Below are 57,671 nucleotides of genomic sequence, written 5' to 3' on the forward strand. Positions count from 1 at the left end.
GCCCGCCGACTGAGGGCCTCATTGATCGGCTTCGATCAATGAGGTTTGGTATAAAATGCTGGTGATCAGCGTTTCTTTTTCTTGGCAAACGGGTTTTCGCTGCTGCGCACAAAAATGCGGATCGGAACGCCCGGCATGTTAAAATCTTCGCGCAGCCCGTTTATCAGATAACGGGTATAGCTTTCTGGCAGTTCAGCCGCCTTGGAACAGTTGATAAAGAAACTTGGCGGCCGCGCCTTGGCCTGCGTCATATAACGCAAACGAATACGACGCCCGCTAATCACCGGCGGCAAGTGACGCTCGGTGACAACTTCAAGCCAGCGGTTCAACTGCGAGGTCGGGATACGGCGGCTCCAGATATCATAAATCTCGAGAACGCTCGGCATGATCCGGTCCGACCCGCGCCCGGTCAGTGCGGACAGGGTGACAATAGGAATACCGCGTGCCTGCGCAAACGAGCTTTCGAGCGTATCGCTAAGGTGTTTCATATAAGCAGGCTTGTCTTCGACCAGATCCCACTTGTTGACACCAATAATCAGCGCCCGGCCTTCTTCAAGCACCATGCGGGCAATCGTCAGATCCTGCTTGTCGATGGTATTGGTGGCATCAATCATCAGCACAGCAACCTGCGCATAACGAATAACGCGCAAGGTATCGCTCACCGACAGTTTTTCAACACGGTCGTCGATTTTCTTTTTGCGGCGCATCCCGGCGGTATCAACCAGCCGGATCTCGCGGCCGTCAAAGCTCCAGTCAACGGCAATCGCATCGCGCGTCAACCCGGCCTGCGGCCCGGTCATTACACGGTTTTCCTTCAAAAGCTGGTTCATCAAGGTCGATTTGCCAACGTTCGGGCGGCCGATGATAGCAAGCTGAATTTTGCCTTTGTCACGCGGCAAATCATCCGCGTCTTCTTCATCGTCTTCGTCAAATTCGCCTTCTTCTTCGGCAGACGTCAGGATATCGCCCAGATCATCGGGCAAATCGTCACCGTCGAAATCATCGTCATCGTCGGTGCTGTCATCGCCATCGCTGTCGTCTTCGTCGCTGCTGGCCTCGGACGCGGCACGCACCAGTTCGGCCTGCTCGGCCTTGCGGGCATCGCGTTCTTTCTGGCGGTCATCTTTCCAGTAAGGCAGCAAGATATCGATCAGCAATTCCATGCCCTGGCCATGTTCCGATGAAATCGGCGCAACATCGCCCAGGCCCAGACCATAAGCTTCATACAAGCCCGGATCCTGCGCTTTGCCTTCATGCTTGTTGGCAATGACATGGACCGGTTTTTTACGCTTGCGCAGCCAGTCGGCAAAATGCTTGTCGAGCGGCGACAGGCCTGCACGCGCATCAATCAAAAACAGGGCAACATCGCAATCTTCAAACGCGATTTCGCTTTGCTGGCGCATCTTGCCTTCGACGGAACCGTCAAACGCATCTTCCAGACCGGCCGTATCGATAACGGTAAAGGTCAAATGGCCAAGCCGTGCCTTGCCATATCGACGATCACGCGTAACGCCAGGCTGGTCATCGACAAGCGCTAGCTTCTTGCCCACCAGGCGGTTAAACAGGGTCGATTTCCCGACATTCGGGCGACCGATAATGGCAACTTTCAAGGTCATCTGACTTCAGACTCTTTATAAAAACGGCGATGTGCGCCACGATACATATATCGGTGGCGCACCCGCAAAAAACAGGGAAAGGCAAAGCCCTTCAAAACTTATTCTGATCGACGCTTTAGCGATAGGCGACCAGTGACGCATTTGCTGTCAGGAAATACAGTGTATCCCCGACAACAATCGGCGGCAATGTTAACGGCCCAGGCAACGTATCGGTCCCGATGACTTTACCGTCATAAGGTGAAATCGTTTCAACATCGCCCTGCTGGTTCCCGACGATCAGACGGTCACCCGCCAGAACCGGCCCGGTCCAGACCATGGCTTCGCTTTGATCTTCCGGGTCAACATAGCGCGGCAATGCCGACACCCATTTAACCCGTCCCGAGCGCCGCTGCAAGGCAATCAGGTCGTTGGTATTCGATAGCAGGAATACATAATTGCCGGCCACCCACGGGGACTGGATACCACCTTCTTCCACTTCCCACAAACGAACACCGGTCCGAAGGTCAATCGCCACGGTCAAACCGGAATTGCTGGTGGCAATCACAAGGTCATTATCAATCACCGGCAGGCCGCGAATATCGGCAATGGCGGAAACCGCGTCTGTCCGCCCGGCTGATGCCAGCGTATCAGACCAGATCACCTGACCATTTTCAACGCGAAGGGCATAAAGCTCGCCGGTACTATAGGCCGAAATCACCACACCCTGGTCCACAGCCGGGCTGGCACCGCCAATAAATGTCGCGCCTTCGGCGGCACCGCGATGGCTCCACAGGATTTCACCGCTATAGGCATTCAGGGCCACGGTCTGGTTATCAACCGTAATCACAAAGACCCGGCCCCCGCGCACGGTGGGGGCGGCACGCATCGGGGCGGTCAGAGTTGTGCGCCATTTCACTTCGGCACTGGCGGCATCAATGGCAACCACTTCGGCAAAACCGGTGGTCGCATAAACCATGCCATCGGCATAGGCCACACCAGAGCCTAAAAGCGTGCTGTCCCCTTCCTGATCCGGGGCGATATCAACGCTCCAGATCTGCTTGCCGGTTTTCGCACTAAAGGCCCGCACGTCGGCATCGGCATCGATGGTAAAAACAACACCTTTGCCAATAACGGGCTGGTTCAACAAAATGTCTTCTTCCAGCGACCCGGTGCCAATGCTGCTGGACCACTGCTTTTTCATCGTTTCGTTGTCAAACGCCAGATGCTGCAACGAATGGCTGGGCACACCGCCATTCTGGGTCCAGTCTTCCTGAACCTGCGGCTTGGGCAGAACAACTTTCTGGTCAGTCAGGCCGGGATCAGGCACCAGAGTGCTTTGCAGCGACAAAACCGCCAACCGTTCGCCGGGCAAGGGCGGATCTTCAGACTCGCCCATCCAGCTCGAGCACCCCGAAACCAGAACGGCGAAGCCCAATACGCATAAAACGGATTTAAAACGGCCCAGACGGTGTAATTGCAAAACCATATCCTTTAATTCTGTCCCGAAGGGCCCCCGCAAGGAACGCCCCTTATCGACAATCAGGCCTTGATCGCCTTCAAAAGCTCGCTCGCACGGCCACGCATGTCCGATGGTGCTGTTTTGTCATCGGCCAGTTCGGTCAGAAGCGATTTTGCTTCGTCGATCTTGCCCGCAGCAATATTTAAAACAGCCATCATTTCACGGGCCGAGTGATACCACGGGTTTTCCGGCACCGCGATCGGCTTCAGGCGCGAAATCATCGCTTCGGCATTGTCGGCAGTGCCACTGTTCATGGCAATCTGCACCACAGCCAGATCGCGATAGACCTTGTCTAGATCACTGTCCGCCGCAATGGCTTCAAGTTCCTTGACGGCATTGGCCGTATCGTTCTGGCTTAGGTAAACACGGGCCTTCTGGAAACGACCCAGGGCGACAAAGCCGTCATTGCCCTTGGCAATGATGGTATCGAGCGCATCAAGGGCAGCCTGGCTTTTATCGGGGCCAGCATTGACCAGTTCCAGCGCATTAGCAAAACGCGTACCGTTTTCAAGACGGGAGGAATGTTCATAACTTTTCCAGCCTTCCCGGCCCGCCACGCCCAGCACAACAACGGCAGCCACCGTGATGACGACCTTGCCGTATTTGCGCCACAGGCGCTCCGTGCGTTCGCGCTTAAGGTCTTCTTCGACTTCCTGGAAAATATCGACCACGAAACCCGCTCCAATTCGATCAAAATAAAGCGGGCCACATGCCCGCCCGTCAGAATAAAATAACGGCAAGGATTTAACGCGTCACGGCCCAAGGGGTCAAGGGTGCTGCATGGTTCAGGCGTATTTTAACCGTGCTAAACGCTAATTTTGCTCGATTCACCTAAACTGGCAGGCAAAACACCGCTGGCTTGGCAAAAATTTCACTGTCCCGGCAAGGGTATTGGCAGCACTGGCCGGACTGCCAATATATTGCATATCGCAATCACAGCCCCTCGCCCCGATATAGGATGAATGACAAAAGCAGGCACATAAACCACACCGGTTTACCCCCGCATGCCACTTAACTGTTTAACCGGCATAAAACTTGCTTTATCGAAGAAGAAGATCTTGGGGATCAGATCATAACAACCGTAACCCGGCAATTTTGTCCGGGTTGCAAAGGGATAAAATCGCATGACCGGCACATATATACGCGCAGCCCGGCCACAACCCCGGCAAAAAAAGGCCGTGCAATTGTTCGTACAGGGTTGTTTCCATTATCGCCCCCTAAGGGCTGCCTGCGGATTATTTGCCATTCTTGCCGGTCTGGGCGGATGCTCCACCTTTGATGATTCGGTGGCATCAGCCACCGGCACCGATCTTTTGACAGCCACCCAGTGGTTTGTCGCGCTAGATGTGGTCTCGATTATCAATACCGACAAAACCATCGTCGATCATATTGTATCGATGTCGACCGGGCGCGATTGTTCTACCGTGCGCTCAAGCATGGGGGAACCTTATTGCAAAACCGACCCGCTCCCCGAACCCCCGCTTTATTGTTATCGCACCCTGGCATCCGTCACCTGTTATGCCACACCCGATCCTTATAATTCCGGCAAACAAACCGTTGACTGGCCGCCCACCCGCGGGCGCAGCCTATAACGCATTACACATAGCCCATTGCCTACCCCCGGGCGTCGTGCGGCGGCAAACAACACCTCTTCGATCCGGCAATCCGCCCGGCTGTGCCAAAAAACCGCCTTTGCGACTTGAGAGGCCGCAAAAAGCGCGTTACCGTGCAAAAGCGTTGTCACCATTGATAACACTCGGCCATTTCCACAGCCCGGAGCACGGCATGGGAACACTCCTTAATCTGGCGCAATACCGCAAAGGCAAAACATTTGTTCATTTCAACCGGCTTGAATTGCAAAAACTGATGAACATCTATTCCCGGCAGGTTGCCGGGGGTGCGTGGCGCGATTACGCGATTGACCAGATGGATGGCATGGCGATGTTTTCGATGTTTCGTTCCACGCAGGAAAGCCCGCTTTTTGCGGTGATCAAACTGCCATCAGACCAGAAAAATGCCGGTCAATATGTAGCCCTTCACAGCGGCGTCAAAATCAAACAAAGCCCACAGCTTGAAACCATCCTTGAGGCCATCGAAAAACGCGCCCGCAAAGTTGTCCCGCTGTTTAAAAACCGCTAACCCCCAACCGGTTTCATCAATGTTTCACCTCTCTGCCGACCCTGCTGTTGACGACCTTTCACGCCGCCGCCACACTGTTCGCGCCGTTCACCCTGTTCGCCCCGCGCACCGCGTCATGCTGCGGGCGGCCCTGGTCGTTGCGGGGGTGGCCACCTTGTTAACCGCGTTGGCCCCGGCCCCTGCACGGGCCGATTACAAGGCAGGCTATCTGGCATACAAGGCCGGTAAATTCCGCACCGCCCAACAGGAATGGCAAGACGCCGCACCAACCGACCCGCGATCGGCCTATGGGCTGGGCTTGCTGTATTATCGCGGCAAAACCGGCGCACAGGATTACGACAATGCGGCCAAATGGTTTGGCGTTGCGGCGCGTGCCAATCATCCCGGTGCGCTTTATTACATGGGGTTGTTCTATCTGAATGGCTGGGGGGTGCCCTATGATCAGTTCAAGGCGACCGATTATCTGGAACGCGCGTTAAAGACCAACGATAAAAACGCCGAAGCCGCCTATATACTGGGCGATCAATACATGCATGGCCGGGGTGCCATGCAAAACTATGTTGATGCCGCAAATTATTATCTTAAAGCCGCGCAAATCGGCCTGCCCGCCGGGCAATATATGATTGGGGCGATGTATGAACGCGGCTGGGGTGTTAATCAGGATCTTGCCGAAGCCTATTACTGGCTCCGTTTATCGGCCCTTAACCCCATCAACACACCGCCTGGCACCGAACTGGATGCTGACCCCCAAAAGGCGATTGCCCTTTTGGAACAAAAGCTGCGCCCCGAAGAAATCCAGCATGTTGAAGACCGGCTGGGATCGACAATCCGGTAAACCCCCACGTCGTCCCCGCCCCCATGCCAATGCCCACACACACCCAAAAACAAAGGCCGCCCAACGCCGGGCGGCCTTCATCATTTCAAGAAAATTTGGCTGGCGATTGCCCGATCAGTCGAACGCCTCGCCCCAGGTGCCACGGGTCGCGGCCTTTGAATATTCGGTTGCCCGGTTTTCAAAGAAATTGGTGTGTTCAACCGCGTTTAACATCGCATCCATCCATGGCAGCGGATTGTTTTCGATGTGATAAATCGGGTCCAGCCCCAGCTGGGTCAATCGGCGATCGGCGATATAGCGGATATAGAGCTTGATATCCTTGGGGGTTAACCCCTCGACCGCACCCGCTTCGAATGCCAGATCGATAAATGCATCTTCATGCACAACAATGGTTTCGCAAGCTTCAAGCAAATCGGCCCGCATCGCATCGTCCCAAATTTGCGGGTTTTCGCGGGTAAAGGTCTTGAACAGGCGAATAACGCTTTCGCAATGCAGGCTTTCATCGCGCACCGACCATGTCACGATCTGGCCCATGCCCTTCATTTTATTAAAGCGCGGGAAGTTCATCAGCATGGCAAAGGACGCAAATAACTGCAAACCTTCGGTAAAGGCCCCAAAAACCGCCAGTGTTTTTGCCATTTTGCGCATACCGTCTTCGGTCAGGCGCAAATCACCGCAATCGTCGATATATTCATCTTCGGCGGAAATCCCCCAAATCTGCATATAATCGTATTTGTCCTTCATTTCCTTATACTGGAAGAAGGCTTCATATTCGGTTTCGGGCATGCCGATGGTATCAAGCAAATGCGAATAGGCCGCGACATGGATGGTTTCCATGTTCGAAAAAGCCGCCAGCATCATCTGCACTTCGGTGGGTTTAAACACCCGTGTGTAATGACGCATATAGCAGTTATTCACCTCGATATCGGACTGGGTGAAGAACCGGAAAATCTGCGTTAACAGGTTCCGTTCCGCATCGGTAATCGAATGGTTCCAGTCTTTCACATCATCGGCCAGCGGCACTTCTTCGGGCAGCCAGTGAATTTGCTGCTGTGTCAGCCATGCCTCATAGGCCCAGGGGTAACGAAACGGCTTGTAGACCGGGTTTTCGGTCAGAAGGTCCATGATTTTTTCGTCGGTCATATCAATCTCTTTCCAACCCCGGCCTTATTGGCACGCAAGGCATTCTTCATATTCGGTCTGGGTGCTGTCTGTATTGCCCGTGGCGGCAACCGCACTGCCTGCGGCACGCGCGGCAGCCAAAACAGCATCGATGTCAAGATCGGCAGCCTTGGCCTTGCGTGGCACATTGGCCACCACTTCGGCCCGCTGGATCGATTTCGACCGGCAGTAATAAAGGCTTTTGACACCTTTTTTCCATGCCTGAAAATGGATCTGGTGCAAGTCGCGTTTATGCACGTTGGATGCCAGAAAAATGTTCAGCGACTGTGCCTGGTCAATTTTCGGCGCACGGTCCCCGGCCAGCTCGATCAACCAGCGCTGATCCATTTCAAAGGCGGTTTTAAACACGTCCTTTTCCAGATCAGTCAGGAAATCAAGTTGCTGAACCGATCCTTCATGCACCGTGATCGAGGTCCAGACCTGTTCGTTATTCTGGCCTTTTTCTTCGAGCAACTGCGCAAGATATTTGTTGCGCACGTTAAACGACCCCGACAGGGTTTTATGGGTATAGGAATTGGCTGCTGTCGGCTCGATCCCCGGCGAGGCTCCGCCGCAAATGATCGAAATTGATGCCGTCGGCGCAATCGCCGTTTTGTTGGAAAAACGCGCCTTCATGCCATATTCCGCCGCATCCGGGCACGATCCGCGCTCGTCGGCCAGCTTTTCCGATGCCGCATCGGCGTGCTTTTTCACATGATCAAAAATCTGGTTGTTCCAGACCTTGCTCATCACCCCTTCAAGCGGAATACCCTGCGATTGCAGGAAGGAATGGAACCCCATCACGCCCAGCCCGACAGAACGTTCGCGCATGGCCGAATATTTGGCGCGCGCCATGCTGTCTGGTGCATTCTTGATAAAATCTTCCAGAACATTATCCAGAAACCGCAAAATATCTTCGATAAATTGCGGCTCTTCTTTCCAGGTCTGGTAATGCTCCAGATTAAGCGACGACAGGCAGCAAACGGCGGTGCGGTCGCCCCCATGGTGGTCACGCCCGGTCGGCAAGGTAATTTCGGCACACAGGTTGGACGTCTTAACACTTAGCCCGGCCATTTTATGATGCTGCGGTACCGCACGGTTCACGGTATCGATAAACAGCATATAAGGCTCGCCGGTTTCCACCCGCGATGTCAGAAGGCGGATCCACAACGACCGCGCGCTAACCTTGCGCACCACATGGCCGTCTTTGGGCGAGGTTAAGGCCCATTCCTCATCATTTTCCACTGCGCGCATAAAGGCGTCAGACACCGAAACACCCTGATGCAGGTTGGGTGTTTTGCGGTTCGGGTCGCCCCCGGTCGGGCGGCGCATTTCGGAAAATTCTTCAATTTCGGGGTGACTGACCGGCAAATAAACGGCTGCCGACCCACGCCGCAGCGACCCCTGGCTAATCGCCAGCGTCAAGCTGTCCATCACGCGGATAAACGGTACAACACCCGATGTTTTGCCGTTTTTGCCAACTTTTTCGCCAATCGAGCGCAAATTGCCCCAATAAGACCCAATCCCGCCACCGCGCGCGGCCAGCCAGACATTTTCGGTCCACAAATCAACAATGCCAGCCAGATTATCGTCGGCTTCGTTCAAAAAGCACGAAATTGGCAACCCGCGGGTGGTGCCACCGTTCGACAGGATCGGCGTTGCCGGCATGAACCAATGTTTGGACATATAGTCATAGATACGCTGGGCGTGATCGGCATTGTCGCCATAATAGCTGGCAACACGGGCGAACAGGTCCTGATAGCTTTCACCGGGCATCAAATAACGGTCGGTTAAAACCGCTTTGCCAAAATCAGTGAGCAATTCATCACGAGTACGGTCAACAATAACCCGCGCGCCTTTTTCATGCTGCACGACATCTAGCATTTTCATGCTGGTATCCTTCAAACTGGACGTTCATTGGCCCAAAGCCGATACGCCGCTATAATCATTCGCGACGGGTCACACCGCACCCTCTTGGTCCCGCATAAACCGGCCCTTGTCCGCGCGCAGATGCGCCAGACGACCAGCCGTTTCATACGGTGCCTGATGATGTCTTACGGGTGTGTTCCCGTGTCCCATTTTCTTTATGAAAAGAGTTTATGCCCGTTCTAACCAGCTTTGAAAACACTATATCTGGTGGATGAGGCGAATTTTTTATCCATTGATTGTATCCGTTGCGTGACAAGCCCGGATAACCGCTGATTCGGAGGGCATGTGCAAATTTGCCGCGATCCGGTCAAGGAAAACATCAAAAAATCACACCGGCCCATTTTACACGCGCACAAGAACAAAACCTGGCGCTGCCCTCAACCATCGCGAACCACCATCAACGGCATGGTCTTTGGCACATCATAAAATTCGCCATTATATCAATGAGTTACAAAAAATCACGATATGATCAGCATCCAAGCAGGGCAAAAGAATCGCGTTTACGGCCACGTTTAAGCCCTGCCCCATAAAAACAGGCACCCGCCGCAAGGACGTGGTGCCTGTTATTCGGGGTCGTTTTCCCGGCGTGGGGTTAACCCGATACCGGGAAGCCGTGATTAATTGGCTGGCAATTTATATGCCATCACATAATCACCGGGTTTGGTACCGATAGAGCCATGGCCACCGGCAACAATCACTACATATTGTGTGCCATCATCGGTGGTGTAGGTCATCGGCGTGGACTGTCCACCCGCCGGAAGGCGCGCTTCCCACAATTGTTTGCCCGTCGTCAGGTCATAGGCGCGGAAATAGTCATCAACTGCCGCACCAAGGAAAGCCACACCACCGGCGGTAATGATCGGCCCGCCAATACCGGGAACCCCCAGCTTGATCGGCAATGGCAGCGGCGTCATGTCATAGACCGTGCCGTTTTTACGTTTATAGGCAATATCACCCGTGCGCAGATCGGCCCCGGCAACATAGCCCCACGGCGGTGCCTGACACGGCACACTAATGGGCGACAGGAACGGTCCCATGCTTACGGCATAAGGCGCACCTGTATTTTGGTTAATGCCCATTTCGCTGGCTTTTTTCGAGCCCTGCGGCGGCACTTCATCACGCGGGATCAGCTTGGATGTAAATGCCAGATAGGTCGGCATGCCAAACATCACCTGGCGCTGCGGGTCCACCGCCACACTACCCCAGTTAAAGGTGCCAAAATTGCCGGGATAAATCAGCGATCCCTGCAAGGAAGGCGGGGTGTAGCGACCTTCATATTTCAACTGATGAAATTCAATGCGACAGGCCAGCTGATCAAACAGCGTAATGCCCCACATATCCTTGCCGGTCAGTTTTTGAGGCATAAAGGTCAAATCCGAACGCGGCTGAGTCGGCGCACTGTGATCTTCGGGGATCGCTCCACCCGGTGCCGCAACTTCACGCACCTTGATCAGCGGTTCGCCCGTGCGACGGTCCAGTACATAGATATCGCCCTGCTTGGTCGCACCGACCAAAGCTGGCGTTTCATTACCCATATCGTCGGAAATATTCATCAATACCGGCTGGGCTGGAACATCCATGTCCCACAAATCGTGGTGAACGGTCTGACGGACCCACTTGAGCTTGCCGGTATCAATGCTCAGCGCAACGATGGAGGATGAAAACTTTTCAACGTTTTCGCTGCGGTTCATGCCCAACTGGTCAGGCACCTGGTTACCCAGTGGAATGTAAACCATACCCAGATTTTCATCGACGGAAAAGACCGACCAGCTATTGGGCGAATTGGTGGTGTAGGTTTCGCCTTCGGCCAACGGTTCGGTTTCTGTCGGGTTGCCGGAATCCCAATTCCACAACAATTCGCCCGTGTGAATGTCAAAGGCGCGAATAACGCCAGACTGTTCCTGGGTCGAATAATTGTCGTTCACGGCCCCGCCAATGATAATTTTGTCATCAACGGCAACGGGCGGCGATGTGGAATAATAATAACCCGACGGCTTGTGTTGCATTTTCTGTTCAAGATGCAGTGTACCGTTATCGGCAAAGCTTTCACACACCGTGCCATCTTTGGCATCGAGCGCAATCAGACGCGCATCCGACGTTGGCAAATACACCCGTTCCGCACACCGGTCGCCTGCCTGCGCCTGCGGATCGGCATAATAGGTGACCCCACGGCAGGTTTGGTGCTGACGATCACTATTGGCACCCACTTTGGGGTCATACTTCCATTTTTCCTTGCCGGTTTTGGCATCAATGGCAATGGCCCAGCTATGCGGTGTGCATAAATACAGGGAATCACCCACTTTTAGCGGCGTGACCTGATAGGTCGTTTCCGGCACATCGCTGGACTGACGCACATCACCGGTTTCATAGCGCCAGGCTTCGGTCAGCTGATCAACATTCTGGGCTGTAATCTGACTTAGCGGCGAATAACGCTGCCCATACTGGGTCCGCCCATATTGGTGCCAGTCGCCATCGGGAATGGCGTTGCCCATGTCGGGGGTTTTGGCCACAACCTTGTCATTTAACTGGCCGGTAATGGCATTGGGGTCATTAATCATGGAGCCAACGGCCACCACAATGGCAATCACCACCGCCAGGCTAAGGCCAATGCCATTGGGGTGTTTTGTTTTGCCCCCCAAATCGGCATCCCCGCTTGACTGGGCAAGCCCCCGCCGGACCCACGGCGTTAACAGCCAAAGCCCCAGCAACACCGGAATACCACCGCGCGGGGCCAGTTGCCACCAGTCAAACCCGACTTCCCAAACCGCCCAGACAAGGCTGGCGATCAGAAACGCCGCATAAAGCCACAGGACCATGGCCTTGCGACGTTGCAACAGCCACGCAACCAGCAAAAAGACAACGCCCGCAAGGGCGTAATACCAGCTACCACCCAGCACAATCAGCCACACACCGCCCGCAGCAAGTGCAACACCGATCAGCGCAAAGACGACAACGCTCAGCAGATTAATCATCTATCTGTTCCATTTCGTTTTGCAGCAACACAGCACCTGTTTACCCGTCCATGAAGACAGACCGTCAGACAGCACCCGTAAGGCACCCAAAGGCCAGCATACCGTATCAAACCCAGATTTCCGGCTATGGTCCGCAACGGCGAAATCATATCCGGCCACATCCATCGGCCAGCCTGCATGACCTTTCCAGCGCCAATAACGAGGGAAACACCCCGCCCAAAACCAGATAGCCAACACAGGAAACCGGGCGTCTGTCCCTCCAAAACAAGGCACATCCCCACCCGTAACAGACGAAATATGGAATTCGTTTAATATAAAAACGCGAAACAGGGCGTTCGGTTCCATAAGGAACGGACGATTTTCACATCATCCCGACAATGGTGGCATGCGCCACACCGTCGCGTTGCCATCACGCTATAATGTCGGTTATTTCAAACGGATAAACAACATCGGAAAAAGCCGGCAAGGGCTGGAAAAGCACGATTACAATGGAGAAAAACAAATGCGACGCATCAGCATGGCGGCCTGTAACATGGCTGTTCAATGGTGGGTCTCAACAACCATGCCCGATTTGATCACTTCGGTAATGGTAACACCCAGCCGGTCATCAACCACCACAAGTTCGCCCCGGGCCACCAGGCGGTTATTGACATAAATATCAACCGGTTCACCAACCTTGCGGTCAAGTTCCAGCACCGCCCCGCGCGTCAGGCGCATCAATTGTGACACCTGAATCTGGCTTTTACCAATCACGGTCGAAACCCGAACCGGAATATCGTACGCCGCACCAATTTCGCTTTCGCCGTGGCGTTTTTCGTAATGGTCTTTTTCTTTTTCGGCCATGTCGGTAAACCATTCCTGAAATCTGGCGTGCAAGGGGTGTTGGCAACGGGCAATCGTAACGGGTGATGATAAGCTTGTGACTATAGCCTATCGCTGAATATTTTGTTAGCAAACTGTTTTCAAAAACTACGGTGGATTTTTGTATAATTTTCCACTAAACGAAACCCCTTACCGTTGCCCATAAACAAGCCCTTTATGACAAATACAGGATCATCATGCCGCAAGATCGCCATTGGGTGGCCGATGCCATCGCCCGGATCGAAGCCGACTTTACTCGCTCCGCCGACACCCACCTGATCAAGCTCGATCTGCCGCAATTGGGCGACATTGGCCTGTATCTGAAAGATGAAAGCACCCATCCCAGCGGCAGCCTCAAACACCGCCTCGCCCGTTCGCTGTTTCTTTATGGTCTGTGCAATGGCTGGATCACCAAAGACACCCCGATCATCGAGGCATCAAGTGGCTCTACCGCTGTGTCCGAGGCCTATTTCGCCCGTCTGATTGGCCTGCGTTTTATTGCCGTGATGCCCAAAACCACCTCGCCGCAAAAAATCGCAAAAATCGCCTTTTATGGGGGTGAATGCCATCTGGTCGATAACGGCGCCATGATTTACGACGAATCCCACCGGTTAACGCGTGAGCTAAACGGCCATTACATGGACCAGTTCACTTACGCCGAACGGGCCACCGACTGGCGCGGTAATAACAACATCGCCGAAAGCATTTTTGAACAATTGGGCCGCGAACCCCACCCCGTCCCGCGCTGGATTGTGGTTGGCGCGGGCACCGGCGGCACGTCGTCAACCATTGGCCGTTTCATTCGGTATGGCAAGGTTTTGGCCCATGGCTGCGAGCTGTGCGTGGCCGACCCGGAAAATTCGGTGTTCTACGATGCCTATGCCACCGGCGACTGCAGCATCACCGGCACCTGCGGCTCTCGCGTTGAAGGCATTGGCCGCCCCCGGGTTGAACCCAGCTTCAACCCCACCGTGGTCGACCATATGATCCGGGTTCCCGATGCCGGCAGCTTTGCCGCCCTGCATTATCTGGAAAAACATCTGGGGCGGCGTTGTGGTGGCTCCACTGGCACCAACCTTATTGCGACACTCGCACTGATCAGTGAAATGAAACAGGCGGGCGAAAGCGGCTCTGTCGTGACCTTGCTGTGCGACAGCGGCGATCGTTACAGCGACACCTATTATAATCCGCACTGGATCACCGAACAGGGCATCGACCTTGCCCCGTGGCAGGCAGCCCTGGAAAAATTCGACCAGACCGGCATTTTTGATGTGAAACTGGACCGGCACAGCACCTGACAGCGCGTAAATCGGCACGCGCGAACAGCTTGTAAACACCACATACACAAAAACGGGCGGAGAAAACCCCGCCCGTTTTGTTATCATGTTCGCATCAAGATGCCGTTAGGCACCCGCAACCGAAATTTTGCGCGGTTCCGGCTTTTGCTCTGCAACCTTTGGCAGTGAAAGTGTCAGAACGCCATTTTTAAAGGTGGCCGAAATATTGTCGGCATCAACATTTTCAGGCAAACGGAAAGACCGGGTAAAGCTGCCATAGCTGCGTTCAACAACACGGGCACCTTCATTGCTTTCGCGGGTCGATTTCTTTTCACCCTTGACGGTTAAAACGCCTTCAAGGACGGACACATCCACATCATCCTGTTCAACACCGGGAAGCTCGGCGCTAAGTTCAATCGCGTCGTCGCTTTCGTGAACATCAATGCGGGGATTAAGAATTCTGGTTGTGTCTGCGGCGTCACCATCACCCTGCGCACTTGCCGGGCGAAGGCTGCCACGGCCCAGGAACGAGCCCAGAACGCGGTCAATATCGCGTGAAAACACACCAAAAGGATCGCCAATTGCCGGGGCATTGGCAATACGTCGTGCAGCACCGTTTACGTTTGAAAAACCGTTCATAATTACTCTCCATACAAGACGAGCATTCTTGCGCTTGTTGGTCCAGCCAGGCTGCAACCACTGCGCGATCAAGGCCACCATGGCCCTTTCAAACCAGAAGATAATTCGCCCGGCAAAAGTCGCAAGGGCATGACGCATTTTTTCGCAATTTTTTTCGATCTTTTCCGCATTGCGCGAAACACATTGGCATTCCGCCCCGCCCGCCGCTAGGATCGCGCCATATGCAGGCATCGCCTACGCGGTGCCCCCACCTTATAAACTGGAACATACCCCTATGAGCCAACTGTTCACCCCGCTTGCATTGGGCAAGCTGAACCTTGAAAACCGCATCATTATCGCCCCTATGTGCCAATATTCGGCCGATAATGGCAAAGCCACCGACTGGCACACCATCCATCTGGGCAACCTTGCCCTTTCGGGTGCCAGCCTGCTGATCCTTGAAGCCACCGCCGTCGAAGCCGAAGGCCGCATCACCTATGCCGACCTTGGCCTGTGGAACGATGAAACCGAGGAAGCACTGGCGCGCACATTAAAAGCTGTCCGGGCCAATTCAGACATGCCGATTGGCATTCAGCTGGGCCATGCCGGGCGCAAGGCCAGCACTGCCAAACCCTGGGACGGCGGGCATGCGCTTAGCCCCGATGATGAAAATGGCTGGCAGATTGTTGCCCCCTCTGCCATCCCGTTTCTCGATGGCAACCCGGTGCCCGAAGCACTCAGCAAGGAACGCATTGCCGAAATCATCGCTCGCTTTGCCAAGGCTGCGCAGCGGGCGGATCGTTTGGGCATTGATGCCATCGAACTGCACGGCGCCCACGGCTATCTGATCCACCAGTTCCTGTCGCCGCTGTCAAACCAGCGGACCGACGAATATGGCGGCAGCCTTGAAAACCGCATGCGGTTTGCTCTGGAAGTTTACGATGCCGTACGTGTAGCGTTCGGTGCTGAAAAACCGGTTGGCATGCGCATTTCCGCCAGCGACTGGGTTGAAGGCGGCTGGGACATTGAACAAAGTGTGGTTCTGGCCAAGGCCCTGAAAGAACGCGGCTGTGATTTCATCCATGTTTCCTCGGGCGGCCTTCATGCCGCGCAACAAATTCCGATTGGCCCGAATTACCAGGTGCCCTTTGCCGATCGCATCAAATCCGAAACCGGGCTTACCACCATCGCCGTGGGCCTGATCACGGAAGCCGAACAGGCAGAAGCCATTGTCGGCACCGGCCAGGCCGACGCCATCGCCCTTGCCCGTGGCATTCTTTATGACCCGCGCTGGCCGTGGCACGCTGCGGCCAAACTGGGTGCCACCATCACACCGCCCAGCCAGTATTTACGCTGCCAGCCACACACCCTAAAGCAGCTCTTTAAATAATCTCTAATGCGGCCCGGTGGCTTTTGACACCGGGCCGTTTTTTTATCTGCACCGGCGCAATAATCGCTATTTTCCCAACGCACCGAGTCGACTAACTATTTGCAGTAAAACTCTTTTTGCAAATATTCGGGCTATCTGGCCAAATCTGGAAAGATAATATCTTTTCGCCAAACCTGCTGTTTCCAAAAGTATTGTCCGCGCATCAATTTAAAGTGTGATCCGTAGGACACTAAAAAATTTGACCCTGGCGACTGGAAAGCGATAGGCTTTTTGTACATAAAATTTAGTGTATTTAATAAGCGTCATCGGTACAAAAACAGGCCGACAAAACGGCTCTCGAAAAAACACAAGTTTACACCCCACCCCCAGATAAAGGAAAGTCCATGAAAGCGCTTACATATCAAGGTCCGGGCAAAAAAGGCTGGGTTGAAAAAGAAAAACCCGACATTCAAAAACCGACAGATGTGATCGTCAGAATCACCAAAACAACGATTTGCGGGACCGATCTTCATATTCTTAAAGGCGATGTTCCTGCCGTAACCGAAGGACGCACCCTGGGCCACGAAGGGGTTGGCGTTGTTGAAGAAGCCGGGGCGGCGGTTCGCAATTTTAAAAAGGGCGACGCCGTTCTGATCTCCTGCATCACATCTTGCGGTTCCTGCCCGAATTGCAAACGCCAGCTCTATTCCCATTGCTCCGATGGCGGGTGGATCCTGGGCCATTTGATCGACGGCACCCAGGCCGAATATGTGCGCATTCCACATGGCGATAACTCGCTCTATCCCATCCCCGAAGGCTCGGACGAAGAAGCATTGGTCATGCTGTCTGACATCATGCCAACCGGGTTTGAAATCGGCGTTCTTGCCGGTCAGGTCAAACCGGGCGACAGCATCGCCATTGTCGGCGCAGGTCCGGTTGGCATGGCGGTTTTGCTGACCGCACAGTTCTATTCACCCGGTCGCATCATCATGATTGACACCGACGGAGCACGCCTGGAAATGGCCCGTCAATTTGGCGCAACCGACACACTGACCGTCGGCAAGGATGACGTCATTGCATCGGTGATGGACATGACCAACGGCTTGGGTGTTGATGTTGCCATCGAGGCTGTTGGCGTCCCGGCAACCTTCGATACCTGCCAGAAAATCGTTTCAGCAGGTGGCAACATTGCCAATGTCGGCGTTCACGGCACCGCCGTGGAACTGCATATCGAAGAACTTTGGATTAAAAACATCAATATATCGATGGGTCTGGTTAACACCAATACCACCCCTATGCTGATGAAGACCGTGCAATCGGGCAAGGTTAAACCCGAACAGCTGATCACGCACCGCTTCAAACTTGACGAGATTGAACAGGCCTACGAAGTCTTTGGCAACGCATCGCGTGAAAAGGCGATGAAAGTTATTCTCGCCCAATAACGGGCACAATCTGCCTGTTAACACAAAGCAGGTGAAACGCCTGCCCCCTAAAAAAGGGCATATCTTTATAAAAAAATGTGCCCTTTCTCGTATCCTCATCAGGCAACAGACCAGCCCTTGCCTTATTACAGCAAACTCCGGCCAGGTTATGCCAAACACCCATACGGTAAAAGAAAAGGGCCCCGCATTGCTGCGAGGCCCTTCCCTGACTGTAAGGTCGCTTGGTTGGTTTGGCTTAGAAGCCCATACCGCCCATGCCACCCATTCCGCCCATGCCGCCCATATCGGGAGCGCCACCGCCGGATTTTTCTTCTGCTTTTTCAGCAATCATGCATTCGGTAGTGATCAGCAGACCAGCAACCGAAGCGGCATCCTGAAGGGCGGTACGAACAACCTTGGCCGGATCGATGATGCCAGCTTTGATCAGGTTGGTGTATTCGCCTTTCTGGGCGTCGAAACCGAATTCGACGTCGTCCTGTTCGAGCAGCTTGCCCGCAACAACGGCACCGTCAACACCGGCATTCTGCGCGATCTGACGAACCGGAGCCTGAAGCGCACGACGAACGATGTCGACACCGATGGTCTGGTCGTGATTTGCACCTTCAAGACCGGCAAGCGCGCGGGTTGCGTACAGCAGAGCCGTACCACCACCAGCAACGATACCTTCTTCAACAGCAGCGCGGGTTGCGTGCAGGGCATCGTCAACGCGGTCTTTACGTTCTTTAACTTCGATTTCCGAAGCGCCACCGATCTTGATCACAGCAACACCGCCAGCGAGTTTCGCCAGACGTTCCTGCAGTTTTTCACGATCGTAATCAGAGGTGGTTTCTTCGATCTGGGCGCGGATCTGGGCCACACGGGCTTCGATCTGTGCTTTTTCACCGGCACCATCAACAATGGTGGTTTCTTCTTTGGTGATGGTGATCGATTTCGCGGTACCGAGCATGTCAAGCGTAACGCTTTCAAGCTTGATGCCGAGATCTTCGGAAACAACCTGGCCACCGGTCAGGATGGCGATGTCTTCAAGCATTGCTTTACGACGATCACCAAAGCCCGGAGCTTTAACAGCAGCAATTTTCAGGCCGCCGCGCAGCTTGTTGACAACCAGGGTTGCCAGGGCTTCGCCTTCAACGTCTTCAGCAATGATCAAAAGCGGTTTGCCGGACTGAACAACAGCTTCAAGCAACGGCAGCATCGGCTGCAGCGAGGAAACCTTCTTGTCGAACAACAGGACGTAAGGAGCGTCGAGTTCAACAATCATTTTTTCCGGGTTGGTCACGAAGTAAGGTGACAGGTAACCACGGTCAAACTGCATGCCTTCGACAACGTCGAGTTCAGTGTGCAGGCCTTTGGCTTCTTCGACGGTGATAACACCTTCGTTGCCGACCTTTTCCATGGCTTCAGCGATCATATCGCCGACTTCACGGTCACCGTTGGCAGAAATGTTGCCAACCTGTGCGATTTCGTCTTTACCCGAAACCTTACGCGCACGGGCCTGAATGGCTTCGATCACCTTGGCCGAAGCCAGATCGATACCGCGCTTGAGGTCCATCGGGTTCATGCCGGCAGCAACAGCCTTGTTGCCTTCACGAACGATAGCCTGTGCCAGAACGGTTGCAGTGGTGGTGCCGTCGCCTGCCATGTCGGCAGTTTTCGAGGCAACTTCACGCAACATCTGTGCGCCCATATTTTCGAACTTGTCTGAAAGTTCGATTTCTTTAGCAACAGTGACGCCGTCCTTGGTTACGCGCGGTGCGCCAAAGGATTTTTCGATAACAACGTTACGGCCTTTCGGGCCGAGGGTCACTTTGACAGCATCAGCAAGGATGTCTACGCCGCGCAGCATTTTCGCGCGTGCATCTGTCGAAAACTTTACTTCTTTAGCCATTATATTCTTTCCTCTCTATGAGACGGATGAACATCAAACCACAGTCACCCAAATGGGCTGACTTAGGCCAGAATACCCATAATGTCGGATTCTTTCATGATCAGCAGCTCTACGCCGTCAACCTTGACTTCGGTGCCCGACCATTTGCCGAACAAAACCTTGTCGCCAGCTTTGACGTCAAGTGCGATGAGCGCGCCATCGTCTTTACGGATACCGGAGCCAACAGCGACGACTTCGCCTTCCTGCGGCTTTTCTTTAGCGGTTTCCGGAATAATAATGCCACCAGCAGTCTTCTGGTCGGATTCGACACGACGTACCAGTACACGATCATGTAACGGACGGAACTTCATTTTCGACAACTCCGTGTAAATATCTAGGGCTCGATTATTGAAACACTAACCGGGATGAGCCCACGTTAGCACTCACCCCCGGTGAGTGCTAACAGCAAGTAAGGGAAAGGTCGGAAATTGTCAAGAGCCCAATAGGCTGCGTCGCAAAAAGGTCATATTTTCCGCCGGGTTGTTGCCAATGCCATCGCGGCATTCAAAACAGCAAAATCACCCTATTATTTCTAGATGACTGACTCGGGGCCGTCATTCTGGCGGAAATAATCATAGGGCATCGGCCCAAAGCGGTTCGGCCCTAACAGGGTCGGTTTGCACCACCACACAATCAGGACAATAAGTCCAATCAATGGCACCAGCGACAACAACACCCACCAGCCGGAACGATCAATGTCGTGGAGGCGGCGCACAGCCAGTGCTAACCCCGGCAAAAAGGTGATCAGATTAAAAATGCCTTCAAGAAACCCGATATCGCGATGACCCCCAAAAAACTGCCCGTCAATAATCGACAGGACAATGGAACCGATCACGATAAATAACTGCCACCACCAGAACGCCGAACGCGAGGCCCGTTCGCGAAAATTGAAATAGTTATGAAACCCCGAACCAATCGCCTCGCCAAATTTCATCTCGCCTGCCCTGTCCAATCAAAGCGCAACCATCATCCGCCCCTGTTTTAGGGCACCCACCACAGATTGAAAACTGCTTTCATCGCCTATATGCATGATTTAAATGATTTTCACACGGAAACCGGCACCATAAATACCGCGCCGGTTCCCGTGTTATTTTTTTTTATGATCTGGTTTACTGACGGGCGATCTCCACTTTGCCGGTATCGACCAGCTTCAATGCCCAGTTTTCCGCCGCAGTATCCTCCAAATTCAGATACTGCGCCAAATAAGCCAGCCGGTCGGTATCATCGCCCTTGGCCGTACAAAACCGGTCTTGCAGGTAAAACGGCGGCGTTGCCTGATAATATAACCGCGCCTGCACCTTGGCTGGTGTCCCGTGAATATCGGTCAGCTTGACCTCATAACGCAGGCTGTCGCCCCCGCTTTGGGTTGGCCCCGCATAGTCCGGGTCAGTTCCCACGGCGGTAAAGCCTGCATCCTCGGCAAGTTCCGTCCCTGCCCCCAGCGCCTTTGAAATGGCTTCGCGCTGTTTAAGCGCCAGATACCCCGGTGGCGGCAAACGGTTATCCTTTACCTCGGCACAGATCGACAGGAAGCTGGTGGTCAGTTCCCCCTGCGGGCGCACATTATGGCCACAGGAAAACTGCGATCCGTCCAAAGGTGGCGTGCTGACCAGTTCCTGATAAATCTGGGTCTGGTCCTGTGCTGTAATCACCTCGAAATGGGGTTGATGCAGGCGTTTTTCCGGCTCAATCCGGTGCGTACATTTATCATCCCACCACATCTCGCCTTTCAGCGGTTCGTCATGCTGGTCCACCAGCACACCGGCCTTGTTCACCCGGCCCGATGCCCACAAAACCTTGTCTTTGGCATCTAACACCTCGAACTGAACAAAGGCCCGGCGGAAACCAACCCCGGAGGGGAACTTGTGCCCGGTATGGCTGGCAATTTTAACCGATGCGCTTAGTTTGCCCCTGGCAATCACCGGGTCATCGGCGAGGCTGATGGTAACGGTATCGTTTTCCGCCTGCTGCGTAATCGCACGGGCGGTAAATTCCAGCGGATCAATCGCCTTTTTCGAATTCATCATCGGGTCGGCAGTCGGAACCCCCATGATATCGGGGAATTGCTGGAACATTTTCACCAAAAACAGGTTCAGCCCCACCAATGTATGGCGCGCAAAACCTTCACGCGGTTCCAGGTCAATATCCTTAGGGTCAAACGTGTTTGCCGCCGCAGGGAAATTTGAATATTCCTGAATGCTGGCAATTTTGCTTTTAAATTCGCCACCTGCATCGCGCGACGGCATATGACAATCCTGGCAGGTTTGCGGCATACCGCCAACCCCGCCGGGCAATGGCCCATCAATTGTGGTGCCGGTGCGATAGGAACTGAACGCCCATTCGGCATAGGTCGTTTGTTCATAAACATGGGCAATGGTTTCGCCCTTATGCAATACCGGCAAATGCACAGTATGGCAGGTGCCACACATTTCCGAGGTCGAAATCGCGTCGCCTTTTTCCGGTTTTATGCCCAATGTATAATCCATCGGATGGGTTTTGGGTTTGTCAAACGGCCCAAACAGTTTGCCCGCTGGCCCAACCAGAAAACTGCCGGTAAAGGTTTTGCCAAAACCGGTATTATCCGCGTTCAATTGTTGCTGGCGTTTCAACACACAGGCATTTTGCGGATCATCCGCATATTTTTCGGTGGCTTCCTTGCCCAGCACCATTTGGTGACACGCCATGCACGAAATGCCATCGCGCGCCAGCGCCCCATAGGATGCATGTGCCGCCGTCGGGTTCCCCGGCGGATAAGGCACTGCATTAACAATATCGCGGTCAAACACCCCGCAATCGCCGGTATTTTCTGCCGCGTGATCAATCTGAAACTGCCGTTGCCCCAAAATACCGTGACAACCAAGGCAGGTGGTTTGCACCAGATCAGCCTGATCATGATGAAAAGTCTGGGTTTCACTGGCCATCTGGGCAAAGAAAACCGGATCGCGGCCCGCAAGCCCCATGGGCGAGGACCGCCATGTTGCATAGGGCGACAGGTTTAACAGCTTGTCACTTTGCGGGTCGGGCATTGTCATATCAAACTGCAACCCGGTACTGCCCGCATCATGGCACCCCGTGCATTGGTCGCTGGTTAAATACTGGCTTTTGGGCGATGGCCCGGCGGCGGGCATCCATACATTGTCATAGGTTTGCGATGGCATGATAAAGCCATGCTCCGGCACCGCACCAAACCGGTCAGCCTTGGTCACAAATGCCAGCAAATCTTCCAGCGGCTTTATCCGTGGCTGGCCGTGCGGCACCGGCTTTTTTTCCATATGCGCACGCAAGGCGTGAATATCATCGCCCAGATCATCGGGTTCGGTGGCTGCCATCTGGGTTGTGCCGCTTGCCATCGTCGTCGGTGCCTTGTCGCCCGCCGCTACCGGCGCACCGCCACCCAGATACTGATTGGCGAAAAAATCCTGCGACAAAAACACTTCGGGCTGGCCGGGGTGGCCTAGCAAATTTCGTTCCTCGGCAAAGGTCATATCATGGGCGGAGCCATGACAATTTACGCAATACTGACCAAAGCCCATATTGGGCGGGCCGTTGCTGGCACTTGCGGGCCAGTCGGGTGCCCAGCCTTCGCCGGGCCAGCCATACCAGCCCCAGAACCAGCCATCTTTCGACCCTTGGGCATCACGCACCATGATCGCGGCACCACTGGTCGGTAACAGATAATCCGCGTCATATTTGGCACAGGCCGATGCTGGTTCAGGATACATTTCCTTCACCATAATCGCGCCATCGGGAATGGCTTGTTGCGGGTCCGGGTGGGCCTTGCCGCTGGGCCGGTTTTTCTCAATCCAGCTCACCATATCAGGGGAATACCAGATCACAACCGGTGAATGGGTGCCGTGATAGGTACCGTCCCACGGCGCACCCTTTTCACCGGCAACGCGTGCGGCGGTATAAGGCCCGGTATCGCGCACATATTTGTCGCGCACCCAGCCCGATTTGGTGTCGCGGTGGCACCAGTTATCAAAAAACTGCGATAATGCCGCCTCATATTCGTTCAACGGCAACGCACCGGGATGGCGTACCGTATCACTTAATGACTGGCACAATGCCAAATCGGTTGGCACCATCGGTGTGTCGCGCAATGCTGTTTCACAGGTTTGTGCAATGGCAAGTGTGGCAACACAGCTTGCCATCCCCGCAAGCACAATGGCTCGCAGTTGTCCCCAATATGTCATGGCCCCTCTCTCTATGTCCCCGGCGGCACCCCTGCCAGCCAGATCTATTTAAAAGTGTACGGGCCTGCGAAAACACCATCAACCTGTAATTGATAAATTTGAAATAAATTTACTTAAATAAGAAACCGGGTTCACAAATGCGCCCTATAAAACGTCGGTGACCTTGTGCCGGGAAAGGGCAATGCCCCCTGGCTCCGCGCCGAACTGTTTTCTGGCACGCAGGCCCCGAAAAACTGCCCTAATTATGGTTCAAAGCCACCGAAATATGATCGGCGAGTTGATCTATGGCCTGTGTCATTGCGCCAACGACATCTGCTGTATCGGTGCCGTTGGCATTGACCGTGAAACGGGCATAATCCGTTGTTGCGGCATGGCGGTTTCCATCACGCGTGATCGACCATCGCGCGCCTAAAATGCACAAGCCATCTTCGCGTATTTCAAAGGTATCGACATCCACCCTTACCTGTTGTGCAGCAGGTAAAACCGGACGGGATGAGGTTACGCGAATATCGGGTTGTCTTTTGGCCAACGCCGCGATCAGGGCGCGTGAGACACCAACCGATAACCGTTCGCCCCAGCGCGCGCTCGGGTCGGCAACAAGTTCATTGGGCCCTTTGCGAACAAAAATATCGCGGCTATCCTGAAAATCAGGCACCGATACCGGTTCCACCTCGATCATTGCCAGTCCGGTTTCATCGCGCGCCACCGGTGTAACCGCCGAGGGATACCCCAGCAGGTAAATACGGGGTGCGACGGTCGCACACCCGCCCAGCGTCATAAAAGCCGCAAGGGCAACAATTGCAGACAGCCGCCACCGTTTCATCCGCATCAACCTCCTCCTCTCCCGGTCAGGATCGCACCGGGATTACGTTCTATTTCACTGGAAAATCCGCGCAACGAACTTGCCGACGCCGCCAGATCGCGCATAGCAGCTTCGAGATCAGCACGCATCTGCGAGCGCGGATCGGCCAGACTATTGACTGAATTCATCAATGTTTCGGCTTTGCCGATCGCCCGGTTTGCCGATAGCAGCGTCTGGTCCAGTGCAGGACCACTTTTATCAAGTTGCTTCTGCCCGGTGGCAATCAGGCGGTCAATATTTGCCAATGTGCGGCTGACATCGCCCTGCAATACACTTACCGCGTCATTTGCGCTCATCACCGCCGCGCGCGCCGCGTCCGAAGTTGCCCGCAAACTGGTCGCGCTCGGCCCGATTTCCGCGTTCAAATTCCGCGACAATATCTCAAGCGATTCAAGGGTGCGCACAGCCCTTTCAGCCAGTTCTTGCAACGGAAGATCGGAGAACTGCTCTTTGATATGCTGAAATTCCGACGGCAAGGTGGGAATTTCCGGCACCCCCATATCAGACCCGCTCAGATGGGCCTGCGTATTGGGCTTCATATCCAGTTCCACGGCAAACTGCCCGGTCACCAGACTTTGCGTCGCCAGTTGGGCACGCAACCCGGCATCAACCAGTTTTGCAATATCTACCGGCATATCGGCCCCCGGGCTACTGCTCATGGTGACGCCGTTTTCTTCAAGCTCGATAAAAACCGGCACCGTCGCAATCAGATCGTCGGAATTGATTTGCAGCGATATAGAGCGAACCGAGCCCACTCTCATGCCGCGAAAGGTAACCGGCGCGCCAATTTGCAAGCCCGCGACCGAGCCTTGAAAAAACACAACCGCGCGGGTTTTGTGGGCAAACAGGGTCATGCCGCCAAACAAAAGAATGGCAACCACAATCAACACCATCGCACCGAGAACGAAACCGCCAACCAGTGCCGACCTGTTAACTGCCATTTCGATGTCCTCCCGCGTTTTTCACTGTTTCCATCCGCTCGCGGTTCATAAAGGCACGAACGGTCGGATGATCGCATGTCTCCAGCAATTCACGCGGCGACCCATGCGCAACCGGCTGGCGCGTTTCAGCATCAAGAAATATCCCGGCATCGGCAATCGACAACAAACTGGGCAATTCGTGACTGACCAGAATAATCGTCGCCCCCAGCCCGTCGCGCAAATCAAGAATCAGATCATCCAGCCGTTTGGATGTAATCGGGTCCAGCCCGCCCGATGGTTCATCAAAAAACAAAATGTCGGGATCAAGCGCCAGCGCGCGCGCCAGCCCTGCCCGCTTGCGCATGCCGCCGCTGAGTTCGGCGGGCATTACATCGGCCGCCGGGCCAAGCCCGACCAGGGCCAGCTTCAACCGCACAAGCATATTGATCGATGCTTCATCAAGACGGGTGAACATGCGCAGCGGCAAGGCAACGTTTTCCGACACACTTAGCGAACTCCACAATCCGCCATTCTGGAACAGAACACCAAATCCCCGACCAATCTCGACCCGTCTCTCGGCCGAAGCCCCCCAATAACTCTCGCCCGCAAATTGCACAGTCCCCGTTACAGGGGGCAGCAACCCGATGAGCGATTTCAACAAGGTGCTTTTGCCACAGCCGCTTCCGCCCATCACCGCAAAAATAGATCCGCGCGCAACGTTGAACGATACATTTCGCTGGATCACGGTTGGCCCATAGGCCAGCGTCAGGTCCGATACTTCCAGCCTGACCGGTTGTGTTTGCGCTGTCATGGCCTAAAACCCCACCGCATTGGCACAAATCGCAAAAACTGCATCCACGGCAATCACCCCGACAATCCCGACCACAACCGCACTGGTTGCAGCCCGCCCGACATCGGCAGCACTGCGCCCCGCCTGCAAGCCAATCCGGCACCCGACAATTGCCACCAATGCACCAAAAACGATGCTTTTGCCAAAACCGAACAGAAACTGGGATCCCGAAATTGCCAGCCGGATTTGTTCAAAAAAAGCTGTCGGCGTCAGGTCAAGCATGCCGACTGCCACCGTCAACCCGCCCAAAATCCCAATCGCACAGCCATAAAGATACAATAGCGGCATCATCGCCGTTAGCGCCAGAACACGCGGCATAACGAGATAATCACGCACCGGGATACCGATCACTTTTAACGCATCAATTTCTTCGTTACTTTGCATGGTTGCAATATGGGCGGCATAGGCCCCGCCGGTGCGCCCGGCCATGACAATCCCCGTCATGACGGCCGCCATTTCACGCACCACGGCAATACCGACCAGATTGGCGACAAAAATTTCTGCGCCAAACCGGCTTAGCTGCACGGCCCCGACAAAAGCCAGAATGCCCCCGACCAGAAAATTAACGATGGTCACAATCGGCAGGGCCAAACTGCCCGCGTCAAGAACGCAATCGCGCAGGTCGACCGCGCGCATCTTTAGCTGCCCACGCAAACCGACCATACTTCCCAGCAAAACATCGCCAAAAAATTCGGTGGCACCAAATAGTGTGGTCCCCAGCCCAATCGCCCATCGGCCAAGCTGGCGGCTTAGCGATGAATGATCCGATGAAACAGTAACACTGGTTTCTTCGGCAGTTGCCAATGCAAGCAACCGTCGGGCGGACGCGGGCAACGCCGCATCATCAAACACCACACCTCGAACAGCCGCCCCCGAACGCAGTTCCCACAAAAAGGCGATCAGCCCGCTATCCCAGCGGCCGGTCCCCGTAATATCGAATGAAATTTTTTCAACCTTATCGGCATCATGATCAAAAATATGATCAACCGCCCCCACAGACATGCCGCCTGCGCGTGCAATCCAGTCGCCCGAAATAACGACAACAACCTGTCCGTTTTCACGGTGCAGCGTCCAGCCATGGGCACGGTCAATCCGCGCCTGAATGTTCCCGGATGCTTGCGCGTGACGGTGCTTCATCACATACCGCGATATAAATTAATCACCGGCATTCTTCGCGCATAACGCGATACCCCGCCAGAAAAACGGATATCTTCGGATAACAAATTGATCATAGCCCTCATGTCGACCGCGCCAGTAAAATATCACTCCGAATAGAGCATTGCGCGTTTCAAGGGCCAAGTACAACAGCAAATTACATAATAAATGCCCGACATATGCCGGGCATTTATACCAAGTCTCCGCAATATCCACGCTCGGAGACTTGGCATCAGATCAGTAGTTTAAAGTAATTCTAAAACAGGTGCCTTATTCCACGGTCACCGATTTCGCCAGATTACGCGGCTGGTCCACGTCCGTTCCTTTATGCACGGCCACATGATAGGCCAGCATTTGCACCGGAATGGTATAAAGAATGGGTGCAACAAAATCGGCAACCTTGGGCAGTTCAACCGTGGCCGATGCAATATCGCCCACCGTTGCCAACCCTTGCGCATCAGACAAGAAAATCACCCGCCCGCCGCGTGCCGCGGCTTCTTGCATGTTCGATGCCGTTTTTTCAAACAGTTCGTCCGATGGGGCAATCACGATAATTGGCACAGACTGGTCGATCAGAGCAATCGGCCCGTGTTTCATTTCGCCTGCAGCATAGCCTTCGGCATGGATATAGGAAATTTCCTTAAGCTTTAACGCCCCTTCCATCGCAATCGGGTAACCAAGGCCGCGTCCCAAATACAAAACGTCGCGGGCATCGGCGATGTTAAGAGCAAGCTGGCGAATTTCTTCGTCATGATGCAGCACTTCTGCTGCCTGCTTGGGAAGTTCGGTCAGGGCATGGACGATGGCGGCTTCGGCTTCCTTGCTGAGCGTGCCATTTTCACGACCAATGGTAACGGCAAGGCACGCCAGAACCGTAAGCTGGGTGGTGAAAGCCTTGGTCGATGCCACGCCAATTTCCGGCCCGGCAAAGGTTTGCAATACCACATCGCTTTCGCGCGCAATCGTGCTTTCGGCCACATTCACGATGGACAAAATCTTTTGTCCCTTCGATTTGGCATAACGAAGGGCGGCCAGCGTGTCGAGCGTTTCGCCTGACTGCGAAATAAACAGGGCAATGCCGCCCTTGGGCAGCGGCGGGCAGCGATAGCGAAATTCCGATGCCACATCCACATCAACACCAAGCCCCGCATAGCGTTCGATCCAGTGTTTGGCCACCAGCCCCGCATAAAACGAGGTACCACAGGCAACAATTGTTAACCGGGTGGCCTCGCCAATGTTAAACGGCATATCGGGCAGCTTGATCGCCTGGGTCGCCGGATTAATAAAGGAATGCAGCGTATCGCCAATCACGGCGGGCTGTTCAAAAATTTCCTTTTGCATGAAATGGGCATAGTTGCCCTTGCCCATCATGGCACCCGACACCGCCGAGAGCTTGATCTCGCGGGTGACATCATTGTCATGTTCATCACGGACCTGAACATGATCGCGGGTCATTTCAACCCAGTCGCCTTCTTCAAGGTAAATCAACCGGTTGGTCAGGTGCGACAGGGCCATCGCATCGGACCCTAAATACATTTCGCCATCGCCAAGGCCAACTGCCAGCGGGGTGCCGCGCCGGGCACCAAAAATAACATCATGAAAACCGGCAATAATAATCACCAGCGCAAAGGCCCCTTCAATACGATGCAAGGTTGCCTGCACCGCCTCGCGCGGGGTTTTGCCCTGATCAAGAAAGTCCGACACCAGATGCACAATCACCTCGGTATCGGTATCGGATGCAAAAACACGGCCCTTTGCAGCCAGTTCGGCCTTCAGATCGCGGAAATTTTCAATGATGCCATTGTGAACAACCGCAACCTTGCCATCGGTATGGGGATGGGCGTTATTTTCGGTGGGCACACCATGGGTTGCCCACCGGGTATGGCCAATGCCAACATCCCCGCCCAGCGGTTGTTCGGCAAGACGCTGGCTTAAATTCACCAATTTACCTTCGGCGCGGCGCCGTTCGATTTTACCATTCACCAGGGTTGCAATACCGGCCGAATCATACCCGCGATACTCCAGGCGTTTCAGCCCTTCCAGAATGCGTTCGCTTACACTGTCTCTGCCGATAATGCCGATAATGCCGCACATATGCTGTGTCTTTCCCCAAATTAACCCTGCAGCCCGCCACAACCGGGCGCGCCTTGCACAAAATACTCAATATTTAAAATCGCAGTCCGGTTTCACCCTGAAGACAGGGCTTCGCCGGGTCTTAATTTTTGCCCGTCAATGCCCGCATTTTGTCGCGAAACCGGGCGGCCCAGCCGGGCTTTTCGGTTCGTTCTGCGCGCACCAGCACCAGCGCATCGGCGGCAACATCACCGCTTAATGTGCTGCCCGCGCCAACAAACGCCCCGTCGCCGACGGTCACCGGTGCCACCAGCGCTGTGTTGGAGCCAATAAACGCGCCCGCGCCAATGTCGGTCTGGTATTTTTTAAAACCGTCGTAATTGCACGTAATGGTGCCAGCCCCAATATTGGCCTTGGCTCCGATCCGCGCATCACCGATATAGGACAAATGGTTCACCTTGGCCCCGGTTTCCAGCGTGGCCTTTTTGATTTCAACAAAATTGCCCACCTTTGCCCCTTTGCCAATGTCGGCACCGGGCCGCAGGCGGGCATAAGGGCCAATATCGGCATGGCTGGCAATGGTGCAGCCTTCAAGGTGGCTAAACGCCTTAATGGTAACATTGTCGCCAATTTTAACGCCCGGCCCAAACACCACATTTGGCTCAATCACTACATCCTGGCCAATGTCGCTATCGGCACATAAAAACACCGATCCCGGATCCACCAGCGTTGCGCCATTGCGCATGGCGGCATCACGCAGGCGGCTTTGCATCAGTTGTTCGGCAATCGCCAGCTGGGCACGCGAATTAACGCCAAGAGTTTCTTCTTCGGCGACCTCAACCGCAACACAGGTTCGGCCCTGATCACGGGCCACTGCCACGGCATCGGTCAGGTAATATTCGCCTTTGGCATTTTTGTTGTTAATCGCATCAAGCAAATCAACCATGCCCTCGGCAGCAAAGCACATCACACCGGAATTGCAAAAACCGATCCGGCGCTCGGCATCGGTGCATTCCTTGTCTTCAATAATTGCCTGCAATTCGCCCGTAAACGGGTCTGTTGCCAGACGGCCATACCCCGCGGGGTCATCCGGGGTAAAGCCCAACACCGCCACCGCGTGCGGGCCCTCGTTGCGCGCCGCAATCAGGCGTTCCAGCGTGGCGGGGGTAAAAAGCGGGCTGTCGCCATACAGCACCAAAACGTCCCCCGTGGCATTTTCAAGCGCATTCCGTGCGGCCAGCACCGCATGGGCGGTTCCCAGCCGGTCCGTTTGTTCAAATGTCGGGTGCGGAGCCACGGCTTTTTCAAGGGCTGCCATGTCGGGGCCAACCACAATCAGGGTTTGCTCGGCGTGCAGGAAACGGGCCGCGTCGATCACGTGGTTGACCATCGGCTTGCCTGCAACCTTGTGCAAAACCTTGGGCTGGGTGCTTTTCATTCGCGTTCCCATACCGGCCGCCAGGACAACAACACTTAATGGTCTAGACATTTAAAATCCCTTATTTCCGACCGCAAAACACCGTGAAACGGCCTGTCAATTCATCTGGTATCACATTAACATCCCGCACTCGTATCGCAAATTAACGCAATGCAAAAGCCCTGCCTGAATCACGTTTTGTAACCTGATGTTAGCAGATGTTACAGATTGTTAATGCCCTTGTTATTGGCACGCGCGCTGTTAAATTCAACTGACGTAACTCTGTGTTTTTATCATGACAAAAGGCCACCCCATGACCCATTTTATCCTGTTCGATCTCGACGGCACCCTGATTGACGGGGTCGATGATCTGGTCGTGGCGATGAACCGTTTGCTGGCCGAACACACCCTGCCCGCCCTCACCCGCGAAGAACTCGAACCGATGCTGGGCGACGGCGCACGCGTGCTAACCCAACGCGCCTTTAGCGCCCGCAATTCAGATTTGAACGACGGTGCCTTGTCGGCCGCCTATGATAAATTTGTATCGCTCTATGAGGCAACGGGCTACCGCGACACATATTTGTATAACGATGCCGAAACCACCCTGCGCGACTTGCATAAAAACGGCTGGAAAATCGGCCTGGCCTCAAACAAACCCACCCGCCCGTGTCGCGAAATTCTATCGCTTCTGGGCATTGATGATCTGTTCACCACCATCGCCGGGGGCGACGCCGCCGATGTGCGCAAACCCGATGGCGGGCATTTGGCCTTTGCTCTGGATGGCATGGGATATAACCGCGATGCCGGTGATTACGCCGTCATGATCGGCGATCACGCCAATGATGTAAATGCAGCGCGCGCCATCGGCATTGCCGCCATTGCGGTTGCGTTTGAGGTAGATGACGCCAAGGCCCGCACATTGGGGGCCGATGCCGTTTTAACCCGCTTTGCCCAACTGCCTGATGCCTTGAACAAAATTGCCTGAAAACGCGGCTTGACACCCCCGGCACGGCCCCTTATAACCCGCGCCACCGACGGAATACGAAGCAGTCACAATGCACTGCTTCCCCGTTTCGGGCGTATAGCTCAGTTGGTTAGAGCGCTGCCTTCACACGGCAGAGGTCACAAGTTCGAATCTTGTTACGCCCACCATTTTCCCAATCCCCGAACGATCTCTATTAAAGCCTGAAATTCAGCTTTAAATACCAATGCCTGTTGTTTTTTTCTAGCGGCAACCGTTCCCAAAAAAGAAAAGGCACCAACGCAACCGGACGGATTGCATTGGTGCCTGATATAACGTTCTGCGTTACGCCACACCAACTTCCCGTTTAGCAAGCTGGCATGGCGTTTTAGCGCCGGATCTAGTGGCTATCCTTCGGGATTTCCTTGCCGCGACCGCCTAACAGGAAGTCAAAATCGGCCCCTTTATCGGCGCCAATGACGTGGCTGTAATAAAGGGATGCATATCCGCTGGCAGGGATTGGCACGGTGGTTTGCCACGCTGCCAAGCGGCGAGTAATTTCGTCGTCGGGCACATCAAGATGCAGGCGACGGTTGGGCACATCAAGTTCGATCATGTCGCCATTTTGCACAATCGCCAGCGGGCCACCGGCGGCGGCTTCGGGGGATGTGTGCAAAACAACCGTGCCGTATGCCGTGCCGCTCATGCGGGCATCGGAAATACGCACCATGTCGGTAATGCCCTTGCGCAAAACCTTGGGCGGCAGGCCCATATTGCCGACCTCGGCCATGCCGGGATAGCCTTTGGGGCCGCAATTTTTAAGGACCATGATGCAGTTTTCGTCGATATCGAGGCTTTCGTCGTTAATCTTGCCTTTATAATCGTCGATATCTTCAAACACCACGGCGCGTCCACGATGCGTCATTAAATGTTCAGACGCGGCGGAGGGTTTAAGCACCGCGCCGTTCGGGGCAAGGTTGCCCTTAACCACGGCGATGCCGCCATGCTGGGTCAGGGCTTTTTCAAACGGCAAAATAACATCGTCGTTCCAGTTGCGCACTTCGGCCACCTGGTCCCACATGGTTTCGCCCGAAACCGTGATCGCATCCTTGTGGATCTGCCCGCTTTCGGCCAGCGCCTTGATCACGACCGGCAAGCCACCGGCATAGAAGAATTCCTCCATCAGGTATTTGCCCGATGGCTGCAAATTAACGATGGTCGGAATATCGCGTCCCAAACGGTCCCAGTCATCCAGCGTCAGATCAACGCCCAAGCGCCCGGCAATCGCCAGAAGGTGAATAACCGCATTGGTCGAGCCACCAATCGCGCCATTAACACGAATGGCGTTTTCAAACGCATCCTTGGTCATCACGTCAGACGGTTTAAGGTCATCCTTAACCATCTGCACAATGCGACGCCCGGTTAAATGCGCCATCACCCGGCGACGACTATCAACAGCGGGAATGGCGGCATTACCCGACAGCGCCATGCCCAGCGCCTCGGCCATGCTGGCCATGCTTGATGCCGTGCCCATGGTGTTGCATGACCCCGGCGAACGCGACATCGCCATTTCGGCATCGAGGAAATCCTCGGTGCTGATTTTTCCAGCCTTGCGGTCTTCGGACAATTGCCACAGCGAGGTGCCCGAACCAATATCCTGCCCGCGCCATTTACCGTTCAGCATCGGCCCGCCGGTTACGACAATGGCGGGAATATCAACACTGGATGCCCCCATCAACAAGGCGGGGGTGGTTTTATCGCAGCCCACCATCAGCACCACGCCGTCAAGCGGGGTGCCGCGCAGGGCTTCTTCCACATCCATGGCGCACAGGTTACGAAACATCATCGCCGTGGGGCGCAGCGTGCTTTCGCCCGGTGAAAACACCGGAAATTCCAGCGGCAGGCCACCGGCTTCGTAAATGCCATGTTTGACCCGTTCAGCAAGATCGCGCAGATGCGCGTTGCACGGGGTTAATTGCGACCAGGTGTTGCAAATGCCAATCACCGGGCGACCATCAAACAAATCGGCCGGCAAGCCCTGATTTTTCATCCAGCTGCGATGATAGATATTGTCCTTGCTCGTGCCACCAAACCATCCTTGCGACCGCAAGGTGCGCGGCCAGGCTGCGGGTTTAAAGTTGCTCATGGCCGGTCTCCTGAGTTTATGTTGAACGCGGTTTTTTTATCACCCGCGCCCCGGGGGCAAAGCGCCCCCGGATAGATATTCAAACGGTGCAAAGACACAGGGTAACTGGCACGAAATGTGCCATCACATCCCGCCTTTTGCCCGGTTTTCGGTCCGTTTTGTTGTTGGGTCAATTCTTTAGGCCTTGTTTTTGTTATAAACATCGAAAATCACGGCGGCGAGCAGCACCAGGCCCTTAATTACCTGCTGCCAGTCAATCCCGACACCAACAATCGACATCCCGTTATTCATAACGCCCATGATCAGGGCGCCAACGACAGCGCCGATAATTTTACCGACACCACCAGACATGGACGCGCCACCAATGAAAACGGCTGCGATCACGTCAAGTTCAAAGGCAAACCCGGCTTTCGGGGTTGCGGTATTTAAACGGGCGGCAAAAACCAGCCCGGCCAGCCCCGCCAGCATGCCCATATTGGCAAAGGTTAAAAAGGCCAGTTTGCGCGTATTAATGCCCGAAAGCTGTGCGGCCTTTTCATTGCCCCCCATCGCATAAATGCGGCGCCCAATTGTTGTGCTGTTGGTGACAAAGGTGAAAATCGCAATCAGCACGGCCATAATGATCAACACATTGGGCAAACCACGATAGGTCGACAACAGATAGGCGATATACAATATCGCCAGACCGGCAAGGGCATGTTTGGCGGCAAAAAAGGCCATCGGTTCTTCAACTGCGGCAAACCGGGCCTGCTTGGCCCGCGCCCGCAACCCCAAAACCGGCAGCAGCACGGCAACAAAAACACCCAGCGCCATCGAAAAAACGTTAAACCGCCCTTCGATCAGCCCGCCGAAAAAGTCGGGCACAAAGCCCGATGACATCAGCTGGAAATTGGCCGGAAACGGCCCCACCGATGCCCCGCCCAGCAAGGCCAGCGTCAAGCCGCGAAACACCAGCATCCCCGCCAGTGTGACGATAAAGGATGGAATACGCCAATAGGCCACCCAATAGCCCTGGGCACAGCCAATTAACCCGCCCACGACCAGACAAACCGGGACGACAACAACGGTTGGCAGATCCCACTGCACCGCCATCACAGCGGCCAGCGCGCCGATAAAACCAACGACAGATCCCACTGACAGGTCGATATTGCCGCCGACAATCACCAGCAACATGCCCACGGCCATGATGATGACATAGCTGTTTTGCAAGAAAAGATTGGTCAGATTGACCGGCTTCATCAACACGCCGTCGGTCAGGTACTGAAAAAATGCCATGATCGCGATCAGGGCCAGAACCATGCCATATTCACGCATATGAGTGCGCAGGTAATAGCTGATATTTTTGGTTGAAGTCTCACTCATTGGTCTGTCCTCACCCCTTCAGGATCATGTGCATGATCTTTTCCTGGCTGGCGTCACTTGCGGCCAGCTGCCCTTTGATTTCGCCCTCATTCATCACGTAAATGCGGTCGCACATGCCCAGAAGTTCCGGCATTTCCGACGAGATCATGATGACCCCTTTGCCGTCTGCTGCCAGCTGATTGATAATTGAATAAATCTCGTATTTCGCGCCCACATCAATGCCGCGTGTCGGCTCGTCGAGGATCAGCACTTCCGGCCCGGCAAACAGCCATTTGGACAACACCACCTTTTGCTGGTTCCCGCCCGAAAGATTGATAACCTTCTGGCCAACATTGGGGGTGCGAATGTTGATTTTTTGCCGGTATTCCTCGGCCACACCGCGTTCGGCCCCTTCATTTAACACCCCGTGTTCCGACACACCGGGCAAATTGGCAAGGGTGATGTTGGTGGTGATGCTTTCATCAAGGATCAGGCCCATTTCCTTGCGGTCTTCAGTCACATAGGCCAGCCCCGCGGCAATGGCGCGCTGCACGGTGGAAACATCCACTGACTTGCCATGCATCAAAACGTCACCGCTGATATTGTGGCCGTATGACTTGCCAAAAATGCTCATGGCAAGTTCGGTGCGCCCCGCCCCCATCAACCCGGCAATGCCAACAACCTCGCCTGCGGCTACGTCGATATGAACGTCTTTGATCAGTTTCTGGGTGGGATGCAAAGGGTGATAGCAGGTCCAGTTGCGAACCTCCATCATGGTCGCGCCAATATTGGGTGTGCGCTCCGGGTAACGATGCGCCATATCGCGCCCGACCATATCCTTGACGATATCATCCTCGCTGATCTGACCATCAAGGCAATCGAGCGTTGAAACCGCCTTGCCGTCGCGAATAACCGTAATCCGGTCGGCAACCCGACTGATTTCATTTAACTTGTGCGAAATCAGGATCGAGGTAATGCCCTGATTGCGAAACTCGATCAGCAAATCAAGCAATTTCTGGCTGTCATTTTCCTGCAGGCTTGATGTCGGCTCGTCAAGAATAAGAAGTTTCACTTCTTTCGACAGGGCCTTGGCAATTTCCACCAGTTGCTGCTTGCCAACACCAATATTGGTTACCAGCGTATTGGGGGCCTCGCGCAGGCCGACCTTGCCCAAAAGTTCGGTGGTGCGGGCAAAGGTTTTGGGCCAGTTAATCACACCGTTTTCAGAAAGTTCATTGCCCAGAAATATGTTTTCGGCAATCGATAACAATGGCACCAGGGCCAGTTCCTGATGAATAATGATAATGCCGCGTGCTTCGCTGTCGCGGATGTCCTTGAATGACTGAATATCATCATCAAACAGAATGTCACCGTCATAGGTTCCATGCGGATAAACGCCGCTTAAAACCTTCATCAGGGTCGATTTTCCCGCGCCATTTTCGCCGCACAAGGCATGAATTTCGCCCCGTCGTACTTTAAGGTTCACATCATCAAGCGCCTTCACACCGGGAAACGTCTTGGTGATATTGCGCATCTCCAGGATGGTATCCATCCGGTCCTCCCGAATTCCGGCAATAGTGCCGGCTCCCTTTTGCAAAACGGCCCGTTGGTGCCACCATCGGACCGACGGCCACCTGTTTGATCCGGTGGCTTGCGGCATTGCCAAAAAGGCGGGCGGCATATCGACCACCGCCCGCCTTCATTTTCAGGCAAAACCGTGCTTATTTAACCTGGTCGGCGGTATAATAACCCGACCCGACGATAATGCCTTCCCAGTTGGATTTATCGACCAATACCGGTTCGAGCAGATAGGACGGAACAACCTTGACACCATTGTCATAGGTTTTGGTGTCGTTCACAGTCGGCTCTTTGCCTGCCAGAACGTCATTGACCATGCTCACCGTGACACGGGCCAGTTCGCGGGTGTCTTTGAAAACGGTTGAATATTGTTCACCCGCAAGGATCGATTTGATTGACGGCAATTCGGCGTCCTGCCCGGTAACGATCGGCATTTTCATATCGCCCGAACCATAACCAACACCTTTAAGCGACGACAGAATGCCAATCGACAACCCGTCATAGGGGGAGAGAACACCATCAACCTTTTCATCGGTGTAATAAGCCGACAACAGGTTATCCATCCGGGCCTGGGCCACCGCCCCGTCCCAGCGCAGGGTCCCAACCTTGTCCATCCCGGTCTGGCCGGACTTGATCACAACCTTGCCTTCATCAATCAACGGCTGCAAAACCGACATCGCACCATTATAGAAGAAGTAGGCATTGTTATCGTCAGGCGAACCGCCAAACAGTTCAACATTGTAAGGGCCGTCGCCACGCGATGCCAAACCATCGACCAGCGAGCTTGCCTGCAGCACACCAACCTTGAAATTATCAAACGTGGAATAATAATCGACATCGCCGCTATCGCGGATCAGGCGGTCATAGGCAAAAACCTTGATCCCCGCTGCCTTGGCATTTGCCAGCGCGTTGGACAGGGTTGATCCGTCAATGGCGGCAATCACCAGCACATCAACACCCTTCACAATCATGTTTTCAATCTGGGAAAGCTGATTGGGAATATCATCTTCGGCATATTGAAGGTCGGTTTTATACCCGGCTTCTTCAAACTGCTTAACCATCGAATCGCCATCCGAAATCCAGCGAGCAGATGATTTGGTCGGCATGGCAATCCCGACATATCCCTTGTCGGCGGCATGGGCGGCAGTCATGCCAAAACCACCTGGCATCGAGGGGGCAAAGGTCGCGGCCGCGCCAAAGGCAATGCCGGCCAATACAGAACTCAGACGTTTCATTATGTTTTCTCCCTAATGACACAACAATTTCCGGCATTCGCCTGTTGGTTAAGGCACCGGGTGCCCGTCCTTGCTGTGTTGTTTTATTTTCGCACCGACTGCCATTTTCCAATGACACCGACGGCGCAATATTCCGTTGCTTCGCCATAACATTCAAATAATGAAAACTGAACATTGCATATCAAAACTGATATACTTAAAACCTGCATCGCCAACACCTAAAACGAAAGTGCGCGCGCCATGGCTCAACCCGCGATCACATCTGTTATGACACCGGCCCAAACCTTGCTGTCGGGGTCGGGAAACCTGTTTAAACGCGGGCTTAAAATCAGCCATTTGCGCATGATTGTTGCGATGGAGGAAACCGGCCAGATCAGTCTGGCAGCTGCAATGTTAAAAACATCTCAGCCCGCCGCATCGCGGCTGTTATCGGAAATGGAGGAAATGCTGGGCACCCGCCTGTGTGAACGCGGCGCGCGCGGGGTCGAAATGACCAATGCCGGGCGCGCATTGGCCCAACGCGCGCGCACCATGTTAATTGAAATGCGCGAAGCCGAACGCGAGATCGAAGATATCAAAAACGGCGGTGGCACCGTTTTCATAGGCGCGGTTACGGCGGCGGCTGTTGACCTTGTGGTGCCGGTGGTGCGCGATATTCAATCGCGCAATGCCCGGTTTGAAGCACAGGTTGCCATCGGCCCGTCGCATATTCTGGTCAAAAGCCTGCTGGCGGGGGAATATGATTTTATCATTGGTCGCGTGCCACAGGATGTCGACCCGCGCCTGTTTCACATTCGCCAGATCCGCAGCGAAAAAATCCGGTTACTGGTGCGCAAGGGCCATCCGCTATTGGCCCATAATCCGGTGACAATGGCCCAACTGGCAACATATGAATGGATATTACCGCCACCGGGCAACCTGATGCGCCGCACGATCGAGGATGTTTTTATCGCCCAAAACCTGCCCCTGCCGCGATCCGGGCTTAATACCGCATCTTTGCTGGTAACCCTTGCCGCAATCAGCAATAGCGACGCCGTCGCCCCGATGGCCGAAGAAGTGACATCGCTGCTGACCCGGGGCGGTGCAATTGCCGAACTGCCGCTGACTGAAACCATCGAGATCAAACCCTATAGCCTGCTGACCGCCGCCGGGCACCGCCTGTCGCCATCGGCACAGCTGGTATCAGATCATATTCTGGCACGCATTAACCTGCCCGGAAATGATGCGGGTGAAACCGTTTAAAAACACACGCCATCATCGTGATTATCGCCGCCGGATTTAACAGTGCCCCGCCCGCGATCCCAAAGGTTGCGCCGCGACGGATCACGATTGACAAAGCCCGGTATCGCGATAAAACACCGCGCCTGCAACCGGGAAATTCCGGTTTTCGATTAGTCAAAAAACCGCCCCGGATCCGCCATAAGCTTGCCGTATTACCCGGACAAATCCGCACCCTGTGCAGGATAGAAAAATGTCACCCCAAAATTCAAATCTGATCGTCCTGACCGGCGGCCCCGGTACAGGCAAAACAACGCTGATCAAAACGCTGGAACAGCGCGGTTATCACATCAGCCCCGAGGTTGCCCGTGCCGTTATTGCCGGGCAGCAGGAGCGCAACGGCACTGCCTTGCCATGGGTTGACAATGCCGCCTATGCCAATGTCATGCTGCGCGGGTCGATCCGTGCCTGGCAAGAAGGGCTCGCACAGGACCCGCAACCGGTATTTTTTGACCGGGGCCTGCCCGATACCCTCGCCCATCGTCGCCTGTCGGGATTGCCAGAAGAAGGCAGCGTCAGCCAAGCCATTGCGACATATCGCTATCGCAAGACGGCCTTCATTTTGCCGCCGTGGGCCGATATTTACACACCCGATGATGCCCGCACGCAAAGCTTTTCCGAGGCTGTGCGGACCTATGTTGTGTTGTGCAAAACCTATATCGAATGCGGTTACGAGCTGGTTGAACTTCGCAAGGACACACCCGAAAGGCGGGCCGACCTTGTATTAAACCATTTACGCCTTTAACAGCCGCTTCCCGTCACAACCCCGCCCCTGATCCGTCACCCCTGTAGCACGTAGAACAACCGATAAAAACAATTGCGCGAAACCCGCGCCCAAACACGAGCACCTGCCCCATGACCCGGTTAAAATCCCTTGCTGGCATATGCCTGCTGGCGACGTTGTTATTGCTGCCATTTTATCACGCCCATGCCGCCTGTTATGACTGGCCCCTGCGGGAACGCGGTGGTGAATATGCCTATGACGGCGATACCATATATGTGCTGATCCCCGGTTTACCCGGCGAAATTGCCAAAATGTCGGTGCGTGTGCGCGGGGTGGATACCCCCGAAATTCGCGGCAAATGCCCGATGGAAAAAGAACTGGCCAACAAGGCGCGCGATTATGCAAGGTACAGCCTGAAACAGGCGCAAAAGGTGGAATTCTGCGAGCCCGAATGGGGCCGCTATGGCGGGCGCGTGGTGGCATCGGTGCGCATTGACGGCCGTGCGCTGGATCAAGAGCTGATCAATAACGGTTTGGCACGCGCCTATGATGGCAAAACAAAACGTGCGCCTTGGTGTGGTTAGGCAAACCCCATGATAAAACCGGCGGCATTCCCTGCCGCCGGTTTACCATTACAGCCCAAATATCAAATCAGAAATTACCCGGCGCACATTGCAGGCAGGTCAGGCCAAGGTCGCGCCATTTTTCGACCACCGATTGCCGGTCATCGACCACCAGCCACGGGGCAAAACCATCGGCCCGGATCTGGTGCAACAAATCTTCCTTAACGTCTTCGTCACTGCGGTGATCGGCATCGACCGGGCGCAAATAAACCCCGTCAAACGGAATTTCATGCGCCTTTAGCCACGCTTCGGTACGGTCACGCCAGCCTTCGGGGCGGCCGGTACAAATGACAATTGCCTGTCCGGTGCCATGCAAAATGCGCAACAGCCGTTCAATATCGGCCACCGGTGCGGTGATATCCATCGCATCAAAAAACGCATCCCAGTATTTAACCGGCCCGTGCACCAGATGGCCCAGCACATCGGCATCAAATTCGGCCAGGGTGCCGTCAACATCAAACACAACTGCCGGGCGTGGCTGACTGGCAGTTCCTGGCACCAACTCGTTATTTTCAAAGGTCATTCGATATCCTGTCTGGCGGCATTGGCCTGTTTTGATAAAATTTCATGGGTCCAGCGCCCGTCTCGCGGGGTGAACAAAACCGGCGTCGCATTCATAATGCGCGGGCCATCGGCATCAAACCCGGTTAAATGCAAAATACAGCGCATCACCCCAGAATGACCGACAATCACGGTTAATCCTTGCGCATCATCCTGCCCATGCCCGGCAAGGGCAACTTTTAGCGCCTCGCACACCCGTTGACACATGTCGTTAAACGGCTCGCCATTTGGCGGTGTGTCAAAACGCGGGCAAATTTCAATAACCGGGCGTCCTTCCAGATCGCCCCAGTGGCGTTCGCGCAAGCCACTCAGGATTTCCACCTGATGGCCGGGCACGGCAAGGGCGGCGGTGCGTTGCGCCCGTGATTGTGTGCTGGCATATACGGCCCGCCATTTATGCTGCGCCATCAAGGGGGCAACGGCACGCGCCTGTTCTTCGCCAGTGGCGTTTAAGGGCACATCGGTCGACCCGGCAATAATACCGGTGCGGTTGGCCTCGGTTTCGCCGTGACGCATAAAAACAAACGGCACTGCGGGCATGTCATAGTACCCATAGGGAAAAATCATGTGAAAACCTTACAGATAAAACCGGTCCGATAGCTGTAACCGGCCTTCAAATCCTTCGACAAGGCCGAATTCTTCGGGGCGGGTACAAAATAACGGCACGATTTGTAAGGCATGGCAGTTTTGGGCCAGTTCAACCACATCGCGCAGGCGCGGATGCACATTCCAGCGATGAAATTCGCCCTTGCCCTCGTTCACCAGTTTACGTGCTGTTTCGGACATATGGCCGGTATAAATCACCTTGGCATCCTGCCCCAAACGCCCTTGTTCCTGCCATTTGCGGGTAATGTCGCCCGATGCGCCCTTGGTACCACACGGTGAATGGCATAATAGCAATTTGGCATCGGGGTTAAATTCGCGCGCCTTGGGTGTTAACCGGCGCAAATCGGCAATGGCGTCAAAGGTGACAAAATCCTGCCCGCCCGGGGTTAATACCTGCTGAACCCGACCATAACAACGCATGTCCATTGTCCAGTCGGTTAAGCCGTGGCGTTCAAACAGCAGGGCCATTTCGGCGGCCCGGCCACTGGGTGGTACGGGAAACAGAATTTGTCCGTCAAACCCGGCAACGGCCCCCAATAGCCCGTCAATCCGGTCGCGCTGCGAAACATTATCCATGCCATAGGATGCATCACATAAAACCGTGGCCGCATCGGGGGCCTGATCATATAAAAAATAATCGGATTCCGTGCAGATATCACCGGTATAAAGAACCCCGCCGCCGATATCAAAATGCAGCCACACCCCGCCAAAAGCATGGCCGGTGCGCCCGGTGGTAACAGTAACACCATCGACCTGAATTTCGCCAAAAGCAGGCAAAATGTTCACATCCGCACCCGGCGGCAAGGCCTTGGCAGTCACAGCGGTGCAGTAAATTGGCAAACCGGCCTCGATGGCATAATGCGCCGCACCGATATGATCGACATGATCATGGGAAATGAAAACGGCATTCACTTTGGTCAGCCACGCCGGGTCAAACCCCGGTTCATTTTCCAGCCCGTCGCCACAATCAAGCAACCAGCGCCGGTTTAAAAAATCCAGCCGGATACAGGCCGGGGCTTTCTCGCCCAAACCCGATAAAACACGAATACCCGCCGCCATTACGCAGCCTCCTGGCGTGAAAAGACCCAACCATCGCGGATCGATAATGAAATTTGTTCGCCAATGCGCGCCCGTTGATCGGCGTAAACCGGCACCGAATGCTGGCCATCAAGGCGAACCGACAGGCGAAACCGCCCGCCCAGATACACACAGTCATCAACCATCCCGGTTAAATTGCCCTGCATATCCACCCGCACATCTTCGGGCCGCAAACACAGGCCCAGCGATGTTTGGTGCTGCATTTGCCCATCGACGACCGCAGCACCATCGTTTGAGGGCACCATACGGGCCGGATAGGCCCGGCAATGCGTACTGGCTTCGATACTGATCCGGGCCATCACATCTGCGTTACCAATGCGCACCGCACATCGGCCATCGCCCTGCATCGTAAACCCGCCCACAGGTAACACCGCCCCGGCCCCGACAAAACCGGCAACCATATTGTCGCTGGGCTCGCGGTACAGGGTTTCAGGTGCCGCCATCTGGCGGATATGCCCCCGGTCCATCACGGCAATGCGGTCGGCCATCGCCATGGCTTCGGCCTGATCGTGGGTGACGTAAACCATGGTCGCCCCGGTCCGGCGGTGAAAATCCAGAAATGCCTGCTGCATGGTTTCACGCAGATGCACATCCAGGTTTGCCAGTGGTTCGTCTAGCAACACCGCGCGCGGCTCCATTACCAGGCAGCGCGCCAATGCCACGCGCTGGCGCTGCCCGCCGCTTAGCTCGGTCGGGGAACGGTCGGCATAATCGCCCAGCGATACAATCGCCAGCGCATCTCGAATGCGTTTATCACGATCCGCGCGCGATAATTTACGCACCTCAAGCGGATAGCCCACATTGCGCGCCACCGACATATGCGGCCACAATGCATAGGACTGAAAAACAATGCCCAGATTGCGATCTTCCGGGGCGACCATAATCTTTGCCGCCGGATCAGCCACCGCCTGCCCGGCCAGAGAAATGACGCCGCCATCGGGTTCCTCGAACCCGGCCAGCAAGCGCAGCAACGTGGTTTTACCGCAGCCCGATGGCCCCAGCAGAGCCACAAACTCGCCATCGGCAATATTTAACGACACATCATTGACGGCGCGATAATCGCCAAATGTTTTGGTGACATTATGTAAATTTATGTCTGCCACGGTATTACTCCCTTGGGCAAATGGCGCGATGCCAGTTGAAACCCTGTCATCAGGGCCACAACAACACCCACCACCATGACCGCCACGGCCGATGCCATGACGCTGTCGCCGCTATCATCAAGATTGAAAATCAGAACACCCAGCGTTTCATTACCTGCCGACCACAACAGGGCCGAAACCGTTAATTCGTTAAACGCGGTTAAAAACACCAACAATGCGCCCGCCGCCGCCGCCGGTGCAGCAAGCGGCAACAATATATCGCGCAACCGCCGCCCCACCCCGGCCCCGCAGGCTTGGGCGGCTTCTTCCAGTGCCGGGTCGAGTTGCAAAAAGCTGTTCATCACCGGGCGCAGTGCAATGATTAAAAACCGCGCCAGATAGGCGACAAAGATAATCGCCAGCGTGCCATACAGGCTGATGTTCAAAACCGGAATGCGAATGAACAGCAAAATACAGGCAATGGCCAACACCACGCCGGGCAAGGCATAGGGAATTTCGACCAGCAAATTAATCACGCGGGTTAACCGTGTGGGCCGACGAACAATAACGTAAGCCAGCGGCAAACAAACCCCGACCAGCACAATCGCCGCCCCCACCGCCAATAACAGGCTGTTGTGAAAGGCACGGATGGTGGCGGGCTGAACAAACAGCACCTGATAAAAGGCATCAAAACTGAAATTATCCAGGCTTAACCGCACCCCGAATGCCGGGACTAGCGATGTTGCCACCAGTGCCATCAGCGGCACGACCAAAATGGCGACCAGAACCGCCCATAGAACAATTTCAATCACAAGGCGGCGGTTGCCCAGCCTGATATCCAGCGGGCGTCCCACCACGCCCATCAAACGGTAATCGCGCTTGCTTAGCAAACGGTGATGGATAATCACACCGACAACCGCGATTAAGCCAATCAGCATTGCCAACACCGACACCTCGCCCAATGCCGAAGGGCCAAAACTGGAAAGTTTGCGATAAATAAGGGTGGGTAACGTTATGTAATTGCCCGGAATGCCCAGCATCGCCTGAATGCCGAAATTGCCCAGTGCGGTGACAAAGGCCATGGCCGTGCCCGCGATCAGGCCGGGGCTGGTCAGTGGCAAAATCACCTGCCACCACAGCCGCCCGCCGCGCGCACCGGCAAGCCTTGCTGCCTCGATCTGCTCGCGCGGCAACAGGCGCAAATTGGCGCGCAGGGTTAAAAATACAATCGATGCGTGCTGAATACCCAATAATAATGCAATGCCCTCGGCCGAATAAAGCGGCTGGGGCGATCCCATTGCCGGGGCCATGCCAATGGCGTTTAACAGCGCACTGCTGGGCCCGGTTAATTGCACCCAGGCAAGGGCGGTAATTTGCGGCGGGATCATCATCGGGATCATGAAACAAAACACCAGGGCCGCCTTGGCGCGGATGTCTGTTAGTGCCACCAAAAAGGCAAAGGCCCCGCCAATCAGCAAGGAAATAACGGTTCCCAACCCGGCGGTATAAAGGCTGTGCGCTGTTGCCCGCCACGTCTGACTGCTTTGCGCCACATCGCGCAAATAATCCAGGCTGGGCGTTCCATGCACAAACAGACCCTCGACCGCGAGGCGGATCATGGGCAAAACCGAAATAATGATCACCGGCACAAACAGCAAAGGCAGCAACCGGTCAGAAAACCGGTTGCCCCCCATTTGCAGGCCGGATGCTGACAACCAGCGTCCGACAGCCAACATTATTCTGCCCCGAACATCTCGGCGAATTTCTTCTTGTTCGCGTCGGCATTTTTAAGGGCCACAGCGGGGTCAAACGCCATCAGCTTGATATCCTTGCGGGCCGGAAAACCGGCCGGCAGGTCCATGTCGTTGCGCGCCGGAATATATCCCATATCCTGCACCAGTTTCTGGCCTTTGCCCGACAGAACAAAATCGACAAACTTGTGTGCGGTTTCAACATTTTTAGCGGTTTTCAATATCGCCACCGGCTCGGTCACATAGGTGACACCTTCGCTTGGAAACACAAAATCAACCGGCGACCCTGCTGCCTTGCCACGCAAAGCAAGGAAATCAACCACAACGCCATAAGGCTTTTCGCCCGAGGCAACGGCCTTGAACGTGCCACCATTACCGCCCTGCGCACGGGTATTGTTATCGGCCAGCGCCTGATAATAATCCCAACCCAGATCGGGGTTTTCGGTCAGGGTTGAAAGATGGATCAACGCCGCACCGGAATAAAGCGGGCTTGGCATGGCGATCTGGTCTTTCAGCGCCGGGTCCGCCAGGTCTTTCCACGAGGTCGGCTTTTTTGAAACGCCGGTATTATAAACAATGCCGGTCGTGATCAGCTTGGTCGAATAATAATACCCTTCGGCATCATAAAGGGCAGGCTCATAGGCACCAGCTTCGGGGGATTTATAGGCCTGAAGCTGACCTTGCTGTTTCATGCCTTCCAGTGTGACGGTATCGGCAATCAGCAAAACATCGGGGCGCGGGTCGCCAGCAGCAATTTCAGCACCCAGTTTGGCCATCAGCTTGGTGGTACCATCACGCACCCAATCCACTTCGATGTCAGGATAGGCGGCCTTAAAGGCATCGACGGTAGTTTGGGCATCCTGGTTGGGCTGGCTGGTATAAAGAACCAGCTTTTCGGCAGCCTGACCAACAATTGGCAACATCATTGTGGCCGAAGCCACGGCAGCAAGAAGAACTTTACGCATCATCAATATCCCCTGGACCGGTTGAAACTTTTTAAAGGTTTCGTACGAAAACAACGTGAGGGGGACGCTACCGATATTTTCATAACAGTTGTGTGACAAAGCAAAGAATTAAATGTTTCAACAGTGATTGCGGGGTTCTCAGCGCGATTTTTACATCGCTATAATCACGGGCAAGCGAAATGGAAACTTTCGTGCGAAAATAGAAAAGGTATTTTGATGCCCCGTCCCGTGCCAATTGAAAACCGCCGCGACCGTATTGTATCGCTGGTCAAATCCTGTGGCTTCATGGCTGTCGAGGAACTGGCACACCGGTTTGACGTTTCTGTTCAAACCATCCGCACCGACCTTCGCGATTTACAAGAACAGGGCCGCATTTTTCGCCGCCACGGCAAGGCCGGGCCCGCCCCGGTGCCCGATAATACCAGCTATGAAAAACGCGAGGTCTGGAACCGCGATGGCAAACGCGCCCTTGCCGCCAAACTGACCAGCATGATCCCCGAAGGCTGCACCATTGCCATTGGCACCGGCACCACCGCCGAACTGGCCGCGCACAGCCTGACCCGGCACCGCAACTTAACCGTGTTAACCAACAATTTGCACGTGGTGCTTACCATGCAAAACGCGCCGGGTGTCACCTTGCGGCTGGCGGGTGGCACTATCCGTACCCGCGATCTCGATGTAATCGGGGCGGACAGTGCCGAATTTTTCGGCTGTTACCGTGCCGACTTTGGCATTGTCAGCGTTGGCGGCATGGGCCCCGATGGCGATTTGATGGATTTCAACATGGACGAAGTGCGCGCAAGACGGGCCCTGGTGCAATGCTGCGACCATGCCATTTTGCTGGTCGATGAACGCAAAATGGGCCGCAAGGCCCTGTGCCGCGATGGCCATGCCAGCGACTTTAACACGGTTATCCTAAACGCCGCCCCGTCCGACATGCTGCAAAAAAGGCTGGTACAAAACCGCACCAGCCTGATTGTTGCGTCATAATTCAAATACCGGGCACGTCCGCTTCAGGCGCAGGCTTCCAGCATCATATCCTTGGAAATGGTCAGATCGCGCGAAACATGCAGGCTTTGATTACGATCCAGCGCAATCCAGCTCGCACTTTCAGCATCCAGTGGCTCGGATACCACAATCACCTGATTGCCCCGTTTGCGATAATACAGCGACGGCGGCTTGTCATCGCTGGCATAGCGCACTGCACACAGGCTTTCCCCGTCGCTTAAACAGGCGGTAAAGCGAAATGCAGCTTTAATGTCGTGGCGGCGCATGGCGGCTTCGACTGTTTCAATTGCCTTGCGAATGGCGCGATGAGCATCAAGCTCCAGCCCAAAACTGAGCATCAGATAAAAGATCAGTTCGCTGTCTGTCGTGCCTTGGCGCGAACAATAATATTTATCGTCAATCAGGGCTTCAAGTTCGCGGCGCACCAGTTTGTAATCGCCGATCTGGCCGTTATGCATAAACAGATATTTGTCATAGGCAAACGGATGGCAGTTGGACCGGCTGGTGCCGGTGCCGGTGGAGGCGCGCACATGGGCAAAAAACAGACCGGATTCAATATTATGCGCCAGCGATTGCAAATTCGCGTCATTCCAGGCGGGCAAAATTTCGCGGTACAGGCCGGGTGTGTGACGGTCCCCGTACCAGCCAATACCAAAACCATCGCCATTGGTCGGGGTCTTGGCTTCCTCGGCATGCAGGCTTTGCGCAACAAGGGAATGTTTGGGTTCAAAAACCAGACTGTCGAGGTAAACAGGATCCCCGATATAGCTTAGCCAGCGGCACATATAGTTATTCTCCCCGATTTTTGCCCAACACGGCCAGTATCAGGCGCCTATCTATGCCGCCAAACTACAGCGCGGTCAATGTTCTATAACGCTTCAAACCTGAATTGCCCGCATGGCTGATATGATAGCAATCGTCAGTTTTTATTCCGGGAAAGCCGCAAACCAACATCGTTGCAAATTAGGAATGAGATAGCTGATTGACCTGTTTACGCATCACAAATGGCCGAGCAAGAAAAATACCTAGCATCAACCAAAAGACACGCTGATACATTAGCTCGTGCGCCATCCCCATAATTGCAGCATTCCCCAATAGCAACAAAAACCCGCAAAGATAGGGGTCTGTTCGCCACTTCATCCCCCAAAAGGTACGTACCCCCAGAATAAGCGGCGGGAGAAATATAACGGTAAAACCGAACAGTCCGGCCTCGGCCAAAATCCATAAAAATGAATTATGAATTATAAGGGCGCGTTCAGCGAGGGGGAGTGCCAGTTCCGATTGACTTTTGTAAAATGCTCCAAGACCCGCACCAAAAATCGGGTGGGCAACAAACATTTTCCACCCCTCGATCATGCTTATAATTCTGTCGTTCTGAACAATCGCAAAATCATTCGGACGCGCAACAATATCCCCCCTGCCAAGCCCGAAACCAGAAATAATATTAAGAAGGTCAGTTGCCCCATACAGAAATAAAACGCACAACACTGCGCAGACAAGCGCCTGTAGCGTCTTCTTTTTATTGACGGCAAAAAACATCACGGCAAAAAAAGCGGCCGAACCAAACGCAGCCCGAGATGCTGTTAAATAAATGACAGCAAAAAACATTCCCGGAACAAGTGCTTCTTTCCATGCCCTCATTCCCGCAGATGAATTTGAGCCAAGGAACAAAAACGGCAACGGCAACACAGATAATAAGAAAAATGCATAACTGTTTGGATTAGCAAGAAAACCCGCCCACCGCGGACTGGCCCAGTTCAACGACATAAGAACAGTTTGATCAAAATTAACCCGTAAAAACCACTCAAAGACAATGATTACAATTAACGCCGAACCGACCGATTTCGCAGCCGCCCGCGCCCCGAACTCGCCCCATAACGCCGTTAAAAAAGCACCAACAATAATGTAAGAAAATAAAATACCAACCCCAAGCAGGCGATTATATAATGCCCATGCCAAGTATCCGAAATCAAAGTAACCAATTAGATAGCTGATAGCGATCACAAATGCCGAGCCAAAAAGCCACCAGTTTACCCCTGCATTACTCCATATCGAACGCCAGGAACGCCGCTGGATGACAACAAAGACAAAAGTCATACCGGCAACAATAGCCAATGGATCAGCCAAATTAACAGTCAGCTTTCCCGCTGAGATTGGCACAGGTAATTGAACCATCATCAGAACAAGAACAACAGGCGCAACCACCCATGAAAGTAACAAAATCAAGCGGCGACTGTAGCCGCTGCTTGCCTCCACATGCACTGACAGATCTTTCTTTTCAGGGGCAAGACCTTTAAGAACCCAGACGACACAAAAATTCAGAGCCAGCGCAACAAGTGTCAGCAATCCGACCCCGATGCCTGCCCCAACCCCCAAAGCCGAAGAAATATTTGCCGCCCGAAAAGCAAACCCGGCAGAAACTTCACGGACACCCCAGCCACCAAAACTTATTGGAAAGGATGCTCCTAACATCGTAAGCAAAGCAGCAAACACGGCTTTCGCGGTTAAAACTTTCAGGCCTGCCATGCCCACAATCAAAGAAAGATATGCCCCAAGCATCAGAGTGTGCATCAAGACAATAATAAGTATGATAGCAACAAATCCGCGCCCAAATCCGCTGGAAAACACGAGTTTCAACTCGGACTTTTGTCTCTTTTTTAGAAAGAAAATATAAAAAATACCCATACTTAGCACGACGAACAAAATCATCGATAAAAGCATTACACCAGGTGCATAATCAAAACTCACTTTCCCGAGAACAAAAAAAGCTGCAGAAATTGATGCGATCACTAAAACGGCCAGCGAAAAAACGCGTTCCAATGCGGTAACAATTACTGAAGACTCTGCATCCGAGATACCTTTTACAAGAAGGGTGCGAGATATGCTTTGCCCGAAAAAATTAAAAAACGCCATCCCTGCGAGTATTGAATATATATTTACAGTATGTGCGCGGCGAAATCCTATGTTTTGACCAAACATCCTCAGGAATATCTCGAATCTGAGGCTGCTTAAAACTTGATTTAAAAACAATAATAAAAGTGAGGTACCGATCCAGGAAATGTTTATTTTTGAAATATAGTAAAAAGATTGTTCGACATCCACAAAAAATAAAACTGCGGACACTGACAATATTACAACAAAAATTTTAAAAAATAGATTCAAAAATCACCTTTGAAAATCAACATATGAAACATTATTAAAATAAAAATTTGAACCAAATTTGAGTGATTTTTCAACATTTCCCTTATCGATAGATTTAATATAAATTGCCGATCAAAAATTTACATACAACGGAACAGCCTGCACAACAACTTGAATCTTATTGAGCTGACCTCAACACTAATGCTTGAAATACAGGCAAAAAATTCGCAACAAATTGTGCGAAGCTAAAAAGACAAACATAGCGACACAGCATACGCTTCATTTGCACTCAAGAATACGAATCACCCTGCAATGATGCCACACGTCTATACCACAGATTATTGTCAAGAGATGTGGTGGAATCGGAGTCCCGGCCAAGCGATAGCGAGAACAACACAAGGAAAAAACAGCACAAAGGACAGACATTACAAACAAAACAGTTCTTTTTATCCATTTCATACGAAGCATTCGAAGCCAACCAGAAAAGAGCAGCCATTTCGTTTTCATCGCACCTTCTGAACCTCCCGTCCTGCTGCGCCGGTGTCAAACCAGCCCCGGCCCACCACCGCCCAAACCCGGTGCGGGATCGACAACACATCATCGGGAAAATACGTTGCTAACAATTGACCATGTTCAGCATCAAACGCAGCCACACGTTCGTCACTCAAACTGGCGGCGACACCAGCACTTGCCCGAATGCGTCCGCGCCACTGATCGGGGGAATAGGGTACATTAACATCAAAACTGAATGTTTCCAGATTGCCAAAACCGCCTTGGGCCAGGCCTTGCAACCAGCGCGGATAAAATCCGGCTCCTCCGGCCATCGGCCAGGCCGGATTATACTGCAAAATCAGTTTTTCTGTTGCTGCCACCACATTTCCTGGCAAGGGAAGCCAATCAAAATGGCAAATTACGATGGTACCGCCCGGCAATAAAACCCGACGAATTTCCCTTGTCGCCATAACCGGGTCAAACCAGTGCCAGCATTGACCTGCGACCACGACATCCATGCTCTTATCCGTGAGCGGGATATCCTCGGCTGCGCCGGTTTTATAGTCGACCTCTATCCCGGCGTCGTGATCAAGCCTTTTGGCTTCCGCCATCATCGCATCCACAACGTCAATGCCCGTCACGATGCATCCGGCCTTGGCAAACTGGCGCGCCAGCGAGCCGGTTCCTGTGCCAATATCAAGCAGTCTTTGCCCGGAAATCCCAACATTGAACGGCTGCAACCGCACCAGTAATTCGGGAGGAAAACCAGCCCGAAAACTTCCGTAATCCTGCGCTGTTCTGCTAAAATCCGCTGCAAATGCCATTTTGCCCCGCCCTTGTGATGCCTGATTAAAATAAACGGCATGAATATGCTTGGCAATATTAACGCCATTGGCCTGCCAGCAGACATGCTGACCACGTAATCGCCCGCATATTCCAGCCTTGGGTTGCGTGTGTTGCATGCGGGCAAAGGTTAGAACCGCGTCGCGATTGGCCGTTGCGCCAACAATCGCGCCTTCAATGAAGAAAACACAAATAAAGCACTTGCCAAGCAGGCATATTGTCCGTATTTTCCGCGCCACAAATCGATTTGTGCTGGTGTAGCTCAGCTGGTAGAGCGACGCATTCGTAATGCGTAGGCCGTAGGTTCAAATCCTATCACCAGCACCACCAAAACCCCGGTTGCTTCGGCAAGCGGGGTTTTGTGATTCCAGCCCCGTTTTCACAAATTCTGTGCTATCGCGTCTTCTTGCATATTGCCAGCCATGCGCGCCCGCAGCCTGCCTGGCAATGATAATGGCCCCTGACATGATCACGGCAGGCAGTGGTCCCTGCCGGACATGGCGCACGCCTTGCCCGTTATCGCGCGATGTCAAAATTGCAGTGCAAATTATGTGAGCATATTCACGGCCCGCACTCGAACTGTTCGGGATTGGGGCCACACCGCCTTACGCGACGACCACAACCCAAAAGAGAGTCGCACCACACCAACGTGTCTGCTTTCGTCGACAGAGAGAAACCCCCGAAAGAACCGCCTTTTAGCCTACCTTGTGAAAATATCGCCTTAAAACACAACCTAAGCTAGAAAAATAGAAAAAATATCACAATCCAGATTCCACCACGTCATAATTGAAGACAAATACAGCAAGCAACTTTTAGTTGTATTTTATTCAGGGGAGATTCGTGGTGGGCGACATTAACCGAAATAATTTTCTTGTAACCTTGACGGAGAACGAAACAGCCTTTGCACATGCCTTGCAAGATGCACTGGCAAAAGCCCTTGCGGATCAGGATGCAAAGGTAACCTCGATCTGGGCGCATCTGGAAGCCGCACGCCGCGCCCGACTGGCACAGGAATTTGTTGCCGGGGTCAGCTTCCATGCTACCAATCATTTTGGGGCCACCTCGTCAGAGGCATCCTCTCCGGTCCCGGATAGCATCCCCCTTTCGTCCTTTCTGCCCGGGGCAAGCAGCGCCTTGCCAAACGGACCTGCAAGCCAGCCAGTTTCACCTGACAGTCCGACTGATACATTCGCCCCGCCCCGCGACATTGCCTCAACGCCCGCCCAGGACGGCACCCGTTACACTGGAAAAACCGGCAAACCCAACAACGTCACAGAAGCGACGGGCGACCGTTCGTCGGCCCCACGACACTCCCACTCTGCATATTCCGCCCGCCAACAGCCCGCACACCCGGCTTCCCTTCCGTCTCATCGGGCGCCGGCCCCAGAAGTCGGCTTTGGTCCAAACGCGGCAAAGGCGCAGTCTGCAAACGCCGCATTCACCGCCTCTCCCGATCCCGATTATGCGCCCTTTGACGCACGAAACACACTGGCCCCCAATTTCTGGCCCCTCTGGATTGACCAACAGGACTGCCTTATGCGCCAATGCCTAAAACTGATGTCAGGAAATATGGACGATGCACAGGACGCCCTGTCAGAAGCCATGGTCAAGGCATCGGTCAAGTTCGAGGAATCGATGCATGACATTCGCAACCATCGCGCGTGGTTGTCGCGTATTGTTCACAATGCCTGCATTGACCTGCATCGCCAGAACAGACGCAAGGCCGAGTACCATGAAGAGGCCCACAGCACAGCCGACGATGCCATGCCGGCTATCACATATCGCGACGTCGCCACCCCCGAGCAAAATGCCCTGACCGGCGAAATGTTTGCCAAGCTCGACACGGCGCTGGCGAACCTGCCGGAAAAACTGCGTCGTCCGCTATTGATGCGCTGCGTTTACGACCAAAGCTATGACGAGATCGCAAAACATCTGGGTTTAAGCAACTGCGCCGTCCGCAAACGAGTACAACTGGCGCGCGACCAGTTACGTGGATGCGAAATTCGTTAATTGTAAAAACACACAGAACCTTAAAAACAACCCCGGACACAAAACATGTGTCCGGGGTTAATCATTGCAGATATACCATTTGATAACAGCGCCGTGCAAAACACATCCGCCACAAACTGCCACAGCAAAAGCCTAGCTGGCGCGCAGCAATTCCAGGCGCTGGCAAGCTTCGCTAAAATCCGGGGCATACAGGGTCACGCGCGTGCCCGTTCCCTGCAATTCATATTCGCCGATATTTTCTGTCGGGCAGGAAATATATTTGGCAACCGGTGCGCTCACCAAAACCCGCTTGCCCAGCTGTTTGGTCAGTTTTTCAATCCGCGATGCCTCATTGGCGGCGCGGCCAACCACGGTAAAATCAACCCGTTCCTTAACCCCGACATTGCCATAAACAACATCGCCCACATGCATGCCCAGGCCATAATCAAATTCGGGCAGGCCCTGTTCTTCGCGGCCACGGTTAAGGTTTTCGATATTCATCTGCACTTCGGCCGCGGCATAAACGGCGGCATGGCAAGCCTGTTCAAGGTCGCCTTCATCATCGCGGATCGGGAAAATTGCCAGTGTTGCGTCACCAATATAGCGTAACACCTGCCCGCCATGCGCCAGAACCGCGCCCGCCGTTGCAGCAAAAAAGCTGTTCATCTGTTCAAGAAACGCATCATCGCCCACATGGGCCGCCATCGCAGTTGAATTGCGCATATCGGAAAACCAGATCACCGCCCGTGTTTTGGTGCTGTCGCCCAGTTTAATCTGCCCGTTGCGCACGCGGTGCCCGGCATCCGATCCCAGATAGGTTTCCAGAATGGTTTTGGTTTCGTCATGCATGATACGCATTTTGCACGTCACGGCGAAACGGCGCTGAATGGCGGAAAGAATGGCAAGGTCTTCGTCGGTAAAACCACTGGGGCGGCTGGTCAGATAGGTCATAAAAATGCGGTTTTCGCCCAGTTCGCTGTCGCGATCGGTGACAAAAGGTGTGACCAATGCCAGATAATCGGTGCCGCTAAGCTCACGGAACGATTTTAAAACCGGAAAATCAAGGATGGCACCCGGACCAATCAAATGGCGGCGTAAAAACGTCACACCATTGTCGATCATCCATTTCATCGGGCTTTCAACCCATTCAGGATTGTTTTCACGCACCCCCAAATGAAACGACCGCTCAACCTGCCCTGTCGGCTTTGACCAGATATAACTGACCCCTTCATACAGCGGATGCAGGGTTTTAAAGCCAACCATCACCCGGTCAATCGGCAAACCCGCGGCAACAAGGCGCGACACCATACCGGAAATGACTTCGTCAACATCGGTATCCTGAAGCGCACTTTCCATCAGCCAGTCATTGACCGAGCGTACAAACCCGCCCCCCGAAAGGGCAGAATTTGTGCCCGGCAAGGAAGTGACATTACCAAACTGCTTGTTTTGCTGCGCCATTGGCACGCTCCGTCCTGTATATTTTCATTTTTGTTACACCGCTTAAATGGTCGAAACGCCATAAAGCGCAATCACAAATTCAAAAAAGAATGGCAGCCATGCAGAACCGGAAAGCCCGATCACGGCAATTTGGCAAAATACCGCCTTCAGGCATGCGCCAAAACCGGGGCTGGCAAATACACACGCGCGCGCAAGCCCCCTTGCTCTGCATCTTCAAGGTATATTTCACCACCATGCGCCCGAATGGCCGTGCGCGCAATTGCCAATCCCAGGCCAATGCCGCCGGTTTCCTTGTTGCGTGATGCTTCCAGCCTAAAAAACGGTTCAAACACGCGGTCGCGTTGATCAGCAGGAATGCCGGGCCCGTCGTCGCACACATCGATCCATAATCCACCGTCATCTGCACCCGCAACCGATACAAAAACATTGCCGCCATACGCCAGCCCGTTGGCCAGCAGATTACTTAGCGCACGCTTGATCGACAGTGGGCGGCAGGCATAGGAAAAATGCTCAACCCCGGTTTCAAATGTCACCGGGTGCCCGGTTTCCTCCAGATCGGCACAGCATGCCTCGACCAACGCTACAACGTCGATCTTGCGGGTTTTCTCGTCGGCGGTTTCTTCGCGGGCAAATGTCATTGCGGCAGCCACCATTTGCTCCATCTCGTTTAAGGTTTCGATAATTTTACGCCGGTTTTCCGGGTCTTCGACAAATTCGGCCCGCAAACGCAGACTGGTTATCGGGGTGCGCAAATCATGCGAGATCGCGGCCAGCATCCGGGTGCGGTCCTGAACAAAGCGTTTCAACCGCGCGGTCATCTGGTTAAAGGCGCGGGCGGCATGGCGAATTTCCAACGGGCCGTTTTCCGCCACCGGTTCGGGGAAATCCCCCCGCCCCACCCGGTCGGCGGCCACTGCCAGCGCCTTCCACGGCCGGGTAATGCGCCGGGCCACGAAAAACGCAATAATGCCAATCAACACCGCCGATAAAACCACCCGCATGATGCTTTGAAATACCACCCATGGCGGGGCGGCAAAATTATTGATCCGCGCATCAAGCCAGATGGTCGGGCTGACAATGGTGGCGTCAGAAACAATGTCATCATCCGCATCGACAGCACCATCCACCGTGCCACCAGATTGGGCCACAACAAGGGGAGAGCCATTTTGCACCTCTGCCGCCGACGCATTAGCAGGGCCTCCAACCGGGCCTTCATTGGGCAACCCGGTGCCAGCATCCTCGGCCAGCAGGCCATAAATCGGCACAGCAACCCCCATCACTGGCGGGCCATCGCAAGAAATATTGCTAAAAAAGCGGTGAAATTTCAGTTTTTTATAATCGTGTTCGTCCTTGTCGGTTTTGGCCGATTTCTCGTATCGGGCTTCGCTCTCGCTCATGCGCTGATGTTCGCGATGCCGTTCCTGGCGACAATCGCTTACAGACAAAAAGCTGACATGGGCAGCAACCGGCGGATTGCCAAGGGCAGCATTGACCCGTTCGGACAACAAACGGGTTACGTCCGTTTGTTCATTGTAAATGACGGGGTTTGTCAGCAACCGCAGTTGAAATTGCGGGCTTTGCGCCACACGCAACACATCGCGCCAGTTTTCGCGCGGCGTTGTTGCCAATATGCGCGAAATTGCCGCCACCCGCGACAATGCCCCGCCGCGCCGTTCG

At 54.1% G+C, this 57,671-nt stretch carries 45 protein-coding genes and 2 tRNA genes (1 of these 47 running past the window's edge); 14 read left to right on the forward strand and 33 right to left on the reverse strand.

Annotation, left to right across the window (positions count from 1 at the left end; genetic code table 11):
* Positions 1-65 precede the first annotated feature (65 nt).
* The 3 genes from der to TMES_RS19665 all read right to left on the reverse strand — a co-directional run bounded on the left by der (position 66) and on the right by TMES_RS19665 (position 3,785).
* Positions 66-1,616, reverse strand: a complete 1,551-nt coding sequence (gene der, locus TMES_RS19655) for a ribosome biogenesis GTPase Der (protein WP_085585763.1) — start codon at positions 1,614-1,616, stop codon at positions 66-68.
* A gap of 115 nt (positions 1,617-1,731) precedes the next feature.
* Positions 1,732-3,075, reverse strand: coding sequence for an outer membrane protein assembly factor BamB family protein (locus TMES_RS19660; protein ID WP_245835523.1), 1,344 nt, complete (start codon positions 3,073-3,075; stop codon positions 1,732-1,734).
* A gap of 59 nt (positions 3,076-3,134) precedes the next feature.
* Positions 3,135-3,785, reverse strand: a complete 651-nt coding sequence (locus tag TMES_RS19665; protein WP_085585922.1) for a DUF2659 family protein — start codon at positions 3,783-3,785, stop codon at positions 3,135-3,137.
* Positions 3,786-4,238: 453 nt separating this feature from the next.
* Between TMES_RS19665 and TMES_RS19670 the strand changes: the two genes are divergently transcribed.
* From TMES_RS19670 to TMES_RS19680, 3 genes are all read left to right on the forward strand, one after another.
* The gene (locus TMES_RS19670) at positions 4,239-4,706 is read left to right on the forward strand and encodes a hypothetical protein (RefSeq protein WP_211275969.1); all 468 of its coding nucleotides are present in this window, start codon (positions 4,239-4,241) and stop codon (positions 4,704-4,706) included.
* Positions 4,707-4,899: 193 nt separating this feature from the next.
* The gene (locus TMES_RS19675) at positions 4,900-5,253 is read left to right on the forward strand and encodes a DUF2794 domain-containing protein (protein WP_085585767.1); all 354 of its coding nucleotides are present in this window, start codon (positions 4,900-4,902) and stop codon (positions 5,251-5,253) included.
* A gap of 19 nt (positions 5,254-5,272) precedes the next feature.
* A complete protein-coding gene (locus TMES_RS19680) occupies positions 5,273-6,088 on the forward strand; it encodes a tetratricopeptide repeat protein (protein ID WP_085585769.1) in 816 nt (271 codons plus the stop codon).
* Between the two features lie 114 nt (positions 6,089-6,202).
* Here the strand turns inward: TMES_RS19680 and TMES_RS19685 are convergent, their stop codons facing one another.
* The 4 genes from TMES_RS19685 to fliN all read right to left on the reverse strand — a co-directional run bounded on the left by TMES_RS19685 (position 6,203) and on the right by fliN (position 12,993).
* Complete coding sequence (locus tag TMES_RS19685) at positions 6,203-7,231, reverse strand: ribonucleotide-diphosphate reductase subunit beta (protein WP_085585771.1); 1,029 nt, start codon at positions 7,229-7,231, stop codon at positions 6,203-6,205.
* Between the two features lie 24 nt (positions 7,232-7,255).
* Complete coding sequence (locus TMES_RS19690) at positions 7,256-9,133, reverse strand: ribonucleoside-diphosphate reductase subunit alpha (protein ID WP_143589751.1); 1,878 nt, start codon at positions 9,131-9,133, stop codon at positions 7,256-7,258.
* Positions 9,134-9,795: 662 nt separating this feature from the next.
* Positions 9,796-12,150 carry a glucose/quinate/shikimate family membrane-bound PQQ-dependent dehydrogenase gene (locus TMES_RS19695; RefSeq protein ID WP_085585774.1) on the reverse strand — a complete coding sequence of 785 codons (2,355 nt, stop codon included), beginning with the start codon at positions 12,148-12,150 and terminating at the stop codon, positions 9,796-9,798.
* Between the two features lie 540 nt (positions 12,151-12,690).
* Entirely contained in the window at positions 12,691-12,993 is a 303-nt protein-coding gene (fliN, locus tag TMES_RS19700; RefSeq protein ID WP_085585776.1) for a flagellar motor switch protein FliN, read from the reverse strand.
* 215 nt (positions 12,994-13,208) lie between these two features.
* On the opposite strand from fliN, the gene TMES_RS19705 reads away from it, so the two are divergent.
* Positions 13,209-14,309: a PLP-dependent cysteine synthase family protein gene (locus TMES_RS19705; RefSeq protein ID WP_085585778.1), complete on the forward strand. Its 1,101-nt coding sequence runs from the start codon at positions 13,209-13,211 to the stop codon at positions 14,307-14,309.
* A gap of 105 nt (positions 14,310-14,414) precedes the next feature.
* Here the strand turns inward: TMES_RS19705 and TMES_RS19710 are convergent, their stop codons facing one another.
* Positions 14,415-14,927, reverse strand: coding sequence for an Hsp20/alpha crystallin family protein (locus TMES_RS19710; RefSeq protein WP_085585926.1), 513 nt, complete (start codon positions 14,925-14,927; stop codon positions 14,415-14,417).
* Between the two features lie 274 nt (positions 14,928-15,201).
* Between TMES_RS19710 and TMES_RS19715 the strand changes: the two genes are divergently transcribed.
* Positions 15,202-16,296, forward strand: a complete 1,095-nt coding sequence (locus TMES_RS19715; protein ID WP_085585780.1) for an NADH:flavin oxidoreductase/NADH oxidase — start codon at positions 15,202-15,204, stop codon at positions 16,294-16,296.
* Positions 16,297-16,679: 383 nt separating this feature from the next.
* Entirely contained in the window at positions 16,680-17,717 is a 1,038-nt protein-coding gene (locus TMES_RS19720) for a zinc-dependent alcohol dehydrogenase family protein (RefSeq protein WP_085585782.1), read from the forward strand.
* 235 nt (positions 17,718-17,952) lie between these two features.
* Here the strand turns inward: TMES_RS19720 and groL are convergent, their stop codons facing one another.
* The 10 genes from groL to glmU all read right to left on the reverse strand — a co-directional run bounded on the left by groL (position 17,953) and on the right by glmU (position 31,186).
* Positions 17,953-19,608, reverse strand: coding sequence for a chaperonin GroEL (groL, locus tag TMES_RS19725; protein WP_085585783.1), 1,656 nt, complete (start codon positions 19,606-19,608; stop codon positions 17,953-17,955).
* Positions 19,609-19,667: 59 nt separating this feature from the next.
* A complete protein-coding gene (groES, locus tag TMES_RS19730; protein ID WP_085585785.1) occupies positions 19,668-19,955 on the reverse strand; it encodes a co-chaperone GroES in 288 nt (95 codons plus the stop codon).
* Positions 19,956-20,176: 221 nt separating this feature from the next.
* Complete coding sequence (locus tag TMES_RS19735; RefSeq protein ID WP_085585787.1) at positions 20,177-20,578, reverse strand: DUF805 domain-containing protein; 402 nt, start codon at positions 20,576-20,578, stop codon at positions 20,177-20,179.
* A 175-nt stretch (positions 20,579-20,753) separates the two neighbouring features.
* Positions 20,754-23,837 (reverse strand): hypothetical protein, encoded by a 3,084-nt coding sequence (locus TMES_RS19740; protein WP_085585789.1) that lies wholly within the window; start codon positions 23,835-23,837, stop codon positions 20,754-20,756.
* A 238-nt stretch (positions 23,838-24,075) separates the two neighbouring features.
* Complete coding sequence (locus TMES_RS19745; protein ID WP_085585791.1) at positions 24,076-24,666, reverse strand: PqiC family protein; 591 nt, start codon at positions 24,664-24,666, stop codon at positions 24,076-24,078.
* Entirely contained in the window at positions 24,666-25,640 is a 975-nt protein-coding gene (locus TMES_RS19750) for an MlaD family protein (protein WP_085585793.1), read from the reverse strand. Before TMES_RS19750 ends, TMES_RS19745 begins: the two co-directional genes overlap by 1 nt.
* Entirely contained in the window at positions 25,630-26,430 is an 801-nt protein-coding gene (locus tag TMES_RS19755; protein WP_085585795.1) for an ABC transporter ATP-binding protein, read from the reverse strand. Before TMES_RS19755 ends, TMES_RS19750 begins: the two co-directional genes overlap by 11 nt.
* A 3-nt stretch (positions 26,431-26,433) precedes the next feature.
* Complete coding sequence (locus tag TMES_RS19760; RefSeq protein ID WP_085585797.1) at positions 26,434-27,606, reverse strand: MlaE family ABC transporter permease; 1,173 nt, start codon at positions 27,604-27,606, stop codon at positions 26,434-26,436.
* Between the two features lie 288 nt (positions 27,607-27,894).
* Positions 27,895-29,718 carry a glutamine--fructose-6-phosphate transaminase (isomerizing) gene (gene glmS / locus TMES_RS19765; RefSeq protein WP_085585799.1) on the reverse strand — a complete coding sequence of 608 codons (1,824 nt, stop codon included), beginning with the start codon at positions 29,716-29,718 and terminating at the stop codon, positions 27,895-27,897.
* 121 nt (positions 29,719-29,839) lie between these two features.
* The gene (gene glmU, locus TMES_RS19770) at positions 29,840-31,186 is read right to left on the reverse strand and encodes a bifunctional UDP-N-acetylglucosamine diphosphorylase/glucosamine-1-phosphate N-acetyltransferase GlmU (RefSeq protein WP_085585801.1); all 1,347 of its coding nucleotides are present in this window, start codon (positions 31,184-31,186) and stop codon (positions 29,840-29,842) included.
* A gap of 241 nt (positions 31,187-31,427) precedes the next feature.
* Here glmU and TMES_RS19775 point away from each other — a divergent pair, with 241 nt between their 5' ends.
* Together TMES_RS19775 and TMES_RS19780 are read left to right on the forward strand one after the other, a co-directional pair.
* Complete coding sequence (locus TMES_RS19775) at positions 31,428-32,099, forward strand: HAD-IA family hydrolase (RefSeq protein WP_085585803.1); 672 nt, start codon at positions 31,428-31,430, stop codon at positions 32,097-32,099.
* Between the two features lie 90 nt (positions 32,100-32,189).
* A tRNA-Val gene (locus tag TMES_RS19780) sits at positions 32,190-32,266 on the forward strand.
* A gap of 209 nt (positions 32,267-32,475) precedes the next feature.
* Here TMES_RS19780 and araD read toward each other — a convergent pair.
* The 4 genes from araD to chvE form a co-directional block, all read right to left on the reverse strand.
* Positions 32,476-34,221, reverse strand: a complete 1,746-nt coding sequence (gene araD, locus TMES_RS19785; RefSeq protein ID WP_085585805.1) for an L-arabinonate dehydratase — start codon at positions 34,219-34,221, stop codon at positions 32,476-32,478.
* 177 nt (positions 34,222-34,398) lie between these two features.
* Positions 34,399-35,583, reverse strand: a complete 1,185-nt coding sequence (gene mmsB, locus TMES_RS19790) for a multiple monosaccharide ABC transporter permease (protein ID WP_085585807.1) — start codon at positions 35,581-35,583, stop codon at positions 34,399-34,401.
* A 10-nt stretch (positions 35,584-35,593) separates the two neighbouring features.
* Positions 35,594-37,114, reverse strand: a complete 1,521-nt coding sequence (gene mmsA / locus TMES_RS19795) for a multiple monosaccharide ABC transporter ATP-binding protein (protein WP_085585809.1) — start codon at positions 37,112-37,114, stop codon at positions 35,594-35,596.
* Positions 37,115-37,283: 169 nt separating this feature from the next.
* On the reverse strand, positions 37,284-38,375 hold the full coding sequence (gene chvE, locus TMES_RS19800; protein WP_085585811.1) for a multiple monosaccharide ABC transporter substrate-binding protein: 1,092 nt from the start codon (positions 38,373-38,375) through the stop codon (positions 37,284-37,286).
* A gap of 240 nt (positions 38,376-38,615) precedes the next feature.
* On the opposite strand from chvE, the gene TMES_RS19805 reads away from it, so the two are divergent.
* The 3 genes from TMES_RS19805 to TMES_RS19815 all read left to right on the forward strand — a co-directional run bounded on the left by TMES_RS19805 (position 38,616) and on the right by TMES_RS19815 (position 40,961).
* Positions 38,616-39,617 carry a LysR family transcriptional regulator gene (locus TMES_RS19805; RefSeq protein WP_085585813.1) on the forward strand — a complete coding sequence of 334 codons (1,002 nt, stop codon included), beginning with the start codon at positions 38,616-38,618 and terminating at the stop codon, positions 39,615-39,617.
* 229 nt (positions 39,618-39,846) lie between these two features.
* Positions 39,847-40,398 carry an AAA family ATPase gene (locus TMES_RS19810; protein ID WP_085585815.1) on the forward strand — a complete coding sequence of 184 codons (552 nt, stop codon included), beginning with the start codon at positions 39,847-39,849 and terminating at the stop codon, positions 40,396-40,398.
* 110 nt (positions 40,399-40,508) lie between these two features.
* Positions 40,509-40,961, forward strand: a complete 453-nt coding sequence (locus TMES_RS19815) for a thermonuclease family protein (protein WP_085585817.1) — start codon at positions 40,509-40,511, stop codon at positions 40,959-40,961.
* A gap of 67 nt (positions 40,962-41,028) precedes the next feature.
* On the opposite strand, the gene TMES_RS19820 is transcribed toward TMES_RS19815, so the two are convergent.
* From TMES_RS19820 to TMES_RS19845, 6 genes are read right to left on the reverse strand one after another with little or no spacing between them, the layout of a single operon-like run.
* Entirely contained in the window at positions 41,029-41,523 is a 495-nt protein-coding gene (locus tag TMES_RS19820; RefSeq protein WP_085585819.1) for a phosphatase domain-containing protein, read from the reverse strand.
* The gene (locus TMES_RS19825) at positions 41,520-42,128 is read right to left on the reverse strand and encodes a histidine phosphatase family protein (protein ID WP_085585821.1); all 609 of its coding nucleotides are present in this window, start codon (positions 42,126-42,128) and stop codon (positions 41,520-41,522) included. Before TMES_RS19825 ends, TMES_RS19820 begins: the two co-directional genes overlap by 4 nt.
* Positions 42,129-42,137: 9 nt before the next feature.
* Entirely contained in the window at positions 42,138-43,226 is a 1,089-nt protein-coding gene (locus TMES_RS19830; RefSeq protein WP_211275970.1) for an MBL fold metallo-hydrolase, read from the reverse strand.
* Positions 43,226-44,368 (reverse strand): ABC transporter ATP-binding protein, encoded by a 1,143-nt coding sequence (locus TMES_RS19835; protein WP_085585823.1) that lies wholly within the window; start codon positions 44,366-44,368, stop codon positions 43,226-43,228. Before TMES_RS19835 ends, TMES_RS19830 begins: the two co-directional genes overlap by 1 nt.
* Positions 44,356-46,083 carry an ABC transporter permease gene (locus TMES_RS19840; RefSeq protein ID WP_085585825.1) on the reverse strand — a complete coding sequence of 576 codons (1,728 nt, stop codon included), beginning with the start codon at positions 46,081-46,083 and terminating at the stop codon, positions 44,356-44,358. Before TMES_RS19840 ends, TMES_RS19835 begins: the two co-directional genes overlap by 13 nt.
* Positions 46,083-47,066, reverse strand: a complete 984-nt coding sequence (locus TMES_RS19845) for an ABC transporter substrate-binding protein (RefSeq protein WP_085585827.1) — start codon at positions 47,064-47,066, stop codon at positions 46,083-46,085. Before TMES_RS19845 ends, TMES_RS19840 begins: the two co-directional genes overlap by 1 nt.
* 213 nt (positions 47,067-47,279) lie before the next feature.
* Here TMES_RS19845 and TMES_RS19850 point away from each other — a divergent pair, with 213 nt between their 5' ends.
* Positions 47,280-48,053, forward strand: coding sequence for a DeoR/GlpR family DNA-binding transcription regulator (locus tag TMES_RS19850; protein WP_085585828.1), 774 nt, complete (start codon positions 47,280-47,282; stop codon positions 48,051-48,053).
* 23 nt (positions 48,054-48,076) lie between these two features.
* Here TMES_RS19850 and TMES_RS19855 read toward each other — a convergent pair whose 3' ends face one another.
* The 3 genes from TMES_RS19855 to TMES_RS19865 all read right to left on the reverse strand — a co-directional run bounded on the left by TMES_RS19855 (position 48,077) and on the right by TMES_RS19865 (position 52,786).
* A complete protein-coding gene (locus TMES_RS19855; RefSeq protein WP_085585830.1) occupies positions 48,077-48,856 on the reverse strand; it encodes a class II glutamine amidotransferase in 780 nt (259 codons plus the stop codon).
* Positions 48,857-49,034: 178 nt separating this feature from the next.
* Positions 49,035-51,233 (reverse strand): lysylphosphatidylglycerol synthase transmembrane domain-containing protein, encoded by a 2,199-nt coding sequence (locus tag TMES_RS19860; protein ID WP_085585832.1) that lies wholly within the window; start codon positions 51,231-51,233, stop codon positions 49,035-49,037.
* 482 nt (positions 51,234-51,715) lie between these two features.
* On the reverse strand, positions 51,716-52,786 hold the full coding sequence (locus TMES_RS19865; RefSeq protein ID WP_211275971.1) for a class I SAM-dependent methyltransferase: 1,071 nt from the start codon (positions 52,784-52,786) through the stop codon (positions 51,716-51,718).
* A gap of 12 nt (positions 52,787-52,798) precedes the next feature.
* Here TMES_RS19865 and TMES_RS19870 point away from each other — a divergent pair.
* Together TMES_RS19870 and TMES_RS19875 are read left to right on the forward strand one after the other, a co-directional pair.
* Positions 52,799-52,874 (forward strand) — tRNA-Thr (locus TMES_RS19870).
* A 516-nt stretch (positions 52,875-53,390) separates the two neighbouring features.
* Positions 53,391-54,557, forward strand: a complete 1,167-nt coding sequence (locus TMES_RS19875; protein ID WP_143589747.1) for an RNA polymerase sigma factor — start codon at positions 53,391-53,393, stop codon at positions 54,555-54,557.
* A 132-nt stretch (positions 54,558-54,689) separates the two neighbouring features.
* On the opposite strand, the gene TMES_RS19880 is transcribed toward TMES_RS19875, so the two are convergent.
* A complete protein-coding gene (locus tag TMES_RS19880) occupies positions 54,690-55,994 on the reverse strand; it encodes an adenylate/guanylate cyclase domain-containing protein (protein WP_085585836.1) in 1,305 nt (434 codons plus the stop codon).
* 146 nt (positions 55,995-56,140) lie between these two features.
* A protein-coding gene (locus tag TMES_RS19885) for an ATP-binding protein (RefSeq protein WP_245835524.1) crosses the window boundary here: on the reverse strand, positions 56,141-57,671 show its 3' portion. 137 nt of this gene lie beyond the right edge of the window; only the last 1,531 of its 1,668 coding nucleotides appear in the window; its start codon lies off the right edge, out of view; its stop codon occupies positions 56,141-56,143.

Origin of the sequence: Thalassospira mesophila (genome assembly GCF_002115755.1) — a bacterium.
Lineage (GTDB): Bacteria > Pseudomonadota > Alphaproteobacteria > Rhodospirillales > Thalassospiraceae > Thalassospira > Thalassospira mesophila.

What these genes read in the sequence shown, in the direction of transcription:
- der (WP_085585763.1), bottom strand. Translation starts at nt 1,616, where the DNA reads ATGACCTTGAAAGTTGCCATTATCGGTCGCCCGAATGTCGGGAAATCG.
- TMES_RS19670 (WP_211275969.1), top strand. Translation starts at nt 4,239, where the DNA reads ATGACCGGCACATATATACGCGCAGCCCGGCCACAACCCCGGCAAAAA.
- TMES_RS19675 (WP_085585767.1), top strand. Translation starts at nt 4,900, where the DNA reads ATGGGAACACTCCTTAATCTGGCGCAATACCGCAAAGGCAAAACATTT.
- TMES_RS19680 (WP_085585769.1), top strand. Translation starts at nt 5,273, where the DNA reads ATGTTTCACCTCTCTGCCGACCCTGCTGTTGACGACCTTTCACGCCGC.
- TMES_RS19685 (WP_085585771.1), bottom strand. Translation starts at nt 7,231, where the DNA reads ATGACCGACGAAAAAATCATGGACCTTCTGACCGAAAACCCGGTCTAC.
- TMES_RS19690 (WP_143589751.1), bottom strand. Translation starts at nt 9,133, where the DNA reads ATGCTAGATGTCGTGCAGCATGAAAAAGGCGCGCGGGTTATTGTTGAC.
- TMES_RS19695 (WP_085585774.1), bottom strand. Translation starts at nt 12,150, where the DNA reads ATGATTAATCTGCTGAGCGTTGTCGTCTTTGCGCTGATCGGTGTTGCA.
- fliN (WP_085585776.1), bottom strand. Translation starts at nt 12,993, where the DNA reads ATGGCCGAAAAAGAAAAAGACCATTACGAAAAACGCCACGGCGAAAGC.
- TMES_RS19705 (WP_085585778.1), top strand. Translation starts at nt 13,209, where the DNA reads ATGCCGCAAGATCGCCATTGGGTGGCCGATGCCATCGCCCGGATCGAA.
- TMES_RS19710 (WP_085585926.1), bottom strand. Translation starts at nt 14,927, where the DNA reads ATGAACGGTTTTTCAAACGTAAACGGTGCTGCACGACGTATTGCCAAT.
- TMES_RS19715 (WP_085585780.1), top strand. Translation starts at nt 15,202, where the DNA reads ATGAGCCAACTGTTCACCCCGCTTGCATTGGGCAAGCTGAACCTTGAA.
- TMES_RS19720 (WP_085585782.1), top strand. Translation starts at nt 16,680, where the DNA reads ATGAAAGCGCTTACATATCAAGGTCCGGGCAAAAAAGGCTGGGTTGAA.
- groES (WP_085585785.1), bottom strand. Translation starts at nt 19,955, where the DNA reads ATGAAGTTCCGTCCGTTACATGATCGTGTACTGGTACGTCGTGTCGAA.
- TMES_RS19735 (WP_085585787.1), bottom strand. Translation starts at nt 20,578, where the DNA reads ATGAAATTTGGCGAGGCGATTGGTTCGGGGTTTCATAACTATTTCAAT.
- TMES_RS19740 (WP_085585789.1), bottom strand. Translation starts at nt 23,837, where the DNA reads ATGACATATTGGGGACAACTGCGAGCCATTGTGCTTGCGGGGATGGCA.
- TMES_RS19745 (WP_085585791.1), bottom strand. Translation starts at nt 24,666, where the DNA reads ATGCGGATGAAACGGTGGCGGCTGTCTGCAATTGTTGCCCTTGCGGCT.
- TMES_RS19750 (WP_085585793.1), bottom strand. Translation starts at nt 25,640, where the DNA reads ATGGCAGTTAACAGGTCGGCACTGGTTGGCGGTTTCGTTCTCGGTGCG.
- TMES_RS19755 (WP_085585795.1), bottom strand. Translation starts at nt 26,430, where the DNA reads ATGACAGCGCAAACACAACCGGTCAGGCTGGAAGTATCGGACCTGACG.
- TMES_RS19760 (WP_085585797.1), bottom strand. Translation starts at nt 27,606, where the DNA reads ATGAAGCACCGTCACGCGCAAGCATCCGGGAACATTCAGGCGCGGATT.
- glmS (WP_085585799.1), bottom strand. Translation starts at nt 29,718, where the DNA reads ATGTGCGGCATTATCGGCATTATCGGCAGAGACAGTGTAAGCGAACGC.
- glmU (WP_085585801.1), bottom strand. Translation starts at nt 31,186, where the DNA reads ATGTCTAGACCATTAAGTGTTGTTGTCCTGGCGGCCGGTATGGGAACG.
- TMES_RS19775 (WP_085585803.1), top strand. Translation starts at nt 31,428, where the DNA reads ATGACCCATTTTATCCTGTTCGATCTCGACGGCACCCTGATTGACGGG.
- araD (WP_085585805.1), bottom strand. Translation starts at nt 34,221, where the DNA reads ATGAGCAACTTTAAACCCGCAGCCTGGCCGCGCACCTTGCGGTCGCAA.
- mmsB (WP_085585807.1), bottom strand. Translation starts at nt 35,583, where the DNA reads ATGAGTGAGACTTCAACCAAAAATATCAGCTATTACCTGCGCACTCAT.
- mmsA (WP_085585809.1), bottom strand. Translation starts at nt 37,114, where the DNA reads ATGGATACCATCCTGGAGATGCGCAATATCACCAAGACGTTTCCCGGT.
- chvE (WP_085585811.1), bottom strand. Translation starts at nt 38,375, where the DNA reads ATGAAACGTCTGAGTTCTGTATTGGCCGGCATTGCCTTTGGCGCGGCC.
- TMES_RS19805 (WP_085585813.1), top strand. Translation starts at nt 38,616, where the DNA reads ATGGCTCAACCCGCGATCACATCTGTTATGACACCGGCCCAAACCTTG.
- TMES_RS19810 (WP_085585815.1), top strand. Translation starts at nt 39,847, where the DNA reads ATGTCACCCCAAAATTCAAATCTGATCGTCCTGACCGGCGGCCCCGGT.
- TMES_RS19815 (WP_085585817.1), top strand. Translation starts at nt 40,509, where the DNA reads ATGACCCGGTTAAAATCCCTTGCTGGCATATGCCTGCTGGCGACGTTG.
- TMES_RS19820 (WP_085585819.1), bottom strand. Translation starts at nt 41,523, where the DNA reads ATGACCTTTGAAAATAACGAGTTGGTGCCAGGAACTGCCAGTCAGCCA.
- TMES_RS19825 (WP_085585821.1), bottom strand. Translation starts at nt 42,128, where the DNA reads ATGATTTTTCCCTATGGGTACTATGACATGCCCGCAGTGCCGTTTGTT.
- TMES_RS19830 (WP_211275970.1), bottom strand. Translation starts at nt 43,226, where the DNA reads ATGGCGGCGGGTATTCGTGTTTTATCGGGTTTGGGCGAGAAAGCCCCG.
- TMES_RS19840 (WP_085585825.1), bottom strand. Translation starts at nt 46,083, where the DNA reads ATGTTGGCTGTCGGACGCTGGTTGTCAGCATCCGGCCTGCAAATGGGG.
- TMES_RS19845 (WP_085585827.1), bottom strand. Translation starts at nt 47,066, where the DNA reads ATGATGCGTAAAGTTCTTCTTGCTGCCGTGGCTTCGGCCACAATGATG.
- TMES_RS19850 (WP_085585828.1), top strand. Translation starts at nt 47,280, where the DNA reads ATGCCCCGTCCCGTGCCAATTGAAAACCGCCGCGACCGTATTGTATCG.
- TMES_RS19855 (WP_085585830.1), bottom strand. Translation starts at nt 48,856, where the DNA reads ATGTGCCGCTGGCTAAGCTATATCGGGGATCCTGTTTACCTCGACAGT.
- TMES_RS19880 (WP_085585836.1), bottom strand. Translation starts at nt 55,994, where the DNA reads ATGGCGCAGCAAAACAAGCAGTTTGGTAATGTCACTTCCTTGCCGGGC.